This window comes from Marinobacter sp. M-5 (assembly GCF_032911545.1).
Lineage (GTDB): Bacteria > Pseudomonadota > Gammaproteobacteria > Pseudomonadales > Oleiphilaceae > Marinobacter > Marinobacter goseongensis.
Genome location: NZ_JAWJEK010000001.1, coordinates 1,555,281 through 1,611,423, shown reverse-complemented (window position 1 = coordinate 1,611,423; position 56,143 = coordinate 1,555,281). Strand labels below are relative to the sequence as shown.

At 57.5% G+C, this 56,143-nt stretch carries 56 protein-coding genes, 1 tRNA gene and 1 pseudogene (2 of these 58 only partly in view); 34 read left to right on the top strand and 24 right to left on the bottom strand.

What is annotated here, in order from left to right; all coding sequences use genetic code 11:
• On the bottom strand, positions 1 to 642 hold the 5' portion of the coding sequence (locus tag R0125_RS07375; protein WP_248181185.1) for an electron transfer flavoprotein subunit beta/FixA family protein. It extends 108 nt beyond the left edge of the window; only the first 642 of its 750 coding nucleotides appear in the window; it begins with the start codon at positions 640 to 642; the stop codon falls past the left edge of the window.
• 418 nt (positions 643 to 1,060) lie between these two features.
• On the opposite strand from R0125_RS07375, the gene R0125_RS07370 reads away from it, so the two are divergent.
• Entirely contained in the window at positions 1,061 to 2,713 is a 1,653-nt protein-coding gene (locus tag R0125_RS07370) for an electron transfer flavoprotein-ubiquinone oxidoreductase (protein WP_248181184.1), read from the top strand.
• A 138-nt stretch (positions 2,714 to 2,851) separates the two neighbouring features.
• On the opposite strand, the gene R0125_RS07365 is transcribed toward R0125_RS07370, so the two are convergent.
• The 7 genes from R0125_RS07365 to R0125_RS07335 form a co-directional block, all read right to left on the bottom strand.
• Positions 2,852 to 3,313, bottom strand: coding sequence for a peptidylprolyl isomerase (locus R0125_RS07365; RefSeq protein ID WP_248181183.1), 462 nt, complete (start codon positions 3,311 to 3,313; stop codon positions 2,852 to 2,854).
• A gap of 202 nt (positions 3,314 to 3,515) precedes the next feature.
• Positions 3,516 to 4,088 carry a DUF1285 domain-containing protein gene (locus tag R0125_RS07360; protein WP_248181182.1) on the bottom strand — a complete coding sequence of 191 codons (573 nt, stop codon included), beginning with the start codon at positions 4,086 to 4,088 and terminating at the stop codon, positions 3,516 to 3,518.
• Between the two features lie 15 nt (positions 4,089 to 4,103).
• A complete protein-coding gene (locus R0125_RS07355) occupies positions 4,104 to 5,000 on the bottom strand; it encodes a radical SAM protein (protein WP_317237694.1) in 897 nt (298 codons plus the stop codon).
• 38 nt (positions 5,001 to 5,038) lie between these two features.
• The gene (locus R0125_RS07350) at positions 5,039 to 5,488 is read right to left on the bottom strand and encodes a SixA phosphatase family protein (protein ID WP_248181178.1); all 450 of its coding nucleotides are present in this window, start codon (positions 5,486 to 5,488) and stop codon (positions 5,039 to 5,041) included.
• A gap of 24 nt (positions 5,489 to 5,512) precedes the next feature.
• Positions 5,513 to 6,580: an NAD(P)H-dependent glycerol-3-phosphate dehydrogenase gene (locus R0125_RS07345; RefSeq protein ID WP_248181177.1), complete on the bottom strand. Its 1,068-nt coding sequence runs from the start codon at positions 6,578 to 6,580 to the stop codon at positions 5,513 to 5,515.
• A 23-nt stretch (positions 6,581 to 6,603) separates the two neighbouring features.
• Complete coding sequence (locus R0125_RS07340; RefSeq protein WP_248181176.1) at positions 6,604 to 7,095, bottom strand: STAS domain-containing protein; 492 nt, start codon at positions 7,093 to 7,095, stop codon at positions 6,604 to 6,606.
• Positions 7,096 to 7,109: 14 nt separating this feature from the next.
• Positions 7,110 to 8,318, bottom strand: a complete 1,209-nt coding sequence (locus R0125_RS07335) for a PP2C family protein-serine/threonine phosphatase (RefSeq protein ID WP_248181175.1) — start codon at positions 8,316 to 8,318, stop codon at positions 7,110 to 7,112.
• A gap of 114 nt (positions 8,319 to 8,432) precedes the next feature.
• Between R0125_RS07335 and R0125_RS07330 the strand changes: the two genes are divergently transcribed.
• Entirely contained in the window at positions 8,433 to 9,899 is a 1,467-nt protein-coding gene (locus R0125_RS07330; protein ID WP_248181174.1) for an HD domain-containing protein, read from the top strand.
• On the opposite strand, the gene R0125_RS07325 is transcribed toward R0125_RS07330, so the two are convergent.
• On the bottom strand, positions 9,896 to 10,912 hold the full coding sequence (locus tag R0125_RS07325) for an NAD(P)/FAD-dependent oxidoreductase (RefSeq protein WP_317237692.1): 1,017 nt from the start codon (positions 10,910 to 10,912) through the stop codon (positions 9,896 to 9,898). The two genes, R0125_RS07330 and R0125_RS07325, sit on opposite strands and share 4 nt — an antisense overlap.
• Positions 10,913 to 11,032: 120 nt before the next feature.
• Between R0125_RS07325 and R0125_RS07320 the strand changes: the two genes are divergently transcribed.
• The 10 genes from R0125_RS07320 to R0125_RS07275 all read left to right on the top strand — a co-directional run bounded on the left by R0125_RS07320 (position 11,033) and on the right by R0125_RS07275 (position 19,525).
• Positions 11,033 to 11,986: an acyl-CoA desaturase gene (locus tag R0125_RS07320; RefSeq protein WP_248181172.1), complete on the top strand. Its 954-nt coding sequence runs from the start codon at positions 11,033 to 11,035 to the stop codon at positions 11,984 to 11,986.
• A complete protein-coding gene (locus tag R0125_RS07315) occupies positions 11,986 to 12,453 on the top strand; it encodes a nuclear transport factor 2 family protein (protein ID WP_248181171.1) in 468 nt (155 codons plus the stop codon). The genes R0125_RS07320 and R0125_RS07315 overlap by 1 nt, the downstream gene beginning before the upstream one ends.
• The gene (locus R0125_RS07310; RefSeq protein ID WP_248181170.1) at positions 12,450 to 13,232 is read left to right on the top strand and encodes an SDR family NAD(P)-dependent oxidoreductase; all 783 of its coding nucleotides are present in this window, start codon (positions 12,450 to 12,452) and stop codon (positions 13,230 to 13,232) included. The genes R0125_RS07315 and R0125_RS07310 overlap by 4 nt, the downstream gene beginning before the upstream one ends.
• 14 nt (positions 13,233 to 13,246) lie before the next feature.
• Positions 13,247 to 14,512 carry an NAD(P)/FAD-dependent oxidoreductase gene (locus R0125_RS07305; RefSeq protein ID WP_317237691.1) on the top strand — a complete coding sequence of 422 codons (1,266 nt, stop codon included), beginning with the start codon at positions 13,247 to 13,249 and terminating at the stop codon, positions 14,510 to 14,512.
• A gap of 38 nt (positions 14,513 to 14,550) precedes the next feature.
• A complete protein-coding gene (locus R0125_RS07300; protein ID WP_248181301.1) occupies positions 14,551 to 15,447 on the top strand; it encodes a DUF1365 domain-containing protein in 897 nt (298 codons plus the stop codon).
• Complete coding sequence (locus R0125_RS07295) at positions 15,435 to 16,706, top strand: cyclopropane-fatty-acyl-phospholipid synthase family protein (RefSeq protein WP_317237690.1); 1,272 nt, start codon at positions 15,435 to 15,437, stop codon at positions 16,704 to 16,706. The genes R0125_RS07300 and R0125_RS07295 overlap by 13 nt, the downstream gene beginning before the upstream one ends.
• Positions 16,703 to 17,224 carry a DUF2878 domain-containing protein gene (locus tag R0125_RS07290; RefSeq protein WP_248181167.1) on the top strand — a complete coding sequence of 174 codons (522 nt, stop codon included), beginning with the start codon at positions 16,703 to 16,705 and terminating at the stop codon, positions 17,222 to 17,224. The genes R0125_RS07295 and R0125_RS07290 overlap by 4 nt, the downstream gene beginning before the upstream one ends.
• The gene (locus R0125_RS07285; RefSeq protein WP_317237689.1) at positions 17,221 to 17,964 is read left to right on the top strand and encodes a hypothetical protein; all 744 of its coding nucleotides are present in this window, start codon (positions 17,221 to 17,223) and stop codon (positions 17,962 to 17,964) included. Before R0125_RS07290 ends, R0125_RS07285 begins: the two co-directional genes overlap by 4 nt.
• Before the next feature lie 98 nt (positions 17,965 to 18,062).
• Positions 18,063 to 18,875, top strand: a complete 813-nt coding sequence (gene xthA, locus R0125_RS07280) for an exodeoxyribonuclease III (protein ID WP_248181165.1) — start codon at positions 18,063 to 18,065, stop codon at positions 18,873 to 18,875.
• 20 nt (positions 18,876 to 18,895) lie between these two features.
• Positions 18,896 to 19,525: a TetR/AcrR family transcriptional regulator gene (locus R0125_RS07275; protein WP_317237688.1), complete on the top strand. Its 630-nt coding sequence runs from the start codon at positions 18,896 to 18,898 to the stop codon at positions 19,523 to 19,525.
• A 7-nt stretch (positions 19,526 to 19,532) separates the two neighbouring features.
• Here R0125_RS07275 and R0125_RS07270 read toward each other — a convergent pair whose 3' ends face one another.
• The gene (locus R0125_RS07270) at positions 19,533 to 19,940 is read right to left on the bottom strand and encodes a phasin family protein (protein WP_248181163.1); all 408 of its coding nucleotides are present in this window, start codon (positions 19,938 to 19,940) and stop codon (positions 19,533 to 19,535) included.
• Positions 19,941 to 20,317: 377 nt separating this feature from the next.
• Here R0125_RS07270 and R0125_RS07265 point away from each other — a divergent pair, with 377 nt between their 5' ends.
• The 4 genes from R0125_RS07265 (at position 20,318) to hemH (ending at position 22,899) form a co-directional block, all read left to right on the top strand.
• Positions 20,318 to 20,755, top strand: coding sequence for a YeeE/YedE family protein (locus R0125_RS07265; protein ID WP_248181162.1), 438 nt, complete (start codon positions 20,318 to 20,320; stop codon positions 20,753 to 20,755).
• 4 nt (positions 20,756 to 20,759) lie between these two features.
• A complete protein-coding gene (locus tag R0125_RS07260) occupies positions 20,760 to 21,185 on the top strand; it encodes a DUF6691 family protein (RefSeq protein WP_248181161.1) in 426 nt (141 codons plus the stop codon).
• Between the two features lie 98 nt (positions 21,186 to 21,283).
• Entirely contained in the window at positions 21,284 to 21,718 is a 435-nt protein-coding gene (locus tag R0125_RS07255) for a TIGR01244 family sulfur transferase (protein WP_317237687.1), read from the top strand.
• Between the two features lie 71 nt (positions 21,719 to 21,789).
• Complete coding sequence (gene hemH, locus R0125_RS07250; RefSeq protein WP_248181159.1) at positions 21,790 to 22,899, top strand: ferrochelatase; 1,110 nt, start codon at positions 21,790 to 21,792, stop codon at positions 22,897 to 22,899.
• Positions 22,900 to 23,242: 343 nt separating this feature from the next.
• On the opposite strand, the gene R0125_RS07245 is transcribed toward hemH, so the two are convergent.
• Positions 23,243 to 23,333, bottom strand: a tRNA-Ser gene (locus R0125_RS07245).
• 212 nt (positions 23,334 to 23,545) lie between these two features.
• On the opposite strand from R0125_RS07245, the gene R0125_RS07240 reads away from it, so the two are divergent.
• From R0125_RS07240 to R0125_RS07220, 5 genes are all read left to right on the top strand, one after another.
• Positions 23,546 to 24,244 carry a Bax inhibitor-1/YccA family protein gene (locus tag R0125_RS07240; protein WP_248181158.1) on the top strand — a complete coding sequence of 233 codons (699 nt, stop codon included), beginning with the start codon at positions 23,546 to 23,548 and terminating at the stop codon, positions 24,242 to 24,244.
• 98 nt (positions 24,245 to 24,342) lie between these two features.
• Positions 24,343 to 24,756 carry a sulfurtransferase complex subunit TusD gene (tusD, locus tag R0125_RS07235; protein WP_317237685.1) on the top strand — a complete coding sequence of 138 codons (414 nt, stop codon included), beginning with the start codon at positions 24,343 to 24,345 and terminating at the stop codon, positions 24,754 to 24,756.
• 4 nt (positions 24,757 to 24,760) lie between these two features.
• Complete coding sequence (locus R0125_RS07230; RefSeq protein WP_317237684.1) at positions 24,761 to 25,111, top strand: DsrE family protein; 351 nt, start codon at positions 24,761 to 24,763, stop codon at positions 25,109 to 25,111.
• 34 nt (positions 25,112 to 25,145) lie between these two features.
• Complete coding sequence (gene tusB / locus R0125_RS07225) at positions 25,146 to 25,418, top strand: sulfurtransferase complex subunit TusB (protein ID WP_317237683.1); 273 nt, start codon at positions 25,146 to 25,148, stop codon at positions 25,416 to 25,418.
• Positions 25,419 to 25,421: 3 nt separating this feature from the next.
• Positions 25,422 to 25,739, top strand: coding sequence for a TusE/DsrC/DsvC family sulfur relay protein (locus tag R0125_RS07220; RefSeq protein ID WP_248181154.1), 318 nt, complete (start codon positions 25,422 to 25,424; stop codon positions 25,737 to 25,739).
• A gap of 10 nt (positions 25,740 to 25,749) precedes the next feature.
• Here R0125_RS07220 and R0125_RS07215 read toward each other — a convergent pair whose 3' ends face one another.
• From R0125_RS07215 to nfuA, 3 genes are all read right to left on the bottom strand, one after another.
• Positions 25,750 to 26,100 (bottom strand): hypothetical protein, encoded by a 351-nt coding sequence (locus R0125_RS07215; protein ID WP_248181153.1) that lies wholly within the window; start codon positions 26,098 to 26,100, stop codon positions 25,750 to 25,752.
• Between the two features lie 39 nt (positions 26,101 to 26,139).
• On the bottom strand, positions 26,140 to 27,306 hold the full coding sequence (locus tag R0125_RS07210; RefSeq protein ID WP_317237682.1) for a hypothetical protein: 1,167 nt from the start codon (positions 27,304 to 27,306) through the stop codon (positions 26,140 to 26,142).
• A gap of 279 nt (positions 27,307 to 27,585) precedes the next feature.
• Entirely contained in the window at positions 27,586 to 28,173 is a 588-nt protein-coding gene (gene nfuA / locus R0125_RS07205; RefSeq protein ID WP_248181151.1) for a Fe-S biogenesis protein NfuA, read from the bottom strand.
• 221 nt (positions 28,174 to 28,394) lie between these two features.
• On the opposite strand from nfuA, the gene metH reads away from it, so the two are divergent.
• The 4 genes from metH to R0125_RS07185 all read left to right on the top strand — a co-directional run bounded on the left by metH (position 28,395) and on the right by R0125_RS07185 (position 34,848).
• Positions 28,395 to 32,093 (top strand): methionine synthase, encoded by a 3,699-nt coding sequence (metH, locus tag R0125_RS07200; RefSeq protein WP_317237681.1) that lies wholly within the window; start codon positions 28,395 to 28,397, stop codon positions 32,091 to 32,093.
• A gap of 31 nt (positions 32,094 to 32,124) precedes the next feature.
• Positions 32,125 to 32,349, top strand: coding sequence for a DUF2970 domain-containing protein (locus R0125_RS07195; RefSeq protein ID WP_317237680.1), 225 nt, complete (start codon positions 32,125 to 32,127; stop codon positions 32,347 to 32,349).
• Between the two features lie 350 nt (positions 32,350 to 32,699).
• Positions 32,700 to 34,352: a nitrite/sulfite reductase gene (locus R0125_RS07190; RefSeq protein WP_248181148.1), complete on the top strand. Its 1,653-nt coding sequence runs from the start codon at positions 32,700 to 32,702 to the stop codon at positions 34,350 to 34,352.
• Positions 34,345 to 34,848, top strand: coding sequence for a DUF934 domain-containing protein (locus tag R0125_RS07185; protein ID WP_317237678.1), 504 nt, complete (start codon positions 34,345 to 34,347; stop codon positions 34,846 to 34,848). Before R0125_RS07190 ends, R0125_RS07185 begins: the two co-directional genes overlap by 8 nt.
• Positions 34,849 to 34,940: 92 nt before the next feature.
• Here the strand turns inward: R0125_RS07185 and R0125_RS07180 are convergent, their stop codons facing one another.
• Entirely contained in the window at positions 34,941 to 35,939 is a 999-nt protein-coding gene (locus R0125_RS07180; RefSeq protein WP_248181146.1) for a YhdH/YhfP family quinone oxidoreductase, read from the bottom strand.
• 22 nt (positions 35,940 to 35,961) lie between these two features.
• Complete coding sequence (sohB, locus tag R0125_RS07175) at positions 35,962 to 37,026, bottom strand: protease SohB (protein WP_317237677.1); 1,065 nt, start codon at positions 37,024 to 37,026, stop codon at positions 35,962 to 35,964.
• Positions 37,027 to 37,250: 224 nt separating this feature from the next.
• On the opposite strand from sohB, the gene R0125_RS07170 reads away from it, so the two are divergent.
• Positions 37,251 to 37,565, top strand: coding sequence for an SCP2 sterol-binding domain-containing protein (locus tag R0125_RS07170; protein ID WP_044385673.1), 315 nt, complete (start codon positions 37,251 to 37,253; stop codon positions 37,563 to 37,565).
• Between the two features lie 61 nt (positions 37,566 to 37,626).
• Here the strand turns inward: R0125_RS07170 and R0125_RS07165 are convergent, their stop codons facing one another.
• The 4 genes from R0125_RS07165 to R0125_RS07150 form a co-directional block, all read right to left on the bottom strand.
• The gene (locus tag R0125_RS07165; RefSeq protein WP_248181144.1) at positions 37,627 to 39,333 is read right to left on the bottom strand and encodes a chemotaxis protein; all 1,707 of its coding nucleotides are present in this window, start codon (positions 39,331 to 39,333) and stop codon (positions 37,627 to 37,629) included.
• A gap of 180 nt (positions 39,334 to 39,513) precedes the next feature.
• Complete coding sequence (gene dnaQ, locus R0125_RS07160; RefSeq protein ID WP_248181143.1) at positions 39,514 to 40,227, bottom strand: DNA polymerase III subunit epsilon; 714 nt, start codon at positions 40,225 to 40,227, stop codon at positions 39,514 to 39,516.
• Positions 40,228 to 40,243: 16 nt separating this feature from the next.
• Positions 40,244 to 40,687: a ribonuclease HI gene (gene rnhA / locus R0125_RS07155; protein WP_248181142.1), complete on the bottom strand. Its 444-nt coding sequence runs from the start codon at positions 40,685 to 40,687 to the stop codon at positions 40,244 to 40,246.
• A complete protein-coding gene (locus R0125_RS07150) occupies positions 40,677 to 41,489 on the bottom strand; it encodes a class I SAM-dependent methyltransferase (protein WP_317237676.1) in 813 nt (270 codons plus the stop codon). The genes rnhA and R0125_RS07150 overlap by 11 nt, the downstream gene beginning before the upstream one ends.
• Before the next feature lie 97 nt (positions 41,490 to 41,586).
• Here R0125_RS07150 and gloB point away from each other — a divergent pair, with 97 nt between their 5' ends.
• The 7 genes from gloB (at position 41,587) to R0125_RS07115 (ending at position 50,805) form a co-directional block, all read left to right on the top strand.
• Positions 41,587 to 42,381 (top strand): hydroxyacylglutathione hydrolase, encoded by a 795-nt coding sequence (gene gloB / locus R0125_RS07145; RefSeq protein WP_317237675.1) that lies wholly within the window; start codon positions 41,587 to 41,589, stop codon positions 42,379 to 42,381.
• Between the two features lie 156 nt (positions 42,382 to 42,537).
• The gene (locus tag R0125_RS07140) at positions 42,538 to 44,292 is read left to right on the top strand and encodes a LysM peptidoglycan-binding domain-containing protein (RefSeq protein ID WP_317237674.1); all 1,755 of its coding nucleotides are present in this window, start codon (positions 42,538 to 42,540) and stop codon (positions 44,290 to 44,292) included.
• An 80-nt stretch (positions 44,293 to 44,372) separates the two neighbouring features.
• Positions 44,373 to 46,196, top strand: a complete 1,824-nt coding sequence (locus R0125_RS07135) for an extracellular solute-binding protein (RefSeq protein WP_317237673.1) — start codon at positions 44,373 to 44,375, stop codon at positions 46,194 to 46,196.
• 46 nt (positions 46,197 to 46,242) lie between these two features.
• Entirely contained in the window at positions 46,243 to 47,325 is a 1,083-nt protein-coding gene (locus tag R0125_RS07130) for a microcin C ABC transporter permease YejB (protein ID WP_317237672.1), read from the top strand.
• A gap of 3 nt (positions 47,326 to 47,328) precedes the next feature.
• Positions 47,329 to 48,351, top strand: coding sequence for an ABC transporter permease (locus tag R0125_RS07125; protein ID WP_317237671.1), 1,023 nt, complete (start codon positions 47,329 to 47,331; stop codon positions 48,349 to 48,351).
• A 1-nt stretch (position 48,352) separates the two neighbouring features.
• On the top strand, positions 48,353 to 49,954 hold the full coding sequence (locus tag R0125_RS07120) for an ABC transporter ATP-binding protein (RefSeq protein ID WP_317237670.1): 1,602 nt from the start codon (positions 48,353 to 48,355) through the stop codon (positions 49,952 to 49,954).
• A gap of 65 nt (positions 49,955 to 50,019) precedes the next feature.
• On the top strand, positions 50,020 to 50,805 hold the full coding sequence (locus R0125_RS07115) for an enoyl-ACP reductase (protein WP_248181134.1): 786 nt from the start codon (positions 50,020 to 50,022) through the stop codon (positions 50,803 to 50,805).
• 51 nt (positions 50,806 to 50,856) lie between these two features.
• Here the strand turns inward: R0125_RS07115 and R0125_RS07110 are convergent, their stop codons facing one another.
• Together R0125_RS07110 and R0125_RS07105 are read right to left on the bottom strand one after the other, a co-directional pair.
• Positions 50,857 to 51,285, bottom strand: a complete 429-nt coding sequence (locus tag R0125_RS07110) for a PilZ domain-containing protein (protein ID WP_248181133.1) — start codon at positions 51,283 to 51,285, stop codon at positions 50,857 to 50,859.
• Positions 51,286 to 51,303: 18 nt separating this feature from the next.
• Complete coding sequence (locus R0125_RS07105) at positions 51,304 to 53,127, bottom strand: DUF1631 family protein (RefSeq protein WP_317237669.1); 1,824 nt, start codon at positions 53,125 to 53,127, stop codon at positions 51,304 to 51,306.
• A gap of 175 nt (positions 53,128 to 53,302) precedes the next feature.
• On the opposite strand from R0125_RS07105, the gene R0125_RS07100 reads away from it, so the two are divergent.
• The gene (locus tag R0125_RS07100; protein ID WP_248181131.1) at positions 53,303 to 54,376 is read left to right on the top strand and encodes a 3-deoxy-7-phosphoheptulonate synthase; all 1,074 of its coding nucleotides are present in this window, start codon (positions 53,303 to 53,305) and stop codon (positions 54,374 to 54,376) included.
• Between the two features lie 38 nt (positions 54,377 to 54,414).
• Here R0125_RS07100 and cobA read toward each other — a convergent pair.
• Positions 54,415 to 55,266, bottom strand: a pseudogene (gene cobA / locus R0125_RS07095) (uroporphyrinogen-III C-methyltransferase); the annotation flags it as partial.
• Positions 55,263 to 56,143: the 3' portion of a serine--tRNA ligase gene (serS, locus tag R0125_RS07090; RefSeq protein WP_248181130.1), read on the bottom strand. 394 nt of this gene lie beyond the right edge of the window; only the last 881 of its 1,275 coding nucleotides appear in the window; the start codon falls outside the window, past its right edge; its stop codon occupies positions 55,263 to 55,265. The gene serS and the pseudogene cobA, both read right to left, overlap by 4 nt.

The following is a 56,143-nucleotide window of genomic DNA, read 5'->3' as shown; positions in this document are numbered from 1 at the left end:
ACGCGATGCCAGTTCAACACCCAGATCAGCCGGGCTGACAGATTCAAGCGGCTTCTTCTTCGCCTTCATGATGTTCGGCAGAGAGGCGTAGCGTGGCTCGTTCAGACGAAGGTCTGTGGTAACAACGGCCGGGAGGTTGAGGGCAACGGTCATCAGGCCGCCGTCCACTTCACGGGTAACATTGACCTTTTCGCCATCAACAACAACTTCGGATGCGAACGTGCCCTGCCCCATACCGGTCAGCGCGGCCAGCATCTGGCCAGTCTGGTTGTTGTCGGAATCAATGGACTGTTTGCCGAGAATGACGAGCTTGGGCTCTTCTTTCTCAACCACAGACTTCAGCAGCTTGGCCGCTTCGAGAGACTGAACCTCTTCGTCTGTTTCGATGTGGATACCACGGTCAGCACCCAGAGCCAGAGCAGTACGGATTTGCTCCTGGGCGGCCTTCGGGCCAATGGATACCACCACGATTTCGCTGGCAACGCCCTTTTCCTTCAGACGAACCGCTTCTTCAACAGCGATTTCGCAGAACGGGTTCATTGCCATCTTGACGTTGGCGAGATCAACACCGGTGTTATCCGGCTTGACGCGCACCTTTACGTTGTAGTCGATTACTCGTTTTACAGCGACCAGAACCTTCATAGATTCCTCGTTCTTCTACGATGGGTTTATGACTTGCAGTCCTCGCGCGGAGCCTGCTGAAATTCAGTGCGCACTAATGATGGAGGCAACGGTCAGCAGAATCAATAGCCTCAAACGACGCGCCAGGACAGACCTTTCAGCCAACTTCCCGATATTGACTGGGAATGGCCGTGAGACGATACTAGAATTCGACTCAGAATACACATTGTTTCAGTGCTGTCATACAATGCCAAAGGACAGCCCAAATTTCAAACAAACGTTTGTTTGATTCTTCAATTACGGTATCCTTTTCTGTAGGCAAGTGGCGTGATTCCGCTTGCAACAGTCGTCTATAAGCACTTTTACCGGTATGATGGCGACCCAGAATACTTCGCCTGCGGGCACACAATATCCATTAAAGATGTTTGAGGAGACCAACGTGGAACGCGAATCGATGGAATTTGATGTTCTGATCGTCGGCGGCGGCCCGGCGGGCCTGTCGGCAGCTTGCCGTGTCATGCAGATGGCACAGGAAGCTGGCGAGGAACTCACCGTATGCGTGGTTGAGAAGGGTTCTGAGATCGGCGCGCACATTCTTGCGGGCACCGTATTCGAGCCTACCGCGCTCAATGAGCTCTTTCCTGATTGGAAAGAGAAAGGCGCCCCACTCAACACGCCGGTTACCCGTGACGATATCTTCCTGCTGAAAAACCAGGAAAACGCCACCAAAATTCCCAATGCCTTTGTGCCCAAAAACATGCACAACCATGGCAATTACATCATCAGCCTTGGCAATCTGTGCCGCTGGCTCGCCGAGCAGGCGGAAGGCATGGGCGTGGAAGTCTACCCGGGCTTTGCCGCATCCGAGACCATTGTTGAGGATGGCCAGGTTAAAGGGATCATCACCGGCGACATGGGCGTGGCCCGTGATGGCAGCGAAAAAGACGGCTACATGCCGGGCATGGAGCTTCGCGCCAAGTACACCCTGTTTACCGAAGGCTGCCGCGGCCACCTCGGCAAGCGCCTGATCAGCGACTTCAAGCTGGATGAAGGCAAAGACCCCCAGCACTACGGGATCGGCATCAAGGAGCTGTGGGACATTGATCCGGCCAAACATGAGCCGGGCCTGGTGGTGCACACCACCGGCTGGCCACTGAGTGAAAGCGGTTCCACCGGCGGCTCCTTCCTGTATCACCTGGAGAACGGTCAGGTATATGTAGGTCTGATCACCGACCTCTCCTACAGCAACCCGAACCTGAGCCCGTTTGAGGAATTCCAGCGCCTTAAACTGCACCCTGAGGTCAAAAAATACCTGGAAGGCGGCAAGCGCGTGTCCTACGGCGCACGCGCGATCTCCAAGGGCGGCTTTAACGCACTGCCGAAGATGAGCTTCCCGGGCGGTCTGTTGCTGGGCTGCGATGCCGGTACTCTGAACAGCTCCAAGATCAAGGGCTCCCACACGGCCATGAAGTCCGGCCTGTTGGGCGCGGAAGCGGTGTTCGAAGCTCTGAAGGAAGGCAAGACCGGAGAGGAAATCACCAGCTTCGGTGACCGCTTCAAGGACAGCTGGCTGTATAAGGAGCTGTACAACGAGCGTAACTTTGGCCCGGCTATGCACAAGTTCGGCAATGTGGTCGGCGGCGCCATTGCCTTTTTTGAGCAGAATATCCTGCGCGGCAGCCTGCCCTTCACCTTCCGTGACACCACACCGGATTACGCCACGCTGAAGCCGGCAGCGGAAGCAAAGCAGATCAGCTACCCGAAGCCGGATAACAAGCTGACCTTTGACCGCCTCTCGTCGGTGTTCATTTCCAACACCAACCACGAGGAAGACCAGCCGGTTCACCTGAAGCTGACCGATCCGGATTTGCCGATCAGGGACAATTTGCCCAAGTACAACGAGCCCGCGCAGCGGTACTGTCCGGCTGGGGTGTACGAAGTGGTCGAAAAGGACGACGGCAGCGGTAACCGCTTCCAGATCAACGCCCAGAACTGTGTTCACTGCAAGACCTGTGACATCAAGGACCCTGCACAGAACATTACCTGGGTAACTCCGGAAGGTGGCGGTGGCCCCAACTACCCGAACATGTAAGTTCGGGTACCGGTAAAAAAACGGCCCCTTGCGGGCCGTTTTTTTGGGTCGGATCACCGCTGCGCCTGATCCGGCAATTCTTTCGCTCATAAAAAAACGGCCCGCGAGGGGCCGTTTTTTGTACCGCTTCAGAAAAGCTTAGTGCACGTGGCCGTGCTCTTGCTCTTCGTCAGTTGCATCGCGAGCCTCTACCACTTCCACGTCGAAGTGCAGAGTCTGGCCAGCCAGCGGATGGTTGGCATCGATGGTGACGGTCTCGTCGCCAACTTCAACCACACGAACAACCTGCGGGCCGCCCGGTGTTTGCGCCTGGAACTGCATGCCCGGCTCGATGGAATCAACGCCTTCGAATGCAGAACGGGGAACGGGCTGGATCAGCTCTTCATTGACTTCACCGTAGCCTTCACCCGGCGCGACAGTAACTTTTGCCTGATCGCCGGCGTTCTTTTCGTTCAGCGCACTCTCCAGTCCGCCGATAATGTTTTGCGCACCTTCCAGATAAGACAGCGGCTCACGACCTTCTACACGGGACGAGTCAAGCTGCTCACCCTGGTCATTAGTGAGTGTGTAATGGATGGTGACAACACGAGGTTGGGCCATGTGATCTCCTTGCGTGTCGCAATGACTGTTTAATTGAATTTGGGCAATCGCAAGTAATCGTGAACAGCCAGACTGCACAGAGGGACTGACGACCACCGGGCCTCGTTAGAGAGCCAGGCTCGTTAACAAGATCGAAAGCACAGTTTAACAAGTGTCGGACTGCGTTTTCTACCGTGAGTTATTTGGGGCGCAGCGCGGCTTTTCAACCACCCTGCCCGATTTCATAGAAGTTTCCACCGCTCCAGACGCCGAGAACCGCAGAATCTCCGGGAAGTTTGCGCTCCACGACCCGATTCGCGAGATCGTAGAACGCGCTTGTAGCCAGCCGCGCCTCCAGGCCATGGCGCACCGTGATCACAGGCCGTGGCTCATCACCGGCCGGATAGGTGCCCACAACCAGGGGATGCTGCTCGCCTATGGTCAGGGTTTCACCCACATTGGTGGTGAGGGTCAGAGTCTGGGACTCACCCTCTCCCTCCGCTTCCAGTGTGTGCGCTAGCAAGGGGGCATCTTCCACCCCAATCCGCCATTTCTCCACCGGTGTAACCAGATAATACTCGCCATCCTGTTCACGACGCAGAATCGTTGAGAACAGCCGCACGATGGCTTCCCGCGCCAGGGGTTCACCCTTGTACAACCACTGGCCGTCGCGGGCGATCCGGATGTCGATGTCGCCGGACAGCTCCGGGTGCCATTTCTCCAGCGGTGGCAGGCCCTTGCCTGCGTCTTTGGACTGCTCGATCTGACTGGCAATGTGATCAGGTTTCTGTTCCATGCTGCACTGTCCTCTTTACAGGCCTCTCATCCATTCCGGGCGCAGCGCCGCGGCTCCGGGATTGGCGATGGCAATATTCACGTCGTCCAGCATACGCTGCTTGTCACGCCCAAGGGTGCCCTTGAGCACCAGATAATTGGACGCATGGTCACTGCGGAAGACGGTGCGTTCCAGCTCGAGATGCTCAAGAAACAGACGAATCTCTCGGAACAGCCCATCCTGGCTGAGAGGAACAAAGTCTTCGCCGAAGCCGGCCCGGAAACGCTCCTCTCCCTGCGGAAAGCTGACCACCAGCGTAGACAGGTAATCCGGACGGGTTTCATTGCACAAATGCGCGGTGTTGATCGCGTGCTGCTCTGAAAGGGCTTCGCCGCCCAGGCCATTGAGCACCATCACCGAACTGGTGATGCCTGCCTCTCGCATTTTGAGCAACGCAGAGCGGGTGGACTCGGCGGTTTCGCCCTTGTTGACGCGGCGCAAAACCTCGTCATCGCCAGATTCCATGCCCACATATAAAATCTGCAGGCCAGCAGCACGCAACTCGGCAAGTTCCCCGACGGTTTTGCGGGCAAGATTCCGCGGCAGGCAATAACTCGATACGCGCTGAAGATCCGGGAACGCCGCTCTTAACTGACCGAGAATTTCCAGTAACCGTCGGGTCGGCAGCACCATGGCGTCACCGTCAGCAAGAAACACCCGGCGCACGCCGCCCAAAGTGCGTGCGGCTTTCTCGATGTCGGCCAGCACATCCTCAGGCTTCCTGGCCCGAAATTTTTTCTGCTCCTGCGTATACATTTCACAGAACGTGCAACGGTTCCAGGAACAGCCATTGGTGACCGGCAGGATCAACGACCTGGCTTCGCTGGGTGGCCGGAATACAGGTTCGATGTAATCGATTGGAAAGCTATGCATAAACCGTTGATAAACTCTTTAAGAAGGTTCGACGTTACTTACGGCAGGAACTGCGCCTTCAGATCGGCGCAACCGGGGCCAACCACCGGCAATTCCAGCAAAACCGCCTGAGATGTCATAAAAGGAATGCCCCGCCGATGCCCGTCAACCAACAGGGTCGACAGCGCCCCAACGAACGGCATATGGGAGATCAGCATCAGCGGTGATTCAGGCGCTTCCAGGAGAGCGTCGAGGCAGGCCCCCGGGTCATCGTCCGGTGTGATGAACGGCACCTCCGAAACCGGGCAATTGAGGATCTCGGAGGCAATGGCAGCGGTTTGACGAGCGCGAACCAGCGGGCTGCACCAGATCCGCTCGGGCCGCCATGGCGATTCGGCAATATCAGCGGCGACAGACGCCACACCGGTGCGCCCCGCTTCGGTCAGCTCACGCTGCTGATCCATGCTGTGCCAGCCGGCCTCTCCGTGCCGCATGACGATGAGAATCAAGGGCCACCTCCAGGTTCGAGCGGGTTACTGACTGATGGTGCGTGGCAGAATGAATTCCACGTCGGAATTCTGCACCGACATCATCAGGCTATTGATGACGGCACTGATGGACGCGGTACCATAGAGAATCTCGTAAAGCCCGCGCACGAGCGGCATGTAGATGCCAATAGCTTCCGATTTCTCTTTCACCAGCTTCAGAGTATAGATGCCCTCCGCCACCTGTCCCAGCTCGGCCACCGCATCATCCAGCTTCTTGCCCTTGCCCACCGCATAACCCACCCGGTAGTTCCGGCTTTTGGATGAAGTGCAGGTGACAATCAGATCGCCCACACCGGCCAACCCCATGAAGGTCATCGGATTGGCCCCGAGGCTGACCGCAAAGCGGCTCATCTCGGCCAGGCCGCGGGTCATCAGCATGGCCTTGGCGTTCTCGCCCAGCGCCAGCGCTGAAGCCAGGCCGGAGACAATGGCGTAGATATTCTTGAGCGCACCGGCCAGCTCGACACCGTAAACGTCGACATTGGCGTATACACGGAAGTATTCACAACCCAGCAGATCCTGAACTGCGCGACGGACCTCCGGGTCTTTGGCGGCAATCACCGTCGCGGTCAGGTCCCGATTGACGATCTCGCCAGCGAGGTTCGGACCGCTCAGCACCCCGATCCGGCACCGTGGAATTTCTTCCTGCAGAATTTCACTCATCAGTTTGAAGCCCTGGGCCTCGATGCCCTTGGTCAGGCTGATGACAATCTGGTCGTCTGCGAATTCGCGGCAATATTCGCGAATGACGGAGCGGAATGCCTTGCTGGGGATGGCCACGAAAACCACTTCAGCGTCTTTAATGGCGGCGGGCAGGTCCGTCGTGGGCTGAATATCGCCGGTCAGGTGAACATCAGGCATGTAGCGGCTGTTAACACCGGTGGAACGAACCTCATCCGCCTGAGCGGCGTCTCGCATCCAGAAATGCACGGTATGACCGTTTTCGGAAAGCACCTTAACCATGGCAGTACCGAAACTGCCGCCGCCAAGCACGGCAATATGACGACCGGTAGCCGAAGGCCCCGTCGTTTGCAGGTCTTTTTGATCAGGCATAGTTTGTCCGTTCTTTTTTTGGATCAGCCGGGCTCTTCACATTCCAGGGCACGCACCAGATTTTTGAACTCTTCCCGGTTGCGACTGTTCAAGCCCATCAGCACTCGATGGGCGTCCAGCACCTTGTCGCGCACCTGCTGCTCACTGGCGCGCAGTACCGGGATTTCTTCGAGCTCTTCGATTCTGGAGGCGGGTTCGCGGACAATGATGAAAATCTTGTCGAAGCCCATGGAGGTGATAATTCGGGTAATGTCGGGATTGGTGGAGATCAGTGTAGGCAGAAAGTGGCTTCGTTTCTGGGCCGCCATGGCGATTTTGGCCAGCAGTCCCAACGTGGTGCTGTCGATGATCTCACACTCGGTGAGATCGATGACCACGGTTTTGAATTCCGGATCCTGGGTGATGGATTCAACCAGATTATCCAGCGTCGAACACAGGTTCAGCCGGATTTCACCAATAAACTTCAGGAGGTAGATGCCCTGATTTTCAGCTTGCAGGATCTTGTAACCAGCCATGTTTTACACTGCCACTATTTCGACGACGTGTTGTCCGAACCGGCGAGGATGTCAGTTACCGATACTATCGCGATATCGTCCGGTAACTCTGTGATCGCATCCAGACTCAGCGCCTGGTTCAGAGATGCGATAGTGTGACGACCTCCCGACACGAGTTCAAGTAGTGTCTGTTCCTTTTCATCGAGGCTTTTGGCCCGGATAACTTCCAGAATGCCATCTGAAAACAGAATCAGCCGAAACGGCTTCTCAAGGGAAACCTCGTACACCTCCCATTCCGGAGACTCGAACAACCCAACCGGTAGGCCGCTACCCTCAAGGAATGCCGTGCTGCCGCCATCGAAGGATAGGATCGGCATCGGGAAATGGGCGCCGACTGCATACCGTAATTTACGCTCAGATACCGTAATAATGCCAACGAACACGGTTACGTGTTTACCGAGGCCGGTGTCCAGCAGTTCCGAATTGATGCGTTCCAGGAAACGCTCCGGGTACAGAATGTCATCGCTGGACCCACGACGAAGGTTTCTCTGCAGACGGTTGGAGAGGTTTTTCAGCAATACGGTGACAAATGCAGAGCTGGCGCCATGGCCGGACACATCAGCAATATAGACCAGCACCTTGTCTTCGGAAATGCGGAAATAGTCGAGAAAATCACCACTGAGATACAGCGAAGGCTTGATCAGATGGGTCACGCTCAGGCCGGACAGGATCTGATCGTTGTCCGGCAGCATTTTCAGTTGAACTTTGCGCCCTGCCCGCTGATCCGCCCGGAGCTCGGCTATCCCGTTGCGCAGATCGCGGTTGGCCTCTTCCAGTTCCTGCCGATACAACTGATTCAGCCGATTGACCCGGACCCGGTCGAACAGCTTGCCAATCACATCATCAAGTGCGTTCTTGCCGTCGGCACAGGACTTGAGCACGAAGTCCGCGGCGCCCGCGCGCAGCGCGTCCACCACATCAACAGAGCGGACTGTGTCAGAACAGGCCACAATGGGGGTAAAGGTTTCCAGATCTTCCAGCCGGGCTGCCAGTTCACTGATGGCACTGGTGGGCAAGTCAGCGAATATCACGTCCGGAATGCTCTTGGTGAACATATCCAGCGCCGTGATGCTGTCGGGGCAACCGGTCACATAGAAGCCACGAGCCTCCAGATGGCGGCTCAGTTCGCTGCGTGCCTTCTCGTCGGAATCTATGATAAGAATGCGCTCAGTGCGCGAGGTCATGGCGGTGGCCCTAAACTACCATCGTTAAAGGATAATTCCGGTATATAACGCCTATTCTGGCACGGCCGTGTGATATAACAAGCCAAGTTTGCTGATTTTGGGGGAAAAGACACGATGAGAAGCGCCGTAAACGATCTGCTCGGAGCTTACGACAAACTGATCATGGATCCGGTGCACGGGGGCATTCCACTCTATCGTCACGAGATACGCGTGATCGATCATCCGCTTTTCCAGCGCCTGCGCAATATCTGCCAGAACGACATCCTCAGTCTGGTGTTTCCTGGCGCGACCCACTCTCGATTTCTCCACAGCATTGGTGTGATGCACGTGGGCACCCGCATGTTCCGCTCCATGATCGATGCCTACCTGCGGGAAAAACAGCTCAGCGAGAAAACCGATCTCAGCCTCAGCCAACTGGACGCTATTGACTACCTCGCCAAGACCATTCGTCTCGGCTGCCTGCTGCATGATAGCGGCCATTCCAGCTTCTCCCATCAGTTTACCCAGGCGCGGCGTATTCGCGACCTGATGTCCCGGCCGAGCCGGTTCGACGACTTGTGGGAAGGCGTGGATTACTCGGTGTACCACCAGAGCGCGCCGGACGAACTGGAACACGAGCACTACTCCGTGCGTGTCGCCCACGAAGTGCTGGCCGATATCGACATCGCTGCGGCCGGACTCGACGCCCGGGATGTCATCGGTATCATGGAGACCACGGATGTGCAGCCCAGCGAGGCATTCTGCCGCCACGCCCAGACATTCTGGGGGTTCATTGCAGGCGATGACGCCCACTCAGGCGCCCTGAGCAATGCCGACATTCCGCACCTGGTCATGGATCTGTTGTCATCCATTGTCTCTGGTGAAATTGACGCTGACCGGGCGGATTACATGCTGCGGGACGGCTTCCACTCTTCGGTGACTATCGGCGGCTTCAACCTTGACCATCTGTTGAGCAACCTTCGTTTTGGCTGGAATGTGGCAGAACCCTGGCTCGGGTTGGCGATCACCCAGAAAGGTCTGGGTGCGCTGGAGGACTTCGTTTATAGCCGCCACCAGATGTACCGCAAGGTCTACGCCCACAAGACAGCACTCGGCTTCGACTGGCTGCTGCGCGAGGCAATCAACGAAGTCCTCGAAGACCGGGAAAGCTTTGAATGGGTCGACACCTGTCTCAGCAACATGCGGTATTTTGCAGAACTCACAGACAACTTTTTCTGGGAGGCGTTTCGCAAGGTGGCCCGGCGCGACCCCCGCAGCTTTTCCCGTTGCATTGTGGACCGGATCAAACTGGACCATCTCGACACCCGGGAGGATCTGAGCGCCGCCGGCATAGCCGATCACAGCCGCTGGCTCGCCAAGGAGCTCAAGCTCGATCCGGCCCGGGTGGTGACCTGCTCCATGCGGGCGCGCTTCTCGAATATCCAGGATAACTTCAATGGCATCAAGGTGCTGGTGAGAGACCCCATATACCGAACCCGGTCGTTGCGGAAAATCACCGATGTCAGTGCCTTTTTCAGCAAGTTCAGTGACGGCACGATCACCCATTTCTACCTGCAACCGACCGTTACCGCGCCCGCTTAGACCCTGTTCATCGCGTTGATCAGGGACCGGGCACTGTCGAATGCCCCCTCCACACGGCCACCGGCCAGCCAATCACCGGCCAGCCCTATGCCGTCGTCGGGGAACCACAGGCACCCGGGCCTGTCTGAGTCAGCAGATCGGGCATAAAGCCAGCGGTGGCTCACGGTTTCCACCGGTGCGTGTTGCGCACCGGTCAGTTCCTGGAAGGCCGCGACCATCGAACCCATCACCTCTTCCGCGGGGGTGTGTTCGTTGTCGGCTGACCACTGCGGCGTTGCGTGCAGAACCCACCACTGGCCCTTGTCGTCTCGCCCCGGCTTACTGGAGTTGTTGGCAACCCAATACAGTATGTCGTGGTTGGGGCGCATACCCTCGAAGGTGTCAGTGGGTGGGGTTTCATAGTAAGCCGCCACCGCCCAACACGGCAGAATGGCTGATACTGGGCCGTTCAGCTGCTGCGCCAAATCCGGCAGTGTGCTGTCCGCCAGCAAATCCCGGGCCTGGGCCGGCGGAGCGGTGATAATCACGGCGTCGAAGGGGCCATAAGGCTGGCCGGCGGTATCGGTCAGTGTCCACTGCGTGTCGGTTCGGGCCAATTCGGCAATCCGGGTTTCTGCCTGTATCTCCAGGCCCGACGCGAGGGCTCGGCTGATGGCGGTCATCCGCGGCGTGCCCACATATCGAGGCTCCTCCGGAAAAGCCTGCCACCGACCATCGGGCTGCTGATAGCCAAAACGTGCCTCCCAGGCGGCAAAGGCCGCCTCACCGGCGTATTCGTGGAGAAAACGGGAGAACTCCGGGCTCCGGATTGTGAAATACTGAGCTCCTACGTCGGCCGAACCACCGGTTACCCGCTTGGCAGCGAGACGTCCGCCGGGTCCCCGGCTCTTCTCGAACAGGGTCACAGAGGTGCCCTGCTGCGTTAACAGTCGCGCGGCCGACAGGCCTGCCAAACCTGAACCAACAACCGCGACACGGCGTATATCCGAGCTCTGACTTTTTTGGTTAATCATTGTTAAAGGTGCATCCAAAAGCAGGGTTAGAACGTAAATTCGAGCGACTGTTGAACCATATCAACGGTAGCGTGCGAATAATGCAGTAACAGTTTATTCACGAAAAAGGGCAATCTGGGTATGACCCGAGCGCAATATTGGCTAACCAACATTCTGAGATGGTTCGACTCCTCGGCGGGTTCGGATCACATCGACTCCACGTCGAGATCATTCAACATTATCCGGGTCATTCCATTCATCGCACTCCATCTTGCGTGCCTGCTTGCATTTTATACCGGTGTCAGCGGATTCGCGCTGGCCTTTGCATTCGGGTTTTTTCTGATTCGTATGTTCGCGATAACCGGGTTTTACCATCGTTATTTTGCCCACAAAACGTTCAAAACCAGCCGCCCGGCGCAGCTTGCCTTTGCGATTCTCGGTGCCAGTTCTGCCCAACGCGGTCCATTGTGGTGGGCCGCACACCATCGCCATCATCATCAGCACTCTGATCAGGAACAGGATCTGCACTCCCCCCATCAGGGTGGCTTCTGGTGGTCTCACGCCGGTTGGTTCACCTGCGATGCCGGGTTCGCCATGAACGAGCGCCGCGTAAAAGACTGGCTGAAGTTTCCCGAACTCAAGTTCGTTAACCGGTTTGATTCGCTGGTTCCAGCCGCCGCTGCCGTTCTGATCTACGCTCTGGGCGAAGCCCTTGCAGCCTGGGCACCCGGGTTGGGCACGAACGGACTCCAACTGCTGGTGTGGGGCTTCTTTGTATCCACCGTGGTGCTGTTTCACGCCACTGTGTCGATCAACTCGCTCTCTCACGTCTGGGGCAAACGCCGTTTTGACACCGACGACGACAGCCGCAATAACTTCTGGCTGGCTCTGCTGACACTGGGCGAAGGGTGGCATAACAACCATCACCGCTGGCCGCAATCCGTACGCCAAGGTTTCCGCTGGTATGAAATCGACGTGACCTGGTACGGGCTCTGGCTAATGTCGAAGCTCGGTATCATCTGGGACCTTAATCCGATTCCCAAACACATTCAGGAAGAAACTCGCAATCTCGACGCGAAGAGGAGGAATCGTTGATGAGCACCGCCTCAGTCATCGAAGTCGGCAGCAAGGACTCCGCGGTTCCGGTCACTCTGGACCGATTCCGTGAACTGTTTAATGCCCTGGACGCCGGAAATCTGAACAAGTTGTCGACCGTTTACAGTGAAAATGTTCAGTTCGAAGATCCGCTGAACGCCGTCACCGGTCTCGATCAACTGACTCACTACTTTGCCGGTGCCTACGCCAACGTGGTGTCTTGCCGCTTTGATTTCGGTGAGCCTGTGGTAAACGGCGAGAATGTCGGGATTACCTGGGTCATGCATCTGCGGCACAAGCGTATCCGTCGCGGGCGCGAAATCCACGTCGACGGTATGAGCCGGCTGGTGATCCGGCACGGCAAGGTCACCCACCACCGGGATTATTTCGACGCCGGCCAGCTGCTTTACGAGAATCTCCCGGTTATCGGTGCATTTATCCGTTGGCTCAGGAAGCATGCGGGATGAGCAAGAGACTGGAAGGCACGCGCAACATCTGGATCACGGGCGCCGGTACCGGCATAGGTGAGGCGGTGTCAGTGGCCCTGATCGAACAGGGACACAGGCTGATCGTCACTGGTCGTCGTCAACAGCCGCTGGACACACTGGCCGAACTGGCCCCGGACCGGGTAACCTCCGCGCCTGCAGACACGACAGATACAGAGCGGCTGCAGGCGATGGCGCCGGAACTTGAGCGTTACGGCCCGCTCAATATGGTGATACTCAACGCAGGCACCTGTGAGTACCTGGAGATCGCTGATTATGACAGCCAGATTATCGCCAACAACCTCAATACAAACGTGGTTGGTACGGCACGCTGCCTGGATATAGCCCTGCCCGCGCTGCGGCGGGCGAAAGCCAAGGGTGAGCCGGCAACGCTGGTGATTGTAAGTTCGTCAGCCTGGTGGTTTCCGTTCGCTCGGGCTGAAGGCTATGGCGCCTCCAAGGCCGCGTTGACCTATTTTGCCCACGCCCTCAGAGCCGATCTGGCGGTCGAAGGCATTGATGTGGTTGTGGTGTCGCCGGGGTTTGTGAAAACTCCACTGACCGATCGTAACGATTTTCCGATGCCGTTCCTGGTCAGTTCCGAGGACGCTGCGAACCGGATCGTCCGAGGTCTCGCCAAGGGCCGGAATGAAATCGCTTTTCCCAAACGCTTCACCTGGACGCTGCGCCTGCTCGGTGCCCTTCCCCGTCCGATCATCGACCGAATGTCCGCGGCCATGGCCCGGCAAGGTAATAACTGACAGGAAACACCCTGATGAATGAACCACGTCAGCGCATCGCTGTCATTGGCGCCGGGGTTTCCGGCCTCACTGCTGCCTGGCTGCTTTCTGAAAAACACGACGTTCAGCTTTTCGAAGCGGCGGATTACGCCGGCGGACACACTAACACCGAACAGGTTGAGGCGGGCGGTCGGGTCTGGCCGGTGAATACCGGTTTCATTGTCTTCAACGACTGGACTTACCCGAACTTCATGAAGCTGATGGATCGCCTCGATGTACCGTCGGAAGTCAGCGACATGAGCTTCAGCGTGGATAGCCACGCCACCGGTCTGCAATACAACGGGACCAGCCTCAACACATTATTTGCCCAGCGCAGCAACCTGCTGAATCTGCCGTTTCTGAAAATGATTCGCGAAATCCTGCGGTTCAATAAAGAAACCCGTGAAGATCTGAAAGCCGGCTCGATCAATGACGAGGAAACGCTGGGGGAATACCTGAACCGCAACCGCTACTCCCGGTATTTCCGCAGTTACTACATTGTGCCCATGGGAGCGGCGATCTGGTCGGCACCGGAGATTGTTCTGGAGCGTTTTCCGATCCGGTTCTTCCTCCAGTTTTTCAACAACCACGGCATGCTCTCGGTGGATCACCGGCCAACCTGGCGGGTGATCTCCGGCGGTTCGGCGCAGTACGTCAGCAAAATGATGGACCGACTCGGTGACCGGACACACCTCAGCAGCCCGGTCACCTCCGTGGTGCGCCATCCTGATAATGTTGTGCTGACCGTGCGCGGCGAAGAGCATACCTTCGACCAGGTCATTTTTGCCTGCCACAGTGATCAGGCGCTCGCCATGCTGGCCGATCCCACCAACAGCGAACGGGACGTACTTGGCGCCATTGGCTATCAGCGCAACGACGTGGTGTTGCATACCGACAGTTCGGTACTGCCCTCCAACCGCCGGGCCTGGGCTGCCTGGAACTATTTCATACCCGGGCACAGCACCGAGCCGGTCTCGGTAACCTACAATATGAACATCCTGCAGAATTTCCACGACGCACCGGAAACCTTCTGCGTGACCCTTAACCGGAGTCAGGACATTGCCGAGGATAGTGTTATCAAGCGCTTCGATTACGCGCACCCGGTGTTCACCCTCGAGGCCGTCGCGGCACAGAATCGCTATGACGAGATCGGCAATCGCAACCGTAGCCACTTTTGCGGTGCGTACTGGTTCAACGGGTTTCACGAAGACGGGGTACGCAGTGCCCTGCGGGTAACCAACGCCTTTGGTGTGGAGCTCTGATCATGTCTGCATCGGCCCGCCATTCAGCCGAAGCCGCGCTGGCCAGCCAGTGGCTGGAAGGCAGCATCCGCCACCGTCGCAAATCGCCGGTGGGCCACGAATTCAGCTACCGTACCGGCATGCTGGCGCTGGAGCTTGGCGAATGGCACCGAATCACGACGATCAGCCCGCTGTTTTCCAGTGAGCGCTTTAACTGGCTATCGCTGTATCGCAAGGACTACTTCCGGCCCGACAGCCCGGACCTGTTGACCGCCATTCGTGATCAGACTGAGGAAGCCACCGGATGGCGACCTGACGGTGCGGTGGAACTGATCACCCACCCGCGGTACCTGGGGTACGTGTTCAACCCTGTCAGCTTCTATTTCTGCTATCGCGCCGGCGATCGACCCGACACCGGCGCCGTGCCCAAGGTCATTCTCGCGCAGATCACCAATACCCCTTGGCACGATCGGCACCTTTATTGCCTGGAGACCCGTGGAGAGGCTGAAGATTCCCCGGCAATGCACGCGGGTTGGCACAGCGAGCGATTCGGCTTCCAGAAACGCTTTCATGTCTCGCCGTTTAATGGCATGGACCAGCACTACCAGTGGACTTTCAGCTTCCGTGGACCGGAACTGCGCATTCATATGAACGTACTGGAGGGCAGCGCGAAGCAATTTGACGCAACGTTAGTAGTCCAACGAACGCCTCTGACCCGTAAACACCTGCATGGAACTTTGCGCCGGTTTCCGCTGGAAGCAATCAAAGTGGCGGCCGGGATCTACTGGCACGCTCTGAAATTGAAATTCAAAGGGGCGCCGTTCTATACCCATCCGGACAAATTGCCGGAGACCGATCCGTTCCACCGGCTTGGAACTGATGATTCCGGTGTCGATGTGACAAACAACAATACGATTGACCGCAGCAGCGGAAAGGTGAGCTCATGGAGAACCTGAATACCTCATTGCAGACAACCGCCAATGATCCCAGTGCGCCTGCCACAAGCCGCGTCGCCAAACGTTTGGTCTGTCAGCAGCTGGCGCTGCTGCGTGACGGCGTGCTGACCATCCGCGAAGCAGGTCAGGGAGATCTGGTATTCGGCGATGGCAACAGCCAGCATCCCGCTGCGGAACTTCACATCCATCATCACAGCACCTGGCGGGATCTGCTCACCGGTGGCAGCGTTGGCGCCGCCGAATCCTGGGTCGCGGGCGACTGGGACAGCCCGGATCTGGTGGCCTTGTTGCAGTTTTTTACCCGCAACGTAGACCGGATGAACGAGTTCGAGGATCGCTTCAGCTGGATCACCAAGCCTGCTCTGAAGGGTCTGCATTGGCTGAATCGCAATACCAAAGCGGGCTCGCGGAAGAACATCAGCGCCCATTACGATCTGGGCAACGACCTGTTCGAGATGTTTCTCGACCCGACCATGATGTACTCATCGGCCATCTACCCTACGCCGGAGAGCAACCTCGATGAAGCGGCTGTCCACAAACTGGACGCTATCTGTAAGAAGCTCGATCTCAAGCCCGGAGACCGGGTGATCGAAATCGGCACTGGGTGGGGCGGCTTTGCTATTCATGCGGCCCGTCATTACGGCTGTCACGTCACCACCACCACCATTTCTGAAGAGCAGCTGGCACTGGCCAAAGAACGCGTGACCGAAGCGGGACTGGACGATCGCATTACTCTGCTGTTTGATGATTACCGTGACCTGAAAGGCCAGTTCGACAAGCTCGTGTCCATCGAGATGATCGAAGCCGTCGGCCCACAGTTTCTCGACAGCTACTTCCGCCAGATAAGTACCTTGCTCAAACCCGATGGACTGGCGCTGGTACAGGCGATCAACATGCCGGAGCAGCGGTACCAGCGGGCATTGCGCAACGTGGATTTCATTCAGCGATTCATCTTTCCCGGCAGTTTCATACCGTCCTTTGGCGCCATTCTCGAGTCGGTTCGCAAAGGCAGCAACCTGGTGCTCACCCACTCCGAGGACATCGGTTTCCACTATGCCCGCACCCTGCATGACTGGTGCAACCGGTTCATGGCCCAATCCGATAAACTGGAGGCGAAGGGCTACGACCAAGCCTTCCGCCGCCTCTGGCATTTCTACTTCGCGTATTGCGAAGCGGGCTTCAGTGAGCGTGCAATCGGTGTCTCCCAGTTGGTGTTCGCCAAGCCGGGCAACAAACGTGACAACATCCTGAGCCTATGATCCAGTCCCGGACGCTCCGCAATGTCATCAACTTCGTGCTGTTTCAGGCCGGGTGGCTGATCTGTATTCTGTATCCGGGCATGATGGCGGCCGGCGTGGTGGCCCTTTTCCTGGTGATTCATTTTACACTGATCAGCCAGAACCGCTGGATGGAAGCCCAGTTCATCGGCTTCGGCACTGTCATTGGGGGTGTACTCGATGGTATCTGGTTCAACACCGGCATCCTCGATGACGGCACCGGGCAGGTTGTGATCACACCGATCTGGCTGATTGCGATCTGGGCCATTTTCATGACCACGCTCTCTCACTCCCTGCAGTGGATCAGCAGCAAGCCCTGGCTGCCTTGGGTGCTGGCTCCGATTACCGGCCCCTTCACCTACTGGTCTGCCAGCCAACTTGGTGCGGTGGAGTTGCCGGTACTGACTACGTCTCTGCTTGCGCTGGCCGTGGGTTGGCTGGCGGTTTTCCCAATGCTGTTGTATGTGCGTAATTCACTGTATACGGAGCTAGCCTCATGAGAATCCGGTCCGTAACGACCCTGGCTCTGGCGCTCGCTCTCGCGCCAATGGCTTTTGCCAGCGAAGCGCGCTTCACGTTCGTGGGCAAGGCCAGTGAGAACAATTCGCCGGTGTATGAAGAGCACCACGCCGTCACCGGTGAATGCCGGGAGGGCCGGTGGCGCCCGGCCACTCACACCGTGGAATATCGCAAGCCCGGCGCCAGCGACGCCTTCGCGACCAAGTCACTGGACTACAAACACTCTGTGCTGCGACCCGAGATGGATTTCCGGCAACCGGAGTTTGTCGAAACCATCAGGGTCACGCAGGCAAACAACGATTCGCTGGACATCCGCTGGCAAACTCCGGCGGGTGAGACCGAATCCTTCCGCACCGAATTCGACGAGGCCGTGGTTATCGATGCCGGTTTCGATAACCTGGTTCGCCGTCACTGGGAAAGAGTGACCGCAGACAAGCCAGTCGATTTCCGCTTTCTGGCGCCTACCCGAGGCAAGCACTACGCGTTTGTTATGGAACCTGTCAGTACGGACAAGACCGAGGCCGAGCACACCGTCACAATCCGGCCCTCCGGCATGGTATTGCGCTTTCTGGTTGACCCCATCACCCTGGGCTATGACGAGACCGGCGCGCTGACGGATTACATTGGCCTGAGCAATATCCGCAAATCCGAGGATGGCAATTACACCGTGCATATTCGTTACGAAGCCAGCGAACGCCCGGATTGTGAACTGACTCCCTGATCCCGTCCTGTCAGCCAAGGCGGATTCCCTCCTTGGCTGTGCTAAACTCCCGCGCTAAGCCCATAATCTTGAGCCAGCGTCGCAGAGAGTCGTCACCCATGATGTTTGTGTCCTTCAACGTCAACAGCATTCGCACCCGCCTTCATCAGCTGGAAGCCGTGATATCCGCCCTGAACCCGGATGTCATTGGCTTACAGGAAACCAAGGTGGTCGATGAGGAGTTTCCGGTTGAAGCCATTCGGGAGCTTGGGTACCACGTACATTTCCATGGCCAGAAAACCCATTACGGCGTGGCCTTGCTGTCACGGCAGGCACCGGAAACCGTCACCAAGGGTTACCCGTGGGATGGTGCCGACGCCCAGCGTCGTCTGATCACCGGCACTTTCTCCCACAACGGCGAAAAACTGACCGTGATCAACGGGTATTTTCCCCAGGGCGAAAGCCGCGATCACCCGGTGAAGTTTCCCGCCAAGGAGAAATTCTACAGCGACCTGATGCGTTACCTGGATGACCTCAAAGCCGGAGGTGGCCAGGTGGTCCTGATGGGCGACATGAACATCTCCCCTACCGACAGAGACATCGGCATCGGTGCAGACAATGCCAAACGCTGGCTGCGCAGCGGCAAGTGCAGTTTTCTGCCCGAGGAACGGGAATGGCTGGCACAGGTAGAGAGCCGTGGCTTCACTGACGTGTTCCGCCACCTGCACCCCGACGAAGCCGATACGTTCAGCTGGTTCGATTATCGCAGCAAGGGGTTTGAACGTGATCCGCGACGCGGACTTCGCATTGACTTGATCATGGCAAGCGACGATCTGTTGCCCAAGGTCGGTGAAGCCGGCGTATCCTATGATATTCGTGCCATGGAGCGGCCCTCGGACCATTGTCCGGTGTGGGCCAGCTTCGACCTGTAACCTGCCTTCCAGGCCGCGATATGAAAAAAATCAAAACCCGCGACCGTATTCTTGATATCAGCCTGGCGCTGTTTAACAGCGTCGGCGAACCTAATGTCACTACCCTGCTGATCTCCGACGAACTGGAAATCAGCCCCGGGAATCTGTATTACCACTTCAAGAGTAAAGGCGATATCGTCGAAGAATTGTTCGAACGCTATGAAGGGGAAATGCTAGATTTGCTGGCGGTTCCGGAAGATGTTGAGATCGGCCTGGATCAACAGAGTTTCTTTCTGCATCTCCTGTTTGAGACGGTGGCGCGGTATCGCTTTCTGTACCAGGACCTGGTCAATGTGCTGTCCCGTTACGATCGCCTGCAAGGCCGGTTCCGGCGGATTCTGAAAAAGAAAACGGCAGCGTTCGTTACGATCTGTGCCAGCTTGCAACGCCAGGGCATGATGGACATTTCCGCGAGCCAACTCTCAGCACTTTGTGAGCAACTGACTCTAACAGCTTGTTATTGGAGCAGTTATGATAGCCTCTCTCACCTGGATGACCGGGACGCTGTGGATCCCGGTCGTGGCGTTTACCAGATGATGCAGTTACTGCTGCCCTACCTTTCAGCAGACGAGCAGGAACAGGTTTGCCTGATGAGCCAGGATTACCTGTAGCAGGGCGTTATTCCTCGTCATCGTCGCCGCGAAGGCGGCGGAGTTCGGTTTCCAGAGCCGCAATGCGATGTTCAAGGGACTCGATTTCCTCCCGGCGATGGATACCCAACCGACGCAGGGCCCCGGATACCCGCTGGTCAAACATGTGTTCCAGGCGGTCCCAGGTTCCGGTTGCACGCTCACGAACATCGCCCACCCGGTCTTCTACTGTCTTGATCTGCTTCTCGACCACATCACGGGTCTTGTTTTCCAACTGCTCGCCTTCCTGTACCAGACGCTCAAAAAATCGCCCGGCGTCCTCTTCCGCCTTGGTGTAGGCACCCAGTCCTGCCAGCCAGATCTGGCGCGCAGAGTCCTTGATTTTGCCCGGAAGCAACGGATCATTCTGGGGCTTGTTTTCGTTATCGTCGGACATGGAACAACCTCTGGGCATGAAAGAGTATCTTGGCGCCATTGTATTACAGCTAGGCACGAATTTCAGTGCATTGTACCTGCCTGAAACCCGCACCGTGCAAGGCCGCAGTATAAGTACTCAATGGATATGAAAAAATGTTTTGAAAGTAAACGACCCTCGGCTTGAAGTGTACAAATTATGGTCAATACTTCCCTATACCGGCGTCCCTGCTGATGCCGGTTTGTCTGGAAGTCTTTCATGGATACTACTCGCACGCCTCTGCCCGGCCACCAGTGCCGGGCTTTTTTTTTGCCTCGCTCCGGCCATATTATTACCTTATAATCTATGCTTATTCCATGTGTCACCTCATTTGATTATTTTAACGTCAGGAGAACCTTATGGTCGACATCGCCTGGAGCGAATTCACTCCCTGGACCGCTCTGGCCGGCGGCATTCTGATCGGTCTTGCGGCTGCCAGCTTTGTGCTGCTTAACGGTCGCATTGCCGGTATCAGCGGCATATTGGGCGGATTGCTCACCCCCAGCACCGGCGACATTGGCTGGCGTGTTGCCTTTATGGCGGGCCTGATTGGTGCGCCCCTGCTCTGGATTCTGGCGGCCGACATGCCCCCCATCAATGTTGAGGCTGGCTATCCGGCGCTGATTGTTGCCGGCCTGCTGGTGGGCATCGGCACACGCTATGGCTCAGGGTGCACCAGTGGCCACGGGGTATGTGGTCTTTCCCGGCTTTCGCCGCGCTCGCTGGTGGCTACGCTGACCTTTATGGCCACCGGTTTTGTCACCGTGTTCCTGATCCGCCATGCTCTGGGAGTATAGAACCATGAAATTCTCTGTCGCCGCGTTCCTGTCAGGGCTGATTTTCGGATTGGGTCTGATTCTGTCGGGGATGGCCAACCCCGAGAAAGTGCTGGGCTTTCTCGATCTTGCCGGGCTCTGGGATCCCTCGCTGGCCTTCGTGATGGGCGGTGCCATTCTGGTTGGTCTGGTGGCCTTCACCGTCGCCCGCAAACGCACGCTGTCGTTCCTCGGGTTTAATATGAAACTGCCCGCCAGCACACATATCGATTCGCGCCTGGTGGTGGGCAGCCTGATGTTCGGCGTCGGTTGGGGTATTGCCGGCTTTTGCCCGGGTCCAGGGCTGGTTGCGCTGGGTGCAGGAGAGCTCAAAGCCGTCGTGTTTGTCTCGTCCATGGTGGCCGGCATGGGCGTTTACGAATGGATAGAACGCAAACGCAGCGCGGCCTGATGCAATTTGGTTAAAATTCCACTGGATGTCCTGAAAGATCCTGGGCGCTGTGTCATGATTGCGCCTGTTGCCAACGAATCCAAAGGCTTGTTTGCACTATGGAACTTAGAAAGATTGACGACCAGATTACCGTAGCTCCCCAGATCAGCGTCGACGATGTCGCAGAGATTGCGAAACTGGGGTTCAAGACCCTCGTGGCCAACCGGCCCGATCAGGAAGAGCCCGGGCAGCCCGCCATGGGCGACATCGAAGCCGCCGCCAGAGAGCATGGTCTGGAATGGGTCTACCTGCCAGTTGAATCCGGGCACATCACGGACGACGACGTCGACCGGTTTGCGCCGATGATCCGTCAGGCTGCAAAACCCGTACTGGCTTTCTGTCGGTCAGGAACCCGTTGCACCGTACTCTGGGCGCTCAGCTCTGCCCGTTCGCAGCCCGCCATCGACATCGTCAGCAAAGCAGGCAATGCGGGTTACGATATTCGCGGCCTGGCCCCACGACTTGCCCAGCAGGCGACCCGAGAAGACTCCTGACCGGCAGAGGGCAAGCGGATCGGCCCCGACCAGAGCACAACCACCACGATCGCAAGCCAGGACGTTTTACCATGCAGTACAAAGGCACCGATAATTTCAGTCACAACCAGCCGGAAAAGCTGGGAGTGCTGGTCACCAATCTGGGCACACCCGACGCCCCCACACCCTCCGCCCTGAGGCGCTACCTTGCCGAATTCCTGGCTGACCCCCGGGTGGTGGAAGTGCCACGGCCGATCTGGTGGCTGATTTTGCACGGCATCATACTGCGCATCAGGCCACGTCGCTCCGCAAAGGCGTATGCCAGCGTCTGGCAGCCGGAGGGATCGCCACTCCTGATTCACACAGCCAATCAGGCTGAAGGCATCCGCAAAGCGCTACAGAAAAAGTACGGCAACAACGTGGTGGTCGGCTTCGCCATGCGCTACGGCAACCCCTCCATTTCCAAGGTGCTGGATGAAATGCAGGGGCAAGGCGTGAGAAAACTCCTGGTGCTGCCTCTTTACCCGCAGTACTCCGCGTCTACCTCGGCCTCGACGTTCGATGCCATCGCCCATGATTTCACCAAACGCCGCTGGCTGCCGGATTTCAGGTTTGTGTCCCACTATCCGGACTACCCGCCCTACATCGAGGCTATGGCGTCTCACATCCGCTCACACTGGGAACAACATGGTCGCAACCAGAAACTGATCCTGTCCTACCACGGGGTGCCGCTGAAGTACCTGACGCGTGGCGATCCCTATCATTGTGAGTGCCACAAGACCTCCCGCCTGCTGGCGGAGTGCCTGGGAATCTCCAGAGACGACTACCAGACCACGTTCCAGTCGCGGTTTGGCCGTGAAGAGTGGCTGCAGCCCTACACCGATGAAACCCTGAAGGGCCTTGCGGGACAGGGTGTAAAATCCATTGATGTATTCTGCCCCGGCTTTTCCTCCGACTGCCTGGAAACCATAGAGGAAATCGACGAGGAAAACCGTGAGTATTTCATGGAAGGCGGCGGCGAAGGATTCAGCTATATCCCGGCGTTGAATGACTCCCCGGGCCACATCGATGCGCTGGTTAAGCTTATTGAAGACAACCTGCAGGGCTGGAGCGTTCCGACCAATGCGCCGGACGATCTCCAGCTAAGGGAGAGCCTGGCCAAACAGCAGAAAGAGGCGATTTATCCCGGGCGTAACCTGTAACGCCTGACCGCCGGCCAGCCATCTTTATTCCCGGATTTCAGGTTTGCTGAGGTCCGGGGACGCCTCGCAGAAAACACATTCCTCGGTGTCGACCGCCGCTCCGCCTGCTTCGATGTAACGAATACGATGACGGGCCTTACCCCGGTTAGCGGAAACCGTGTAGCGTCGCTTCTCTTCCCTGCCAGGGCTTTCTGGCGCTTGTTGCCTTGAACCGTCCATAAAAGGAAAACTCCCGGAGTTCTGTCTTGTCATTATGGACGCACCGAGACTGCAGGCAATAAGGGAAAGAACGGGGGTTTATAGGAGGTTCATGGGGAGGAGATCTCGAAACTGATGAGAAAAGTGGCGGTGGGCCAGGGATTCGAACCCCGGGAAGGCTATTAACCTTCGGCGGTTTTCAAGACCGCTGCATTAAGCCACTCTGCCAGCCCACCGTTTTTCTCACTAGCCGTCATTGCGACAGCGGTGAGCATGATACCGGAATTGCCTGTGCTGTCAACGCCCTGCATAAAGTCGACCGGAACTTTCAACATTAACAGCATTTAATGGAATCTGATGGGTGCTTTTCTGTCGTAAATGATTGAAAGTCACGGTTGTGACATTATAGTGGTGCAAGAGACTTCTTGTTTTACCTACGGAGATGACAATGGAAGACAGACGATTCGGCGTTCAGAACAACCAGGGAGCCTATAACGCTCCTCAGGCAGAGCGCGCGACCACGGGCATCAGTGCAGATGCCATGAACGTGCTGCGCAACACCTACATGCTTCTGGGCATGACCCTGGCTTTCTCGGCCCTGACTGCCTTCCTGAACATGAACGGCGCTCATCCGGGATTCCTGATTACCATCGTGGGCTATATCGGTCTGCTTTTCGCGACCTATAAACTGAAGAACAGCCCCTGGGGTATTGTTACCTGTTTCGCCCTCACCGGCTTCATGGGCTACACACTCGGTCCGATCATCGGCGCGATTGTCGCCGCGGGCGCTTCCCAGGTTGTCGCTCAGGCACTGACCCTGACAGCCGTTGCGTTCGTTGGCCTGTCCGCCACCGCGATCATCACGAAGAAGGACTTCAGCTTCATGTCCAGCTTCCTGACCGCTGGCGCGTTCGTGCTGATCGGCGCCATGGTGTTGGCTTTCGTCATGGAAAGCTCGGTACTGCACCTCGCGGTGTCCGCCGGCTTCACCATCTTTGCGTCCATTATGATCCTGTTCGAGACCAGCCGGATCATCAATGGCGGCGAGCGCAACTACATCATCGCGACGGTCGGTCTGTACGTGGCAATCTACAACCTGTTTGTCAGCTTGCTGCACCTGCTGATGGCATTCAGCGGCGACGACTGATTCGGGCTGACCTTGTCCGACTCCGAAAGCCCCGGCATTTGCCGGGGCTTTTGCTTTGGGTACACTTAACAGCATCTACTCAGGATCCCTAGCAAGCAATGTCGCAAGAATCGTGTCATTTCACTCTGGTGATTACCGGAGCGCCCTATTCCAGCCAGGCGCCGCAAACCGCGCTCGGATTCGCACGGGCGGTCGTTGCCAGCGGCCATGCCATTGATCGTGTCTTTCTGTACGGCGAAGGGGTTCACCTGGCATCTGCACTGAGCTGCCCGCCATCCGATGAAATCAACTGGACATCTGCGTGGGGCGAGTTTCTCGAGCAACACTCTGTGCCCGGAATCGCCTGTATTGCCTCTGCGCTCCGCCGCGGGCTGATTGACCCCGCGGAGCAGCAGCGCCAAGAGCTGCCAGCCAGCAATCTGGCGGCGCCGTTTTCGATCGCCGGTCTCGGTGAATGGGTGGAAGGCGTTATGCAGTCATCCCGGGTTATCTACTTTCACGGGGGCGACTGAGCCAATGCAGACCCTGATCGTCATCGACCGTCCGCCATACGGCAGCTGGAGCGGCCGTGAGAGCCTCGACATGGCGTTTTCCCTTGCGGCCTTTGACCAGCCCATATCGTTATTGTTCGTCGGTGAGGGCGTGCTCTGGCTCAACAAGGGGCAAGATGCGACCGGCATTGCGCAGAAGTCGGTTGAGCGCAACCTGAAAGCCGCTGCCATGTTCGGCATAGAATCACTGATGGCAGATCAGTCCGCGTGCCAGCGTTTCAGTCTGACCGGGCAAACGCTTATTGACGGTGTTGAAACGGTCGAAAACCTGCGTGCGACCCTGCGCCGTTATGATCACGTTGTCTTCCCCGGGTAGACCCGCACCTTCCAGGCAGAGGAAAGCCATCATCATGCACACACTGCACATTGTCAGTAAATCGCCGGAGCACCCCCGCTTCCGGGAATGTCTCGCCATGGTCGATACCAACGATGCCGTTCTGCTTACCGGTAACGGAGTGGTTGCCCTTGCCGATACCAGCATCGAAGTGCCCTCGCCGCTTTATGGCTTAAAGAATGATATTCAGGCCCGGGCCCTGACACCGGACAGCGCCCAGTGCCAGGTTATCGGTTTTGACGACATGGTGGCGCTGACCATTCAAGCTCAACGGGTCATAAGCTGGTAAATCATGACAACGGCCATACGTAATAACGAAGGTTTTTTGCAAAACGCCGCTGACTGGACCGAAGAGGTCGCGAGGATCATTGCGGAAGAGGATCAGATCGAGTTAGGTGAAAAACACTGGGAGATCATTAGTTTTTTGCGGTTTTTTTACAAAACACATGAGATGTCTCCGCCCTCAAACCGCCTGTTTGTTAAAGCGGTGAAAGAAGCGCTCGGCGAAGACAAGGGCAACAGCATCTACCTGATGCAGCTATTTCCCGGTACGCCGGCCAAAACAGCCTGTCGTATTGCCGGCCTGCCGCGCCCCACGAACTGCCTCTGATTCAGCGTTCTCAGTAATCGCGAGGGCTGTTACCGTCCTGATCGGCGGCTTTTCGCTCAAGGTCGGCCGCGCTTCCCAGAAAGCTGCTCAGCCCGTTCTCGAACAATCCAGAACCAAATTTGAGAAACTGACGCGTCGACTCCTTTACTGTGTTTTCAGGAAGGTCCCGAAGAGACTCTGACACGCCTTTTTTGACGCCCCGAGTGACTCCGGGCTCAATTTCCTTCGACGCCGCAATCAGCTCAGCCACCTTGTCGTTCAGGTAAGGCCGCACCACACGAAACCAAAACCCCGCCAGCGCCGCAAGTACCGCCAACACGGTTACTGCCGCCTGGGCCACGAGTGTCAATGCGAATTCCATAACCGTTTCTCCTTTGCGATCGCCTGCCTGGATCGCTGGCTAGAAGGGTAAGGAAGTGAGGGAGAAAAACTGTGCAGCACCCGCCAAAGCGCCGAACAGACCACCCACTACCATCAATTGAAGCTCTTCCTCACGGAAAGCCGGACGCAGAATGTCCTGAAACTCGGCCGGTTGCAGTGCTTTCATCTGCCCCGCAAGAACACTGGCTACCACCGGTGCTCGCTCACGGTTGAACGATGGGTCACCAAACACATCGCGGGTCGCCAGTACGGCTTTCTGATTCATCGCTTTTTTCAGTTCGGTATAACCGGTCATGCCCACGGTCACCTGAGCGGTGAGTTTCATCACCACCGAGTTGTCCAGCAGCGGCCGAAGGTGCTTCTGAATAATCGCCCGGGTGCGGTCACCATGCCCGCCGTTGATCATGGCATCCGCCACTTTCTCAACCGTTATGAGCTCCTCGGCAACCAGCCGCGCCCATACCTCACTGATTTCTTCCTGCCTGCGCAGAAACAACCCCTGCACTTTCCAGAACAGGATCCGTCGCGGACGCAGCGGGCTGAAAATCAGATTGATGGCCAACCAGTTGGTCAGAAAACCGATGGCAAATCCACCGATCGGCAACAGCCATGGCTCCGGATAGGTCGCCCACAGCGGCGCCAGCGCAGCTCCCAGAAGGCCACCGATGATGGCGCCCCGGTTAATCACCGATTGCAGCTCCACGGAGCCGGCTTGTTTGAAAATCCGGTTCATCAGATCCGGGTGATGCTTGAGTTCCCGGCTTAACAGGGTTTTGAGATCCACCAGCTCGTTGAGATCGTCTCCGAAATCCTCAACCAGCGATTCGATGCGTGACGGCAATTGCTCGCGCGCCCATTGATAGATGCGGTTGCGCAAAAACAGAGGGAGGTTGTCCCAGAGCACGGGCTGGATCTCGTACATCACTTCATCGATGTACTCATCCAGCCGAGGATTCACCTGAGCCACCACCTGCTCGACAATACGCTGGGGCTCCAGCTTGGCGTAGACGGCGTTGAGATCACCGAACTGCTGCAGGGTTCGATCAATACAGATATGGGCCATCTTTTCGGCTTTGCGGGGAATCACACCCTGCCAGCCAAAAGCACCCACCCCGATAAACTGAACGGGATAGAAAGACATCTGGATGGCGAGCCAGTTGGTAAACCAGCCTACAACGGCCGCCATCAGTGGCACAGATAAGAGTGCAACGTCGAACAAATTGAACCCCGGTTATAAATGTCGCGGGCAGAAACGCCAGCGAGACCATCGTTATGAGCCAGGCCAGAATGGTACTCGCCTGTCGTTTCTGATTATGTGACGAATGATGAAGTAATTGAAATATCGGGGCATTGGCCGTGCCGCCAACGAAAGATGGGAAATGCGGCAGACAATTTGCGCGGGCCGGAGCAGAACAGCCCGGTGCATTACCGGGCTGTTCTGTTCGCGATAAGCCGTCAGAAATGGTTACTGATAGTAAGCATTGTCTGTCACGGAATGATCCGTTACGTCCCTCACTGCCGTAATTTCCGGGACTCGCTCTTTAAGTGTGGTCTCGACGCCCTGCTTCAGGGTCAGGCTGACGGCACTGCAACCCTGACAGCCGCCGCCGAAACGAAGCACTGCGACCGATTCGTCCACAATCTCGACGAGTGATACATCGCCGCCATGGGCAGCCAGATTGGGATTGATCTCGGACGCGAGGATGTAATTGACCCGGTCAGGCAGCGGTGCATCGTCATCGATCTTCGGAACCTTGGCGTTGGGCGCCTTGATGGTGAGCTGCCCGCCCATCTGATCCTTGGAATAGTCCACGAATGCTTCTTCGAGGAATGGTACAGAATTATGATCCAGAAACAGGGTGAACTTGCCCAGATCCACTTGCTCGTCGGTGGGTACCACTTCATTGGGTGGGCAGTAGGCCAGGCAGGTTTCGGCATTCTTGGTGCCCGGCTGGGTCACGAAAATGCGCACGCCCATGCCTTCCACATCCTGCTTTTCAATCAGTTGCGCCAGATAATCCCGTGCGGGATCAGTCACAGTAACCAGTGCCATGTTTTCAACCCGTTTGAAAGTTTGAGTTCATTTTAAGGGAGTTCGCCAGAACATGAAAGACCAAGTAAAATAGTCAGGCTTTAGAGCGCCGATGAGTTTCCCTTATTGACACCGGTAATTGACATTAGTCACCCGTACCGGGACGGAATCCGGCAATTTTGCTATGATCCCGCGCCGTTCAGTTAAATATGACGTTAAACACGACTTCCGGAAGTATTCCTATGACCGACCGCAACACTCGCCTGGACCAGCTCCATAAAGCCCTGCAGGAACGCATTGTTATCCTCGATGGCGGTATGGGCACGATGATCCAGAACCTCAAGCTGGATGAGGAAGCGTTCCGAGGCGACCGGTTTGCTGATTACGACCGCGAAGTCCAGGGCAACAACGACCTGCTGAACCTGACTCAGCCGGCACTGATGCGCAATATTCATGCGGATTACCTGGATGCCGGCGCGGATATCATCGAAACCAACACCTTCAATTCCACCCAGTTGTCCCAGGCGGATTACGGGTTGGAATCCATCGCCAAAGAGCTGAACGTCGCCTCGGCCCGGCTGACCAGGGACATTGCCGATGAGTTCACCGCAAAGAACCCGGACAAGCCCCGGTTTGTGGCCGGTGCCGTCGGCCCCACCTCGCGAACCGCATCCATTTCTCCCGACGTCAACAACCCGGGCTACCGGAATGTGGACTTTCAGACTCTGGTCGACAACTACTATGAGGCTGTCGAAGGTCTGGTGGAGGGCGGCTCCGATCTGATCCTGATCGAGACCATCTTCGACACCCTGAACGCCAAGGCCGCGATCTACGCAACGCAGCAGTATTTCGAAGACAGCGGCATTACCCTGCCGATCATGCTGTCTGGCACCATTACCGATGCTTCCGGCCGCACTCTGTCCGGCCAGACGACGGAAGCCTTCTGGAATTCCGTGGCCCATGCCAGACCGATTTCCGTCGGCCTGAACTGCGCATTGGGTGCCGACGCCCTGCGCCCTTATGTGGAAGAGCTGGCCAACAAGGCCGAGACCTACGTCAGCGCGCACCCGAACGCAGGTCTGCCGAACGAATTCGGGGAGTACGATCAGACCCCGGAAGAAATGGCCGAGATCATCGAAGGTTTCGCCCGCGACGGCTTCCTCAACATCATTGGCGGCTGCTGCGGTTCACGGCCCGATCACATTGAAGCCATCGCCAAGGCGGTGTCCAAATACCCTCCCCGCCAGATTCCGGAGCGCCCGAAAGCGCTGCGCCTGTCCGGCCTGGAACCGTTCACCGGGGATGAAAACACCCTGTTCATCAACGTGGGCGAGCGCACGAACGTGACCGGCTCCAAGCGCTTTCTGAGATTGATCAAGGAAGAACAGTACGAAGAGGCGCTCAGCGTTGCGCGGGATCAGGTCGAGAACGGTGCCCAGATCATCGATATCAACATGGACGAAGGCATGCTGGAATCGAAGGAGGTCATGGTGACCTTCCTCAATCTGGTGGCTTCTGAGCCGGATATCTCCCGCGTGCCCATCATGATTGATTCGTCCAAGTGGGACGTGATCGAAGCGGGCTTGCGCTGCATTCAGGGCAAGGCGGTGGTCAACTCCATCAGCCTCAAGGAAGGTGAGGAAGAGTTCATCAAGCGAGCCCGCGACTGCATGCGCTATGGCGCTGCCGTGGTGGTCATGGCGTTTGATGAGCAGGGCCAGGCGGACACCTACGAACGCAAGACCGAGATCTGCAAGCGCTCCTACGACGTGCTCATCGGGATCGGCTTCAACCCGGGCGACATCATCTTCGATCCCAACGTCTTCGCCATCGCCACCGGCATCGAAGAACACAACAACTACGCCGTGGATTTCATCAACGCCAGCCGGTGGATCCGCGAAAATCTGCCCCATGCCAGCATTTCCGGCGGGGTGAGCAACGTGTCGTTCTCATTCCGTGGCAACGATGTGGTCCGCGAGGCCATCCACTCTGTGTTCCTTTACCACGCCATCAAGGCCGGCATGAACATGGGGATCGTTAATCCGGGTCAGCTGGTGATATACGACGAGATCGATCCGGAACTCAAGGATCTGGTCGAAGACGTGGTGCTCAACCGCCGCACGGACGGCACCGACCGCCTGCTGGAAATTGCGGAGCGCTTCAAGGGCAAGGGGGGGAAAACCCAGGAGGAAGACCTGGCGTGGCGCGAATGGCCCGTGCAGAAACGCCTGGAGCATGCCCTGGTTAAAGGCATTACCAGCCACATTCTTGAAGACACCGAAGCCTGCCGACTGGAAGCCGGCCACCCTATCGAAGTGATCGAGGGGCCGCTGATGGACGGCATGAATGTGGTCGGTGACCTGTTCGGTGACGGTAAGATGTTCCTGCCCCAGGTGGTGAAGAGTGCCCGCGTCATGAAGCAGGCCGTAGCGCACCTGATCCCCTTCATCGAGGCCGAAAAGACCGAAGAGCAAAAAGCCAAAGGCAAGATCCTCATGGCCACGGTCAAGGGCGATGTGCACGACATCGGCAAGAACATCGTGGGTGTGGTGCTTCAGTGCAATAACTACGAAGTGATCGATATGGGCGTGATGGTGCCGTGCGACAAGATTCTCGAGAGGGCAAAGGCTGAGAACGTCGACATCATCGGCCTCAGCGGCCTGATCACGCCCTCGCTTGACGAAATGGTACACGTGGCCCGCGAAATGCAACGCCTTGATTTCAACATCCCGCTGATGATCGGTGGTGCGACAACCTCCAAGGCACATACCGCCGTCAAGATCGAACCGATGTACAAGAATGACATCGCGCTGTACGTGTCGGATGCCTCCCGTTGCGTGAATGTGGCGTCCCAACTGCTGAGCAAGACCGCGAAATCAGGACTGGTGGAAGCCGCCCGCACTGAATACGACGAGATCCGCGAGCGTCGCAAGAATCGTGGCGATCGCACCAAGCTGGTCTCGCTGAAGGAAGCCCGCGCCCGCGCGCCGGAACTCCAGTTTACCGATTACCAGCCGCCCAAGCCTTTGTTTACGGGCGTCCGGGTGTTCGAAGAGTATGACCTCAATGAGTTGGTGGATTACATCGACTGGACGCCGTTCTTCATCTCATGGGACATATCCGGGAAGTATCCGGCCATTTTCGACGACCCGAAACGGGGTGACGCCGCCCGCACGCTGTTCGACGACGCGCAGAATATCCTGCGGCGGATGGTTGACGAAAAACGGGTGACCGCCCGGGGTGTGATCGGCTTCTGGCCTGCCAGTCGTCGCGGTGATGACGTGGTGGTCTACACAGACGAATCACGATCCGAAGAAATGACCACGCTGCACCACCTGCGCCAGCAGGACGAGAAGGCACCAGGCAAACCGATGATGGCACTGTCCGATTTTGTTGCACCGGAAGCGCTCGGGGCCTGCGATTATATCGGCGGCTTTGCGGTAACCACCGGCATCGGCGCTGAAGAGCTGTCGCTGGAGTACAAGGATCAGAATGACGACTACAACGCCATCATGGTCAAGGCCCTGGCCGACCGGCTGGCGGAGGCCTTCGCCGAGCGCATGCATGAGCGGGTGCGGACCGAGTTCTGGGGTTATGCCGCTGACGAAAACATGGCCAACGAAGATCTGATCCGGGAACGCTACCGCGGTATCCGCCCGGCACCGGGTTACCCGGCTTGTCCGGACCACACCGAGAAGGCAACGCTGTTCTCGCTGCTGGAGGCTACTGACAAGATCGGCATCGAACTGACCGAGAGTTTCGCTATGTATCCAACGGCCGCGGTTTCTGGCTGGTATTTTGCTCACCCGGAGTCGAAATATTTTGCGGTGGGTAAGATTGGCGCGGATCAGGTGGAAGACTATGCTGAACGGAAGGGCATTTCCAAGGCCGAGGCCGAGCGCTGGTTGGCGCCAAGTCTGGCTTACGACCCTGCGGAATAAATCTGAACGGCAAGTTTGTACTGGGAGCACTATGGCTACCGAAGGCAAAGATGACCAGAAACCCAAAGGACCGGGGGTACTGAAAATCATTCAGAGCATCCTCGCCGGCGCGTTCGGAGTTCAATCCGACAAGCGCCGGCAGGAGGATTTCTCGAGCCACAGCCCGCTTCCCTATATCATCGCGGGCCTGCTGTTCACGACAGGCTTCGTGGTTACCCTGGTTGTCGTGGTAAAGCTGGTGCTGTCAGCGCAGTAATTTACTGCCCGCTGACCCAGACGACGGTAAACGCCACGACCAGCATGACCAGAAAAACCGCCGCAACGGCATCAACACTGCTGTCTGAATGTGCGTTTTTTTTCATCTCGGATTCCTCCCGATACCTTTTTATTATATGAAAGTGACGATCACGAATGCCGCCAACCCCGTTCCACTATAGTTAAGCATGTAATCGCCTTCCGTCCAGTCTTTTTGGTGTTTGTTTATCACTCGAATCGATAAACATATTTGGAAATAATCATTTTAACAATATATACACGATGATATTCTGCCCTCCTCGAAAAGGGGCCTTATCCCTGATACCACGCGTTTTTGCAGGACGTTTTACTATGTACGTATACGATGAACACGATCGGCAGATAGCGGCCGAGCGGGTTACCCAATTCCGTGACCAGACAGAGCGTGCGCTCGCCGGCGAGCTGAGTGAGGAAGAATTCCTTCCCCTTCGGCTCCAGAATGGTCTTTACGTTCAGCGTCTTGCGCCCATGTTGCGGATCTGTGTTCCGTACGGCATGCTCAGGTCCGACCAGTTGCGTCGGCTGGCGCGTATTACCCGTGACTACGATAAGGGTTATGCCCACTTCACGACCCGCCAGAACGTGCAACTGAACTGGCCGGCGTTGGAAGATGTGCCCGACATTCTGTCGGAATTGGCGGAAGTCGAGATGCACGCCAACCAGACCAGTGGCAACTGTATCCGAAACACCACCACAGATCAGTTTTCCGGCGTTCAGGTTGACGAGGTGGTCGACCCGCGGCCTTACTGCGAAATCATTCGCCAGTGGTCTACCTTCCACCCTGAATTCGCCTTCCTGCCCCGTAAATTCAAGGTAGCAGTCAACGCCTCTGAAAACACCGACCGTGCGGCTATTCAGGTTCACGACATCGGGCTGCAAATGGTCCGTAACGATCAGGGTGAACTGGGTTATCGGGTCCATGTGGGTGGCGGTCTGGGCCGCACTCCGATGGTGGGTCCGGTGATCCGCGAGTTTTTGCCCGAGCTGGATCTGCTGACGTACCTGGAAGCCGTTTTGCGGGTATACAACCGTTACGGCCGCCGCGACAACAAGTTCAAGGCTCGGATCAAAATTCTGGTAAAAGCACTCACTCCCGAAGGGTTTGCGGAGAAGGTCGAGTCAGAGTGGGCCCACATCAAGGACTCCCCCACCCGGCTGACCCGTGAAGCCATCGAGCGTATTCAGGGCTATTTCACCGAGCCCGCCTACGAAGCGATGGACAATGCGTCGGAGCGGCTGGCCTCCCAACGCTTCGAAAACCGTCGCTTTGACCAGTGGCTGAGCCACAACGTCGACAGCCACAAAAAGCCCGGCTACGCCATTGTCACGCTGACCATGAAGAAAACCGGCACGCCCCCGGGTGATGTCTCCGACACCCAGCTTGAGCAGATTGCCGAACTGGCCGAAGCGTTCAGCTTTGGTGAAGTGCGGGTGACCCATCAGCAGAACGTAGTGCTAGCGGATGTCCGTCAGGATCAGCTGTTTGAGCTTTGGCAGCAAATTGAGCCCATGGGCTTTGCCACCGCCAATCTCAACACCCTGACCGACGTCATCTGCTGCCCCGGCGGCGATTACTGCGCCCTGGCAAATGCTAAATCCATTCCGGTGGCCGAATCCATCCAGCGCCGGTTCGACGACATGGATTTCCTCTACGACCTGGGGGACATCGATCTCAACATTTCCGGGTGCATGAACGCCTGCGGTCATCACCACGTGGGCAATATCGGGGTACTCGGTGTCGACAAAAAGGGCGCGGAGTTCTATCAGGTAAGCCTCGGCGGCTCGTCCCATCACGACGCCACCATTGGCAAGATCCTCGGGCCCTCGTTTGCCCAGGATGACATGCCGGAAGTGATTGCCAAGATCATTGATGTGTATGTGAATAACCGGAAAGACGAGGAACCGTTCCTCGAAACCTATCGTCGGATCGGAATTGAGCCTTTCAAGGAGCGGGTCTATGCGTGACATTATTTCCAGAGACGGAACCATCTCGGCGGACACCTGGGTGGTCGTCCCCCGGCCCGCTGACGGGGACGCCCTCTCCATACCGGACCAGCCAGCACTGATCCCAGCGGATCTGTGGTTGGCCGGTAAAGAGCACTTTGAGGGCCGCGATGACATCGGCGTGTGGTTCGACAGTCACGACGAGCCGGAAATTCTGGACGGCCTGGTCAATGAGCTGAAGCTGATTGCCGTCAATTTCCCGAAGTTCAGTGATGGTCGGGGCTACAGCATTGCGCGGCTGCTGCGTGAGCGATTCGGTTACCAGAACGAGCTGCGGGCTATCGGCGATGTACTGCTGGATCAGCTGCAGTTCATGAAACGCTGCGGGTTTGACAGCTACGCATTGCGGGAAGACAAGGACGCCACCAAGGCGGCCCGCTCTCTGAGCTTCTTCAGCCAGGGGTATCAGGCCGCGACCGACACCGACATGCCGCTGTTTCGTCGCCGGGCGTCCTGACCGGTCAGAAGTCATTGCTGGTGTAAAAAAGGGGGAACCGGCGGTTCCCCCTTTTCTGTTCATCCCTGAAACCCGCGCGCCGGGGCGTGGCCTCAGAGCGAATGATCCAGAACAATTTTGCCTGACGATTCGCCCTTCAGAAACGCCTGCAGCGCCCCGTCCAGCTCGCCACGGCCGATTGTGCGTGCGGTGGCTTCCGTTTTCGGGCATGCCCAGGCTCCGGCGAACTTCTCCCAGATAGCCGCTTTCTCCGCCAGCGGTATTTCCACCGAATCAACACCCAGCAGGTTAACGCCTCTCAGAATGAAAGGCAGTACCGTGGTTTCCAGTTGCGGGCCGGCGACCAGTCCGCAGCAGGAGACCGAGCCACCCGGCAAGATCTGCTTCAGCAGTTCCGCCAGGGGCTGACCACCGACCGTGTCCACCGCGTTGGCAAATACCGGCTTGAGCATCGGTTTTTTCTCAGCGGCCAGCGCATCGCGGCCGACCACCTCGGACGCGCCAAGAGCTTTCAATTCATCGGTGTGGCCGGCTTTTCCGCTGATGGCGACAACGTCAAAACCCAGCCCGGCCAGCAACTCAACGGCAACACTGCCTACCGCCCCACTGGCACCGGAGACCGCCACTTTGCCCTGCTCGGGGCGGGCCCCCATGGTAAGAAGCTTCTGGACACACAGCCCGGCGGTCAGGCCGGCGGTGCCGTAGATCATCGCGGTGCGAGCATCCCAGCCTGGTGCCATGGCCACGCACCAGGAGACCGGCACCCGAATATACTCGCCAAACCCGCCCGCGGTGTTCATACCCAGATCATAACCGGTCACGATGACCTTGCTGCCGACGGCCGGCTCACCCGTAGCGGAATCCACCACCTCACCTGCGGCATCAATGCCGGGCGTATGGGGAAAGTTGCGGGTAACGCCCTTGTTGCCCGAGGCAGACAGCGCATCCTTGTAGTTCAGGGATGAGTGGCTAACCTTGATCAATACATCGTTATCCGGCAGATCGGCGGTATTCAGGGTCTGCTCGCTGCCCTGATACTCGCCGTTACTCTCCCGTACTTGCCAGGCCTTGAATTCGGTTGGGTTTGTCATGATGATGCCCCGTGTCTGTCAGTTACTGGATTTTCTGGTTCCGGAACGCGCTCAGTACTTTCCATACGGTGTGCTCTAGAGCGGCGCTGGTGGCCAGACCAAGCTTTTCCGGCAACGTTCGCTTGCGCTGGAATGTGACCGAGATTACGTCAGCATGCTCGCAGGCTTCAATGAGATATTCGTCGGAGGTCTGAATCTGATCAATCAGATTGACATCCAGAGCACGGCGGCCAAACCAGATGTCACCATTAGCGACCGCGGCGATATCGAGCCCCGGCCTGCGCTCACTGACGTACTCCTTGAACAGTACGTGGGTATCCTCCAGATCCTCCAGGAATTTCTGACGGCCCTTGTCGGTATTCTCGCCAAATACAGTCAGCGTCCGCTTGTGTTCACCGGCAGTGAGCACCTCGAAATCCACGTCGTTCTTTTTCAGAAACCGATGGAAATTGGGTAACTGAGCAACGACGCCAATGGAGCCGAGAATGGCAAACGGCGAGGCCACGATCCGGTCGGCGACACAGGCCATCATATAGCCGCCACTGGCGGCCACTTTGTCAACGCAGGCGGTCAGATGGATGTCCTTGCTGCGGATACGGTCAAGCTGAGCCGCGGCCAGACCGTAGGAGTGGACCAGACCTCCTCCACTCTCGAGCCGAATCACCACTTCATCCTGACCCGGCTTGGCGATACTCAGTACGGCGGTTATGGCGCGTCGCAGAGGGTCTGTATCGCTGGCTTTGATGTCGCCGTCAAAATCCAGCACGAAGACCCGCTTTTTCGGATCCGCGGGCTCCGCTCCGGCTTTGCGCTTTCCCTTGTCAGCCTTGGCCTTGGCCTTTTCGTCCTTCTTGTATTTCTTGGCCCAGGCTTTGCGATCCGGTTCGGATAGCAAGCGAGCCTCCAGGGATTCCCGCAGCCTGCGGTACTTTTCATTGAGTTTCCGCACCCTGAGCTCACCATCGCCGCTTTCCTCACCCTTATCCTTCTGGGCGGCAGACAGAATGACCGAAATGACAACGATCAATGCCACGACCAGTGTCACAGCTTTGGCAACGAACAAACCGAACTCTGTCAGAAATTCCAAATTGCTTCTCCAGGCAGATTTTCAAAGCGGTGATTGTAACTTACAGGGTCTGTTGTAGTAAGCGACCTGCGATTTTAAAACAAGCGTTCGATAGAGGTTGACACTGTCAGTCTGTCACCCTAAAGTCGGGAAGCTACGTCGGCTCTTCCCGGCCCGGAACAGGCGCATGCCAGGGACCCCATAGCCGTCGCCAAGCCAAGACAATCATCAAAAAGGGTAAAATAATGTCTGTAGCTCAGGTATTTGAAAAGCTCGAACAGAATTTCAACGCAGACGCAGCGCAAGGCCTCGATCTGGTATTCCAGTTCGACATCGAAGATGACAAGACCTACCACCTGGTTATCAATGATGGCACCTGCAAACTTCACGAAGGTGCCCACGACGATCCTTCCGTGACCCTGATTATGAATTCAGAAACCCTGCAAGGCATCGTCTCAGGCGAGACTGACGGCATGCAGGCGTTCATGGCCGGCCAGCTGCGCGCCGAAGGCGACATGATGCTGGCAACCAAACTGGGCGAACTGTTCAAGATGGGCTGATCACCTGCCTGCAGAACCATCGCTCCAAAAAAAACCTGCCAGTTGGCAGGTTTTTTTTTATTCAGAGCCCGACGTCGTCCAGTGACGTCTCCGCAAGGCGAAGCAGGTCAGCGTTTCGCTCCTCCCGCTTGCCGATACTCTCGATGTAATACTCCAGCGACGTCAAAGCATCCGCCAGCGCTTCCAGCACCTGGGCTGCGGGCGCTCCCCGAGCGTCCAGCAAGCGATCCTGGATCGACGCCGCCACCCGGGCCAGCACATCCGCGGCCGCCGGATCGTTTACCATCTGCAGCCCGCCCCATATGCTGTGCAGCGTGGCGGGCAGGTTGGCGAGGTGGAGCTTGTCGTAATCGGATTCAATGAACGCAGTAATGGCTCGTTTGGCCAGTGTCAGGGCGCTTCTGGCCTCATCCGCAACAACGAACATGGCCTCCTGAAGATACAGGGATTCATCGCGCTTGCGCTCACCGGTCGCCAGTGCGTCGGTTTCCGATGTGATGCCGCGGGTTACGATCTGCAGCACGGCATCTTCAATTCCCAGGACGGAATCGGCGAGAGCGTAGAGTTCATCATCGGCAGGCAGGCGGGATTCCGACTCCCAGGCCCGCAGGCGTGCCGCTTCTTCCCGGCAACGACCGGCCAGCTTGTTGAGATCCAGCATCAGCAATGTGTTGCCAAGACGCTCAAGGGTATCGGCAATGGAGGACAGCTCGGCAATGTCGGGCTCAATTCCCCGTTCAATGATATCAAGCTTGTCTTTAAGCTGATTCAGCTCGTCCTGCAGTGCTTCGGACAAGGACTTCAAAACATCGGAGCCCGGCCCGTACAAACGGCGTGCGTGAGCAGCCATCATGGAATCCGGGTACTCGGTTGGCGCCAACCGGTAAGCGGACAGGATGCTGGTGACTTCAGGGTTGCCGGAGCCACTGCGATAAAGCAGATAGACAAGGTCCCGAATCAACGAGTCCGGGGCGTCTTTCGCGGTGGCAACCTCGCCGACGTAAACCACTTCCCGTGCGTATTTCTCAACTCGCATGAACATGCGCTTGCGAGCTTTGTTGAACGGCATGGCCCGGTCCAGCATGGTGTCAGCCACAATCGCCACCAGACACCACATCTGCCCCATCGGGGCGCCCTTGCACAAGCGCGCGAGTCCACGGGCAGAGCGACCGAACAATTTCTTGCTCACCACTTCGTTACGTTCACGGAGAATGCCCAGAAGCCCGACCTGAAAGCTCAGGCGCATGCGACGGGCAAGAATCTCGTATTCTGATTCATTGCCTTCAAAGGGCTGGATGCTGACACCGTCACAAAAATCCGGCCGTTCCTTCACGTCTACTTCAAAGAAGCAGGATTCAGGGTATGGCTTCTCTTTACGCGCTTCGCGAAGCTCATTGATCACAGGCAGGAGCAATTCGGGGTGATCAGCACGCTGCTGATGGTAATACTCGACATAGCGACGGAGTATGAAGAGCGCACTGTTCAGCGTGGTCAGGAGAATGTTCTTGTCATCGTTCGCGCCAACGGGCACATCGTTGGCCATGCTCACGGCTTCCTGGCACAGCAACGTGCCGCCGCGCAGTTCAACAAGAATGAAAATGCCGCGAAGCTGGTTCAGGAAATCCACGCAGTTCTGAAGATCTTCGCCACTTTCACGGTTTTCCTGAAAGCGTTCGAGGCTGGATTCTGCCTGCTTTATGGTCTGCTCAATTTCAATTTTGACCAGATCAAAAGACTGCGATTTCGTCGCCAGAGACGATTGAACCATAAACGCTTCCTGTTAATGTTGCGGAGACTACCGCGTCCTATTCTTATTACTGTTCGCAAAAAAGTGGCGAACTAATCATTACTTATAACACAAAACTCAAGTTGCTCAAGAAACCCGGAATGTAACAAATGGTACAGGAAGATGCAGTTCTCACTTCCCGTGTATGAAATCCGGTCAGGTCTAATCGCCCGGATTCTCGATGCGGTTCCAGACAGTACCACCGGCCTGCTTTGCAAGTGCATCCATGAACTCAACGTGGGCCCGGGCCTCATCGGCAGACGCTTTCAGAACCCGTAGTGGCTTTCGTTCTGCTGATAGCCGCCGGACACCACCAGAGCCGCCTCCCTCCTCGCTGCCGGCATCCAGTGACAACGCCGTTTGCCCCCCCGTGAGCAGAAGGTAGACGTCCGCGAGGATCTCCGCATCCAGCAGGGCGCCGTGCAGCTCACGATTGCTGTTGTCGACCCCGTAACGCTTACACAGTGCGTCAAGGTTGTTTTTCTGACCCGGGTGCTTCTTGCGCGCGATGGCCAGTGAGTCAACCACGCCGCAATGTTCAGCAGTTTTGCGTACCGGCTTGAGACGGGCGAATTCCGAATCCATGAAGCCGACGTCGAAAGCGGCGTTATGGATAACCAGTTCGGCGCCCTTGATAAACTCGAAGAACTCGTCGGCTATTTCGGCAAACACCGGCTTGTCTGTAAGAAACTCGTTGGTGATCCCGTGCACCGTGATCGCTTCGGCCTCAACCTCTCGCTGGGGGTTGATGTAAACATGGTAGTTACGGCCGGTCAGTTGCCGCTCCATCATTTCCACACAGCCGATTTCGATAATGCGGTGACCCTCGTTGGGATCAATACCGGTGGTTTCTGTATCCAGTACTATCTGTCTCATGCCCTACCTTATTTGCCTACGCGTTCGCCAACTCGTCCACACCCCGATTGGCCAGCTCGTCTGCCAGCTCGTTGTCGGGCACACCGGAGTGTCCTTTTACCCAATGCCAGTTCACCTGGTGGCGAGCCACTTCATCATCAAGCTCCCGCCACAGGTCCTCATTTTTCACCGGCTTTTTCGCCGAAGTCTTCCAGCCGTTGCGCTTCCACCCGGCCATCCACTCGATGATCCCTTTGCGCACGTACTGGGAATCAGTGTAGAGCTCAACCTCACACGGCCGTTTCAGCGCTTCCAACCCTTTGATGGCAGCCATGAGCTCCATACGGTTGTTGGTGGTTTGAGATTCCCCACCGTGCAGGGTTTTGCGTACATCGCCGTAACGGAGTACCACGCCCCACCCTCCGGGCCCCGGATTGCCCTTACAGGCGCCATCGGTATACAGAACAACCTTACCGGCCATGACCACTCCCAAGATCTCGTGTTTCAATGTTGACCTGGCTGGCGCATCCGCGAGAAGCGCCAACCGTTCCGGTACCGGGCAACGGAATCACTTTCTGTTGCCGCCACGCCGGACGACGGGGCATGCGTGAGCAGACCCGTTTTCTGGCAAGGATACAGTAATAGGCCCCAACAGGCAGAATGCCATTGCCGCATACAGATTCAAACAGGCTCATCTTTTGCCCGGCCTCGGCCTTGTGCAGCGGCAACCGATAAAAACAGGAGCGGGAGTGTTCCACCGAAAAATCCAGCAATCTGAGCCAGTCTTCCATACGGCTTTTCATCAGGAAACGTCCGCCCCAGGGGCCGCTTCGCGCTCTCGACAAAAAGCGTCGCACGCCCCAGACACTGAGTGGGTTAAACCCGATCAACAGAATGGACCCCTCCCCCCTCAACACGCGCGCCGCCTCCCGTAACGCCTGATGAGGATGCGGTGAAAAATCGGCGGTGTGATGCAGAATCACCAGATCCATGGAATCTCCGGGGAACGGCAGCTCGTCAGCGTCGCACACCGCAACGCCGTCCGGTATGGCAGGGCTCCAGCGGGGCGTAGTTACAATTTTCTGGGCAAAATCGGCACCGCTGGCCAGCGGGAACCGATGGCTGACGCCTACCTGCAACTGTCGCGCGCCCGTGAGCTTTTCAATCTGCGCATCAACGCAGGCCCGTTGGTCAGCAAGCAACGCACGCCCCAGTGGCGTCTGGTACCAGCGCTCAAAGCTGTCATGCCGTTGTGCGTAATCAACTGCTGTGCTTGGTGGCATTGTCTGCGTATCCCTGACCATTTGGGGGTCGCCCTTGGGACGACCTGGTTAATGCTCTATCATAACAGGCACACATTTTTGCTACATGCGAGGCCCTATGCTGACCATTACGCCCATCCCTGCGTTCAATGACAACTATATCTGGTGCCTCGCGGACCACCAGACGGGCAAGGCATTAATTGTAGACCCCGGCCAGGCGGATCCCGTCCGCAAGCATCTTGCCGAGCACAGCCTGGCGCTGGACACCATCCTCGTCACCCATCACCATCCCGACCACGTTGGCGGTGTGAAAAGCCTGGCTGCCGAAACCGCCGACTGCCGCATCGTCGGTCCCGCCGGATCGCCCTTCGGAGGCATAACCCACCCGGTTCATCCAGGAGGCGAAGTCATCTGGAATGGTCTGACCTTCCAGGTGCTTGGCGTTCCTGGCCATACGCTTGATCATATCGCCTTTTTCACTGACACGCCGGTAAATGACCACCCGGTGCTGTTTTGTGGCGACACCCTCTTTGTCTGCGGCTGTGGCCGCCTGTTCGAGGGCTCTCCGGCACAGATGCGTGAATCCCTTGCCAGCCTGCGGCAACTGCCCGACAACACCCGGGTCTACTGTGCCCACGAGTACACGCTGGCCAATCTTCGCTTTGCGCGTCATTGGTTGCCGGATGATATCGCCCTGACACAGTTCGAAGCAGCCTGTCAGGCAAACCGTGACCAGAACAAGCCCACCGTGCCGTCCGTTCTGGGAGATGAGAAACGGATGAATCCTTTCCTGCGCTGGGACGATCCGGCGGTCATCGCAGTAGCCCAAACCTATTGTGCGAACAATGGCTTGCCGGCAGAAAGCGCGAACGACGTGTTTGCGGCAATCCGCCACGGCAAGGATCACTTCTGACGCGGTTAACAAATCCTCTCAATGACGTAACGAGAGGTTTCTTGACCCTGTTTGAGCGCTTCTCATAGAATCCGTCTAATTTCAGAACTGTAACTTATTAAATATCGCCGGCTTTTTGACACAGGCCGGCGTTGTAATCCAGCCGGAAGTCCTATTATGTCGGTCAGACGTTTTTCCACTGTGTTGATTGCCAGCGCCGTACTCAGCGGTTGCACAACCCTCGAGAGTAGCACGCCGGAGTGGATGAATCCGGCCTCTTACTTTGACGACGACAGCAGCAGAAACGGCGCAGACAATCCGTTGGATTCACGCCGAACTACCGTGGCGGCTGGCGATAACGAGCTGAAGGAATCGGTCGAGTCCGGAGGCCTGTCCAGCAATGAAGCACGCACACAGCTGGACGAGGCCATCTCACCGGAGCTCAAGGCTGCAGCCGAGGAGGCTCGTGACAAACTGGATGCGCCTTCGAATCGCGTTGATGAGGATGCGGATACCACGCCCGATTTGTGGCGCCGCCTGCGAGCGGGATTTGAACTCGACCATGACGTGACGGACCCCAGAGTCAAAACCCAACTGGACTGGTATCGCAAACATCCCAGCTACATCGACCGTGTCGTGGAGCGTGGCAGTCGCTATCTCCACTACATTGTGACCGAAACCGAAAAGCGGGGGCTGCCGGCCGAGCTGGCGTTGCTGCCCATTGTCGAAAGCGCGTTCGATCCCTTCGCCTACTCCCATGGCCGTGCTGCGGGGCTTTGGCAGTTCATTCCGAGCACCGGCAAATACTTCGGTCTGACCCAGAGCTGGTGGCACGACGAGCGCCGTGACGTCATCGCCGCAACGGACGCCGCCCTGACCTACCTTGATCGCCTCGCCAAGCGCTTCGATGGCGATTACACGCTTGCGCTGGCGGCCTACAACAGCGGTGGCGGTACCGTTTCCATTGCCATGCGGCGCAATCGCAATGCCGGCAAGCCAACCGATTACTGGTCGCTCAGGCTGCCCAAAGAAACCACACATTACGTGCCAAAGCTGATCGCGCTGGCAAAAATCTTCGACAAGCCGGAAGATTACGGCATCAGTCTTCCATCGCTGAAAGACGAACCCTACTTCGAGGTGGTCGACACCGGATCACAGCTGGATCTGGCGCAGGCAGCCAAACTGGCGGGTGTGGACGTGGACGAAATTTACCTGCTGAACCCCTCCTTCAACCGGTGGGCCACCTCACCGGACGGACCGCACAGGTTACTGATCCCGATAGAAAAGGCCGCCACCTTCAGCGATGCTCTGGGGAAAATCCCGAAAGACCAGAGGGTTGCGTGGCGCAACTATCAGGTCCAGTCCGGCGACAGTCTGAGCACCGTGGCCCGCAAATTCTCGACGACGCCGTCAGTCATTCGCCGTGTGAATAATCTCAACGGTGACATGATACGGATCGGTCAGCGCCTGATGATCCCCTCGGCCAGCCAGAACTCGGATAAATACGCCCTCAGCGCTGGCCAACGTCTGGAACGCAAGCAATCCCGCGGGCGCAGTGGTACCCGTGTTGATTACACCGTCAGGCGTGGAGACACGTTCTGGGACATTGCCCGGGAACACCGCGTCACCGTGCGCGAAGTAGCCGACTGGAACAATATGGCGCCCGGCGACCCTCTGATTCCCGGTAAACGCATCGTAATCTGGTCTCAGAGCAAGCAACAACCCGCGGCCGTTGCCAGCAACAACCGCGGTAACGCCATGGTGAGAAAAGTGGGCTACCGGGTTCGCAAGGGCGACTCGCTGTCAACCATTGCCAGCCGGTTTGCCGTGAATGTGAGCGACATCGCAAGCTGGAACGACCTGAATTCAGCACGTTATCTTCAGCCGGGGCAAAGTCTGGTACTCTACGTGGATATCAGGAACAGCCCCTGAAGATTTCGCGTGCAGCGGGAACTCCGGGGAATAAAAAGAATCACTGAATCCTGGACGAATCATCAAAGCGTGCGAGATCTATGACAAAAACACGGAAAGCCTCATACCTTACGTCGTTTTGTTCCCTGGCGGTGTTCATGGCCGCCACCGTGACCCCGGCTCACAGCGCCGACACCGCGGTCGAGCCGCAACACGGGATCGCCATGCACGGGGAACCCACGTACCCGAAGGGGTTCAGCCACTTCGATTACGTCAACCCCGAAGCCCCCAAAGCCGGCACCCTCAGAATGGCGGTTGTTGCCAACGGGTACGACTCCTTCAATCCGTTTGTCATTCGGGGCGTGCCTGCGTCAGGCGTCAGTAGCTACCTTTACGACACGCTGCTGGAATCCTCGGACGATGAGCCGTTCAGCGCTTACGGACTGATCGCAGAATCCATTGAAACCCCGGATAACCGCAGCTACGTGACGTTTCATCTGAACGAGCAGGCGCGGTTCCACGATGATGAGCCCATCACCGCAGCCGACGTAAAGTTTTCGTTCGAGATTCTGACCACCGAGGGTCACCCCTTTTATCGCAACTACTACGCAGATGTGAGCAAAGTAACCGTTGTAGACGATCATACGGTTCGCTTTGATTTCAGCGACACCACCAATCGCGAATTGCCCTTGATCCTCGGGCAGATGCCGATTCTCCCCGCCCACTATTGGGAGGGGCGTGAGTTCGGACGTGCCGGCCTGACCCGCCCGGTCGGAAGTGGCCCCTATCAGATTGGCGATTTCGACGCTGGTCGGTCGATCACCTTCAAGCGCGCAGATGATTACTGGGCGAAAGATCTGGCAACCCGCAAAGGGCGTTTCAACTTCGATGAAATACGGTTTGATTACTACTCTGACGACACCGTTGCTCTGGAAGCCTTCAAAGCCGGCAGCTTCGATTTCCGGGTAGAGCCCTCAGCGAAGAACTGGGCCACCGCCTACACCGGTGACCGTTTTGACAACGGCACCATCGTCACCGAAGCCATCGAGCATCACCGCCCTGCAGGCATGCAGGCGTTCGCCCTCAACACCCGCAAAACTATGTTCTCGGATGCCCGCGTCAGGGAGGCCCTGTCCCACGCCTTCGATTTCGAGTGGGCGAACAAAAACCTGTTCTACGACCAGTACACCCGCACCAAAAGTTTCTTCGAGAACAGCGAGCTGGCCTCCAGCGGATTGCCGGAAGGCCGCGAGCTTGAAATTCTTGAGCCGTACCGGGACCAGTTGCCCGCCGCGGTATTCGAACAGGTCTATCAACCGCCCGTCATCGACGGCAAAGGCGGGCTGCGGGACAACCTCCGGAAAGCCATGGGCTTGCTCAAGGATGCCGGGTATGACATCCAGAATGGCAAAATGACCCACACTGAAACCAGCAAACCGCTCGCGTTCGAGATCCTGCTTCACCAGAAGAATTTTGAACGGGTAGTGTTGCCCCTGAAGAACAATCTGGCCCGCCTGGGCATCGACGTTTCCATTCGTCTGGTGGACACCAACCAGTATATTCAACGGGTTCGTCAGTACGACTACGACGTGATCACGCAGGTGCTGCCTCAGTCGGATTCCCCAGGAAACGAGCAGCGGGAGTACTGGCACTCCTCCAATCTGGACGTACCGGGCTCACGAAACTACATGGGCGTAAATGATCCGGTGGTCGATGAGCTGGTTGGCAAAGTGATCCGGGCCCCTGACCGCGAGGAGCTGATCTATCGGGTGCGAGCCCTTGATCGGGTTCTTCTTCACGGGCATTACGTGATTCCCCAGTGGTACCTTCCCCGTGACCGGATTGCCTACTGGGCCTACCTCAAAAAGCCGGGTAACACGCCCAAGAACGGTATTGATATCGATAACTGGTGGATACAGCTCTGACCCCATGGTTCTGCACACCACCGTAGCGGCGAAGGGAATCCATTAGATGGGCATTTACATACTCCGAAGGCTGGCGCTGATCATACCGACCCTGATCGGCATCATGTTGTTGAACTTCGTGATTGTGCAGGCTGCGCCTGGCGGTCCGGTTGAGCAGCTGATTGCCGAAATGGAAGGCCACGGTGGTGGGGCCCTTTCCCGCGCCAGCGGGGGTGGCAGCGGCGGCGAGGTTGCCTCGGGTGGAGATTCCCGCGGGTCCCGCGGCATACCGGACGAAATGCTCCGGGAAATCGAGATCATGTATGGTTTTGACAAGCCGGCCCATGAGCGCTTCTTCAAAATGCTAGGGGACTATGCCACCTTCAATTTCGGGGAATCGTTCTTTCGAGAGCGCACCGTTCTCGAGCTGATTGTCGACAAGATGCCCGTCTCCATCTCCCTGGGTTTGTGGTCAACCCTGATCATCTATCTGATCTCGATCCCGCTCGGTATCCGTAAGGCGGTGTCCGATGGTTCCCGATTCGATGTCTGGAGCAGCTCGGCCATCGTTGTGGGCTACGCCATTCCCGGGTTCCTATTCGCGATTCTGCTGATCGTGCTGTTCGCCGGTGGCAGTTATTTCGACTGGTTTCCTCTGCGAGGCCTGACCTCGTCAAACTTTGACGAGCTCAACTGGTACCAGAAGATCGGCGATTATTTCTGGCACCTGGCATTACCGGTCACCGCTAATGTGATTGGCGGTTTTGCCACCCTCACCCTGCTGACCAAGAACTCGTTCCTGGATGAGATCAGCAAGCAGTATGTGGTAACCGCAAGAGCAAAAGGCCTGGAGGAAAAACAGGTGCTCTACGGCCATGTCTTCCGCAATGCCATGCTGATCGTCATCGCCAGTCTGCCGGGCGTTCTGGTGGCTCTGTTCTTTACCGGATCTCTCCTTATCGAAGTGATCTTCTCACTGGACGGCCTCGGGCTGCTCGGTTTCGAAGCGGCATTGAACCGTGATTACCCGGTCATCTTTGGCACGTTGTACATTTTTACCCTGATGGGACTGGTTCTGAAGCTGATCAGCGACATCACCTACGTTCTGGTGGATCCGCGAATCGATTTTGAAAGCCGGGAGGGTGCCTGATACATGAAAGCACTGACCCCCATCCAGCAACGCCGGCTGCACAATTTCCGCAAAAATCGCCGTGGCTTCTGGTCACTCTGGATTTTTCTGGTGTTGTTCGGACTGTCGCTGGTTGCCGAGCTGATTGCTAACGATTCCCCCCTCGTAGTGTCCTACAAGGGAGAACTCTACTTTCCAGTGGCTGAATCCATTCCGGAAGAGACTTTCGGCGGTTTCCTTCCGTCCGAGGCAGACTACCGGGATTCGTTTATCGCTGATGAAATCAAAGCCAATGGCTGGATGCTCTGGCCCCCGATTCGCTTCAGCTATGACACCATCAATTACCACCTTGAGGTACCCTCACCGGCGCCCCCTACCCTGGAGAACTGGCTCGGCACTGATGATCAAGGGCGTGATGTGGCCGCCCGGGTCATCTATGGCTTCCGCATTTCCGTGTTGTTCGGTCTGACCCTGACCATCGCCAGTTGTATTGTCGGCGTGATCGTCGGAGCCATTCAGGGGTATTACGGCGGCAAGGTGGATCTGCTGGGCCAGCGCTTTATTGAGGTGTGGTCCGGGCTTCCCGTGCTTTACCTGCTGATCATTCTATCCAGTATTGTGCAGCCGAATTTCTGGTGGTTGCTGGGGATCATGCTGCTGTTCAGCTGGATGGGACTGGTGGATGTGGTTCGCGCCGAATTTCTCCGGGCGCGGAATTTCGAGTACGTCCGTGCCGCCCGGGCGCTGGGGCTGGGCAACCGCAAAATCATGTTCCGCCACATTCTGCCCAACGCCATGGTGGCCACCCTGACCTTTCTTCCATTCATTCTGACCGGGGCCATCACCGGACTCACGTCCCTGGATTTTTTGGGCTTCGGGTTGCCCTCGGGCTCGCCGTCACTGGGGGAGCTTATCGCCCAGGGCAAAGCCAATCTCCACGCGCCGTGGCTTGGCATTTCGGCCTTTGTGTCGTTGTCGGTCATGCTGACCCTGCTGGTGTTCGTCGGTGAAGCCGTCCGAGACGCCTTCGATCCGAGAAAGAACTGATATGGCCAATCTGCTGGAAATCTCCAATCTGTCCATCAGCTTTGACCACAGTGAGGTGGTGGTGGACCAGCTGTCCATCAACGTCCGCCAGGGCGAAACTCTGGCGCTGGTCGGTGAGAGCGGCTCTGGCAAGTCGGTGTCTGCGCTCTCGATCCTCAGGCTGCTGGATGAACGCCACGCCAGCTACCCGAGCGGACAGATCCTGTTCAATGGCGAAGACATGCTGAAAGCCACTGAAAGGCGCCTGCGCCAGATTCGGGGCCATCACATCAGCATGATCTTCCAGGAGCCCATGACCTCCCTGAATCCGCTGCACACCGTGGAAAAGCAGATCACTGAAACGCTGTCGCTTCACAAGGGCATGCGCGGCCCACAGGCGCGTCAGCGCTGCATAGAATTGCTGGAGCTGGTAGGGATTCCCGAGCCCGCGACCCGCCTGGGAAGCTACCCCCATCAGTTGTCCGGTGGGCAGAAGCAGCGCGTAATGATTGCCATGGCCCTGGCCAACGAGCCCGACCTGCTGATCGCCGACGAGCCCACTACCGCACTGGATGTCACCGTTCAGCGACAGGTGCTGGAACTGTTGCGTGAGCTTCAGGGAAAAATGGGGATGGCCATTCTTCTGATCACCCATGACCTGTCCATTGTGCACCGATATGCCGACAGTGTGGCGGTGATGGAACGGGGCAAACTGGTTGAAGAGGGGCCGACTGCCGAGCTGTTCAGCGCTCCCCGGCATCCCTACACCCGTCGCTTGCTGGATGCTGAACCTCCCGCCGCACCGGTCATGCAAGTGCAGTCCGGCGCCCCGCTGATGGAAATTGACAAACTGAACGTTCGTTTCATCACCAGCAAGAGCCTGTTCGGCCGCTCCTCTAAATTTTACCATGCGGTTCAGGACGTCAGTTTTACGCTGGCTCGAGGTGAAACCCTGGGGATCGTTGGTGAGAGCGGAAGCGGCAAAACCACCATCGGACACGCCCTGCTGAAACTGACCGCGGCCACCGGCGTTATCCGCCTCGACGGCGAGGATATCGGTAATCTGGACCAGAAACGCTTCAGGCCCTATCGGAGCCGGATTCAGATCGTCTTCCAGGATCCGTTTGGCAGCCTCAGTCCACGTATGTCGGTGGCTGAAATTGTCCGCGAAGGCCTCGAAATTCACTCCCCGGACAGCCCCGAAGCCCACGAAGGCAAGGTCATCAAGGCCCTGACTGATGTCGGGCTGGACCCGGAAGCCCGACACCGATACCCCCACGAGTTCTCCGGGGGGCAGCGTCAGCGCATTGCCATAGCTCGGGCGCTGGTGTTGCAGCCGGAGGTGATTATCCTGGACGAGCCCACCTCGGCGCTTGATCGCACCGTTCAGAAACAGGTCATCACGCTGCTGCGGGATATCCAGGCCCGTTATCAGTTAAGCTATATCTTCATCAGTCACGACCTGTCGGTGGTGCGCGCGCTCAGCCACAAGCTGTTGGTGCTGCAACAGGGCAAGGTTGTCGAGTACGGTGATGCAGCGGAACTCTTCCGTGCACCGCAACAGGCCTACACCAGAGAGTTACTGAGTGCAGCCCTGTTCTACCAGAAGCCTACGACCAATTGAGTGTTACCTCCGTCAGAACAGTTCGGGGATAATGCACGGAAATCAAGAACACAGGGAGAACATGTATGGGAATTCTCAGTGGCAAAAAAGCGCTGATCGTTGGCGTGGCCAGCAAACACTCCATTGCCTATGGCATCGCCGAAGCTTTTGCCCGCGAAGGCGCCGAGCTGGCCTTCACCTACCAGAACGAGAAGCTTCAGTCCCGGGTTGAAAAATTCGCGGACAGTTGGGGCAGCACACTCACATTTCCCTGTGACGTCGCCAGCGACGAGCAAATCGACAACGTGTTCAAGGAGCTGGGCAAGCACTGGGACAACATTGACATCATCATCCACGCGGTCGGCTATGCCCCGGCCCATGAGCTGGATGGTAATTTTGTTGACGTCACCACCCGTGACGGCTTCCGGATCGCCCACGACATCAGTTCCTTCAGCTTTGTCGCACTGGCCAAGGGCGCGCGCGGCATGATGCATGAAAACAGCTCGTTGCTGACGCTGAGCTACCTGGGCGCGGAGAAAGTACTCCAGAATTACAACGTGATGGGGCTGGCCAAGGCGTCTCTGGAAGCCAACGTCCGTTACATGGCCGCCAGCCTCGGCCGGGAAGGAATCCGGGTGAATGGCATTTCCGCCGGTCCGATCAAGACCCTGGCTGCGTCCGGCATCAAGAGCTTCCGTCGTATGCTGGCAGAAAATGCCAAACGCGCCCCTCTGCGCCGCAACGTCACCACCGCAGAGGTGGGCAACGCAGCAGCCTTTTTGAGCTCCGATATGGCCAGTGGCATCACCGGCGAGATCATGTATGTGGACGCGGGCTTCAATATCACCGGAATGGGTGAACTGGAAGACTGATCTGATGGTTGGGGTGTCCGGACTGCAACCAGCAGCCTGGTCGCCCCGCGATCAATCCTCGGTCATCACCCTCGCCACTGCCTCGACCCAGTCCACGTAGGAGGTATCGTCAGAGTCCTGGATTTCCACGCCAACCAGTGACAGCCCTTCCGACTCCGTTCGGCACCACACCACTTCCACCGTCAGCTCGAACGATTCCGGATTCTGCCCGAGTGCCACTCTGGCGGGTAGTAGTGCCCCCACCGTCACCGCTTCCGGTGCCACCAGGCACAGCCCTTTCGCGGACAGGTCGCGGATCCGACAACTCAGCGTGCGCGCGGATCCCCGCACCTGCCCGCTCTCTTCCGGAAAGCCGGATTCCAACTCAAGTACGGCAACGGCGATTGCGGAAAGCCGGTAGTCCTCCCGCTGGTCACCCGTCCCGTCATCACCACGTTTGGGACCATTCGGATTGCCAAAGGTGTAATCGACATCACTCATGCCGCTGCTCCGCTGCCATTAATTGCGACCCACCCTGATACGGCCCACCACCCGGCTGAGCGCATCGTCGAATTCGGCGGAACTGCCAAGCACCCGAACCCTGCCCGCAAGCACCTCCTGCACCAACCCATCCACCAGGAACTCACGGCGGTTCAAACCCAGGCGATCAACAAACACCAACTTATTCGACGCGTTGATCCTGACCGCAAGCTTCAACCGCACAGGGTCGCCCACCGCGTCGTTTTCGGCCAGCACGATCCAACCCCCAAGCTTAATGCCATCAACCAGTTTGTGTGCGGCCTGCCGTTGTTCCTGTTCAAGGCGAACCTGCTCGGCGTGTTCATCCGCCTCGCGCTGTTCGCGCTCTTCCTGCTGCCGCTTCTCGAGCTCAGCTATCCGTTGCGACTCTTCAGCCCTGCGTTTCGCCTCAGCTGCTTCCTTTTCCCGGCGCAGGGTATCGGCCCGCGCCCGGGCCTCTTCAGCCGCCTTCTGACGCAAAGCCTTCTGGCGTTCCTGTACCACGGCAAGCGAACCAATCGTCTCCGCCAGTACCCGGCCGAACGGTGTCAGCGCAGGCAGCGGCCGCAGGATTCCGCATTCCCGCGTCTTAACAAACTCCGACCACGGCTGGAGCCCCAGTTTCACCCCAGAGCCATTGGTCCACAGAATCTCGGCGGTTTCCTCCAGCAGGGCGAAAAAATAGCGGCGCTGTTCATCCGTCCCTTCACCCTCAACGAACCATTGGCCGACCGACTCGTTTACCACCTCCGTGGCGGGCCGGGCGGCCTGTAGCCACGAGGTATCCCACTCAAACCTGTCCCGGCCCGGCAACGCGTCGACCAGTTCTGGGGTTTCTCCGCGCATTCTGGCCACGAGCACCGCCTCGATGCCTTCCAGGACGTCAGCGGCGAGATCCTCCCCCTGAACGCGCCGCCACACGTCAACCAGCCTGTCGCCGATCTGCTCACCCACATGGTAAAGGCGGTTACGGTCCTTGTCAGACAGCGATGGGTCACCTACCCAGACCAGCCACTCCAGCAGTTTACTGCTATGGCGCCCATCCTCAGCGTCGAGATCGCCCGCCCACACCACCTGTTTCAGCAGCGGCATCCACAGCTCAAAAATGAACTGGGTAATGGCGGGAGGTAACTGTCGTCCGGTCATCGCCCGACCAACCAGGGCCCGCGCTGTTTGATCCGCCCAGCGCTGCCTGGCAGCCCCCTGCTCTGTCTCTAGCAAGCGCTGACGAAGCCTGGACACCAGTTGATCCCTTTTACCGGAATCCGCCTGCCACTCCCGGCAGAAGGCATCAAAGGGTTCACTGACCCCGTTTTCAAAGCAGGCGGACACTGCAATCACCAGCGAGTCCAATTGCTCCAGGAGAACCCGCGCCGACCGGCCGCCGGAATCGCTCCACCCGCGGAATTCCTGGAGACCGTCGAGCCAGTCGAGCAGTTCGTCGGTGAAAGCTGCGGCCCCGGTCTCGTTCATCCGCCAGGCGAGGAAGAATCTGAGGCGCGCAACGCGCCGGGCCAGCTCCGGGTGCAACCCGCTGGTTTTGAGAAAGACGTCCATAATCCGATCGGCGACATACGCCGAATTGATCTGCCTGACCGACCAGGTCAGTGACACGGACCGGACCAGCTGAATCACCCGCTCATCCCGTTGCTCGGTCCAGCAGGAAAACAGCAGCGGTTTCCAGTCACTGACGGTATCCGCTGCCAGCTTGCCTGCCGAGTACGGCAGGTCAGGCACACGGATGCCCGAGAGCACGTCGCCGAGCTTCTCCATAACCTCCTCACGAGGCTGCATTGCAGGCTTTTTCTGCCGCTGTTCAGACATCCGGTTCCCGCACGTTAGAAGCGTTGAAATGGTCTATCAAATAACGCAGTATAACGAACTCGCCGGCCATTGCTTCATACCAACGCCGGCGCATTCGTTAAAATGAGCACGGTTTGCAGCGTATCAGAAACCTGCGAGGGCCGCTGCTTGGATCAGAACCAGGGAAAACAAGAGCATGTCGGGCACCAAACTTGAGAACCTTAATGTGGCGAGTCAGGAACCACTGATTACCCCCGAAGCGTTGAAGCAGGAAATGCCGCTTTCCGGCGCTGCGGCGGAATCGGTCAAGAATGGCCGACAGGCGATTTATGACATCATGGACGGTAAGGATCATCGCCTGTTTGTGGTGGTCGGCCCCTGCTCTATCCATGACGTTGAGGCTGCCCAGGATTATGCCGCCCGTCTGAAGAAACTGGCCGACGAAGTCAGCGATACGCTGTTGATTGTTATGCGGGTCTATTTTGAGAAGCCGCGGACGACCGTCGGCTGGAAAGGTTTGATCAACGACCCCCACCTGAATGACACATTCGACATCGAACAGGGGCTGCACATTGGCCGCAGGCTTCTTCTCGACATTGCAGAGCTGGGCTTGCCGACAGCCACTGAGGCACTGGACCCCATTTCGCCACAGTACCTGCAAGACACCATCTCCTGGTCTGCCATCGGCGCCCGTACCACCGAATCCCAGACGCATCGTGAGATGAGCAGCGGCCTGTCCATGGCCATCGGCTTCAAGAACGGTACCGACGGCAGTCTGGATGTCGCAGTCAACGCCATGAAATCAGTTTCTCATCCCCACAGCTTCCTGGGCATTGATCAGAAAGGCCAGGTTGCGGTCATCCGTACCAAGGGCAATAACTATGGCCACGTGGTTCTGCGGGGCGGTGGTGGCAAGCCGAATTATGATTCCGTCAGTGTGGCGTTGTGTGAGCAGGCGCTCGATAAAGCCGGACTGCGCAAATCCATCATGGTGGATTGCAGCCACGCCAACTCCAGCAAAGACCCGGCGATTCAGCCGTTGGTCATGCAGGATATCTCCCATCAGATTCTTGAAGGTAACCAGTCCATTCAGGGCCTGATGGTTGAGAGCAACATCAACTGGGGCAACCAGTCCATTCCGGAGAACCTCCAAGACCTGAAATACGGTGTCTCCGTAACGGATGCCTGCATCGACTGGCCGACCACAGAAAAAGCCATTCGGGACATGCGGGACAAACTGAAAGACGTGTTGCCTAAACGTCGGGCGTGATGCTGGCCACAAAAAAGGGGAGCTGCTGCTCCCCTTTTTTATGCCGGCGGCGTAACTGCGCCGACCCAGTCGAGTCGTTCTCGCAGACTCACCACATGGCCGATAATCACCAGCGTTGGTGGATGCACCTGGCGCTCGCTCACGCGCTGGACAATATTCGACAGATCACCGGTGATCACCTCCTGATCCGGCGTCGTGCCTTTGGAGACCAGAGCAACCGGCATCCCGGAATCCATGCCATGGGCGCTCAACTCGCGGCAGATGATCGGTAAACCCACCAGGCCCATGTAGAACACCAGGGTCTGGTTGTTCTGAACGAAATCCTTCCAGGGCAGATTGCAGGTATCGTCTTTCAAGTGTCCGGTCACAAACCGCACCGACTGGGCGTGATCTCGATGAGTCAAAGGGATACCGGCATAGGCGGCACAACCGGACGCCGCCGTTATACCCGGCACCACCTGGAAGCGAACGCCGGCCTCGGCAAGTGTTTCAATTTCCTCACCCCCGCGGCCAAAAATGAACGGGTCGCCGCCTTTCAGCCGCACCACTCTCCGCCCCTGTTGCGCCAGTTCCACCAGACGGGCATTGATCTGGTCCTGAGGCAGTGTGTGATTGGAGCGCTGCTTGCCAACATGAATCAGTTCGGCAGTCTCCGGAATCAAGGCCATGATCTCCGGTGACACCAGCCGATCATACAGCACGACCTCGGCAGACTGGATCAGCCGCCAGGCCTTGAGAGTCAACAACTCGGGGTCGCCGGGACCGGCCCCTACCAGGGCCACCTCACCGCTGGAACTGTTGGGGTTATCGGTGACCGGGTTGGCCCTGTACCGAACCGGTGCAGGCCATGCCCTCACGCCCTTCCCTGGTGCAAGATTTCGCTCGCTCATTGAATCTTTTCCAAACCTCCCATGTACGGCTTCAATACGTCCGGAACCAGAATGCTGCCGTCGGCCTGCTGGTAGTTTTCCATGACCGCAATCAGCGCACGGCCAACAGCAAGGCCTGACCCATTCAAGGTGTGAACGGGCTCGGGTTTGCCGGTTTCCGGATTACGCCAACGCGCATGCATGCGCCGTGCCTGGAAATCACGGGTATTGGAGCAGGAAGAAATCTCACGGAACTTGCTCTGGCCCGGTAGCCAGACTTCAAGATCGTAGGTCTTGGCCGCCGAGAAGCCCATGTCGCCACCACACAGTGCGACCACGCGGTAAGGCAGGCCAAGCAGTTGGAGCACCTTCTCGGCATGCCCGGTAAGTGCTTCGAGCGCCGCCTCAGAATCCTCTGGGCGCACGACCTGAACCAGCTCCACCTTGTCAAACTGGTGCTGGCGAATCATACCGCGGGTGTCCCGGCCATAGGATCCGGCCTCGCTACGGAAGCACGGAGTGTGGCAAACCAGCCGCAGCGGCAGCTCTTTCGCATCGAGAATGGAGTCCGACACCAGATTGGTGGCCGGCACCTCGGCAGTGGGAATCAGGTACAGCGGATGATCACCGCCGGTCTTGAACAGATCTTCCTCAAACTTGGGCAATTGCCCGGTACCGTACAGGGCGTCGGCATTGACCAGGTAGGGCACGTAAGCCTCCGTGTAGCCATGTTCTGCCGTGTGCAGATCCAGCATGAATTGCGCAAGCGCCCGGTGCAGGCGGGCAACCGGTCCACGCATCACCGCAAAGCGGGAGTGCGCCAGGCGTGTGGCGGTCTCGAAGTCCAGACCGTTCAGTTCGTCACCCAGCGCCACATGGTCCTTTGCCTCGAAGTCAA

What these genes read in the sequence shown, in the direction of transcription:
- R0125_RS07365 (WP_248181183.1), bottom strand. Translation starts at nt 3,313, where the DNA reads ATGGCCCAACCTCGTGTTGTCACCATCCATTACACACTCACTAATGAC.
- R0125_RS07360 (WP_248181182.1), bottom strand. Translation starts at nt 4,088, where the DNA reads ATGGAACAGAAACCTGATCACATTGCCAGTCAGATCGAGCAGTCCAAA.
- R0125_RS07355 (WP_317237694.1), bottom strand. Translation starts at nt 5,000, where the DNA reads ATGCATAGCTTTCCAATCGATTACATCGAACCTGTATTCCGGCCACCC.
- R0125_RS07345 (WP_248181177.1), bottom strand. Translation starts at nt 6,580, where the DNA reads ATGCCTGATCAAAAAGACCTGCAAACGACGGGGCCTTCGGCTACCGGT.
- R0125_RS07340 (WP_248181176.1), bottom strand. Translation starts at nt 7,095, where the DNA reads ATGGCTGGTTACAAGATCCTGCAAGCTGAAAATCAGGGCATCTACCTC.
- R0125_RS07335 (WP_248181175.1), bottom strand. Translation starts at nt 8,318, where the DNA reads ATGACCTCGCGCACTGAGCGCATTCTTATCATAGATTCCGACGAGAAG.
- R0125_RS07330 (WP_248181174.1), top strand. Translation starts at nt 8,433, where the DNA reads ATGAGAAGCGCCGTAAACGATCTGCTCGGAGCTTACGACAAACTGATC.
- R0125_RS07325 (WP_317237692.1), bottom strand. Translation starts at nt 10,912, where the DNA reads ATGATTAACCAAAAAAGTCAGAGCTCGGATATACGCCGTGTCGCGGTT.
- R0125_RS07320 (WP_248181172.1), top strand. Translation starts at nt 11,033, where the DNA reads ATGACCCGAGCGCAATATTGGCTAACCAACATTCTGAGATGGTTCGAC.
- R0125_RS07315 (WP_248181171.1), top strand. Translation starts at nt 11,986, where the DNA reads ATGAGCACCGCCTCAGTCATCGAAGTCGGCAGCAAGGACTCCGCGGTT.
- R0125_RS07310 (WP_248181170.1), top strand. Translation starts at nt 12,450, where the DNA reads ATGAGCAAGAGACTGGAAGGCACGCGCAACATCTGGATCACGGGCGCC.
- R0125_RS07305 (WP_317237691.1), top strand. Translation starts at nt 13,247, where the DNA reads ATGAATGAACCACGTCAGCGCATCGCTGTCATTGGCGCCGGGGTTTCC.
- R0125_RS07295 (WP_317237690.1), top strand. Translation starts at nt 15,435, where the DNA reads ATGGAGAACCTGAATACCTCATTGCAGACAACCGCCAATGATCCCAGT.
- R0125_RS07290 (WP_248181167.1), top strand. Translation starts at nt 16,703, where the DNA reads ATGATCCAGTCCCGGACGCTCCGCAATGTCATCAACTTCGTGCTGTTT.
- R0125_RS07285 (WP_317237689.1), top strand. Translation starts at nt 17,221, where the DNA reads ATGAGAATCCGGTCCGTAACGACCCTGGCTCTGGCGCTCGCTCTCGCG.
- xthA (WP_248181165.1), top strand. Translation starts at nt 18,063, where the DNA reads ATGATGTTTGTGTCCTTCAACGTCAACAGCATTCGCACCCGCCTTCAT.
- R0125_RS07275 (WP_317237688.1), top strand. Translation starts at nt 18,896, where the DNA reads ATGAAAAAAATCAAAACCCGCGACCGTATTCTTGATATCAGCCTGGCG.
- R0125_RS07270 (WP_248181163.1), bottom strand. Translation starts at nt 19,940, where the DNA reads ATGTCCGACGATAACGAAAACAAGCCCCAGAATGATCCGTTGCTTCCG.
- R0125_RS07265 (WP_248181162.1), top strand. Translation starts at nt 20,318, where the DNA reads ATGGTCGACATCGCCTGGAGCGAATTCACTCCCTGGACCGCTCTGGCC.
- R0125_RS07260 (WP_248181161.1), top strand. Translation starts at nt 20,760, where the DNA reads ATGAAATTCTCTGTCGCCGCGTTCCTGTCAGGGCTGATTTTCGGATTG.
- R0125_RS07255 (WP_317237687.1), top strand. Translation starts at nt 21,284, where the DNA reads ATGGAACTTAGAAAGATTGACGACCAGATTACCGTAGCTCCCCAGATC.
- hemH (WP_248181159.1), top strand. Translation starts at nt 21,790, where the DNA reads ATGCAGTACAAAGGCACCGATAATTTCAGTCACAACCAGCCGGAAAAG.
- R0125_RS07240 (WP_248181158.1), top strand. Translation starts at nt 23,546, where the DNA reads ATGGAAGACAGACGATTCGGCGTTCAGAACAACCAGGGAGCCTATAAC.
- tusD (WP_317237685.1), top strand. Translation starts at nt 24,343, where the DNA reads ATGTCGCAAGAATCGTGTCATTTCACTCTGGTGATTACCGGAGCGCCC.
- R0125_RS07230 (WP_317237684.1), top strand. Translation starts at nt 24,761, where the DNA reads ATGCAGACCCTGATCGTCATCGACCGTCCGCCATACGGCAGCTGGAGC.
- tusB (WP_317237683.1), top strand. Translation starts at nt 25,146, where the DNA reads ATGCACACACTGCACATTGTCAGTAAATCGCCGGAGCACCCCCGCTTC.
- R0125_RS07220 (WP_248181154.1), top strand. Translation starts at nt 25,422, where the DNA reads ATGACAACGGCCATACGTAATAACGAAGGTTTTTTGCAAAACGCCGCT.
- R0125_RS07215 (WP_248181153.1), bottom strand. Translation starts at nt 26,100, where the DNA reads ATGGAATTCGCATTGACACTCGTGGCCCAGGCGGCAGTAACCGTGTTG.
- R0125_RS07210 (WP_317237682.1), bottom strand. Translation starts at nt 27,306, where the DNA reads ATGGCGGCCGTTGTAGGCTGGTTTACCAACTGGCTCGCCATCCAGATG.
- nfuA (WP_248181151.1), bottom strand. Translation starts at nt 28,173, where the DNA reads ATGGCACTGGTTACTGTGACTGATCCCGCACGGGATTATCTGGCGCAA.
- metH (WP_317237681.1), top strand. Translation starts at nt 28,395, where the DNA reads ATGACCGACCGCAACACTCGCCTGGACCAGCTCCATAAAGCCCTGCAG.
- R0125_RS07195 (WP_317237680.1), top strand. Translation starts at nt 32,125, where the DNA reads ATGGCTACCGAAGGCAAAGATGACCAGAAACCCAAAGGACCGGGGGTA.
- R0125_RS07190 (WP_248181148.1), top strand. Translation starts at nt 32,700, where the DNA reads ATGTACGTATACGATGAACACGATCGGCAGATAGCGGCCGAGCGGGTT.
- R0125_RS07185 (WP_317237678.1), top strand. Translation starts at nt 34,345, where the DNA reads ATGCGTGACATTATTTCCAGAGACGGAACCATCTCGGCGGACACCTGG.
- R0125_RS07180 (WP_248181146.1), bottom strand. Translation starts at nt 35,939, where the DNA reads ATGACAAACCCAACCGAATTCAAGGCCTGGCAAGTACGGGAGAGTAAC.
- R0125_RS07170 (WP_044385673.1), top strand. Translation starts at nt 37,251, where the DNA reads ATGTCTGTAGCTCAGGTATTTGAAAAGCTCGAACAGAATTTCAACGCA.
- R0125_RS07165 (WP_248181144.1), bottom strand. Translation starts at nt 39,333, where the DNA reads ATGGTTCAATCGTCTCTGGCGACGAAATCGCAGTCTTTTGATCTGGTC.
- dnaQ (WP_248181143.1), bottom strand. Translation starts at nt 40,227, where the DNA reads ATGAGACAGATAGTACTGGATACAGAAACCACCGGTATTGATCCCAAC.
- rnhA (WP_248181142.1), bottom strand. Translation starts at nt 40,687, where the DNA reads ATGGCCGGTAAGGTTGTTCTGTATACCGATGGCGCCTGTAAGGGCAAT.
- R0125_RS07150 (WP_317237676.1), bottom strand. Translation starts at nt 41,489, where the DNA reads ATGCCACCAAGCACAGCAGTTGATTACGCACAACGGCATGACAGCTTT.
- gloB (WP_317237675.1), top strand. Translation starts at nt 41,587, where the DNA reads ATGCTGACCATTACGCCCATCCCTGCGTTCAATGACAACTATATCTGG.
- R0125_RS07140 (WP_317237674.1), top strand. Translation starts at nt 42,538, where the DNA reads ATGTCGGTCAGACGTTTTTCCACTGTGTTGATTGCCAGCGCCGTACTC.
- R0125_RS07135 (WP_317237673.1), top strand. Translation starts at nt 44,373, where the DNA reads ATGACAAAAACACGGAAAGCCTCATACCTTACGTCGTTTTGTTCCCTG.
- R0125_RS07130 (WP_317237672.1), top strand. Translation starts at nt 46,243, where the DNA reads ATGGGCATTTACATACTCCGAAGGCTGGCGCTGATCATACCGACCCTG.
- R0125_RS07125 (WP_317237671.1), top strand. Translation starts at nt 47,329, where the DNA reads ATGAAAGCACTGACCCCCATCCAGCAACGCCGGCTGCACAATTTCCGC.
- R0125_RS07120 (WP_317237670.1), top strand. Translation starts at nt 48,353, where the DNA reads ATGGCCAATCTGCTGGAAATCTCCAATCTGTCCATCAGCTTTGACCAC.
- R0125_RS07115 (WP_248181134.1), top strand. Translation starts at nt 50,020, where the DNA reads ATGGGAATTCTCAGTGGCAAAAAAGCGCTGATCGTTGGCGTGGCCAGC.
- R0125_RS07110 (WP_248181133.1), bottom strand. Translation starts at nt 51,285, where the DNA reads ATGAGTGATGTCGATTACACCTTTGGCAATCCGAATGGTCCCAAACGT.
- R0125_RS07105 (WP_317237669.1), bottom strand. Translation starts at nt 53,127, where the DNA reads ATGTCTGAACAGCGGCAGAAAAAGCCTGCAATGCAGCCTCGTGAGGAG.
- R0125_RS07100 (WP_248181131.1), top strand. Translation starts at nt 53,303, where the DNA reads ATGTCGGGCACCAAACTTGAGAACCTTAATGTGGCGAGTCAGGAACCA.